This window comes from Marinibacterium sp. SX1, from assembly GCF_050389775.1.
Taxonomy (GTDB): domain Bacteria; phylum Pseudomonadota; class Alphaproteobacteria; order Rhodobacterales; family Rhodobacteraceae; genus Marinibacterium.
In genome coordinates this window covers 57,672-113,632 of the sequence record NZ_CP177145.1, presented here as the reverse complement: position 1 = coordinate 113,632, position 55,961 = coordinate 57,672, and the positions used below count along the sequence as shown (strand labels likewise).

Annotated in this window: 50 protein-coding genes and 1 riboswitch (2 of these 51 cut by a window edge); of the genes, 15 read left to right on the top strand and 35 right to left on the bottom strand. The window is 70.3% G+C overall.

Translation table 11 applies throughout. The annotated features are described in order from the left end of the window. From ACK3BB_RS21980 to ACK3BB_RS21940, 9 genes are all read right to left on the bottom strand, one after another. Positions 1-86 carry the 5' portion of an ABC transporter substrate-binding protein gene (locus ACK3BB_RS21980; protein ID WP_428929014.1) on the bottom strand. 868 nt of this gene lie to the left of the window's left edge, so only the first 86 of its 954 coding nucleotides appear in the window; it begins with the start codon at positions 84-86; its stop codon lies off the left edge, out of view. Continuing rightward, positions 83-1,102, bottom strand: a complete 1,020-nt coding sequence (locus tag ACK3BB_RS21975) for a HesA/MoeB/ThiF family protein (protein ID WP_428929013.1) — start codon at positions 1,100-1,102, stop codon at positions 83-85. The genes ACK3BB_RS21980 and ACK3BB_RS21975 overlap by 4 nt, the downstream gene beginning before the upstream one ends. After that, positions 1,099-1,695: a thiamine phosphate synthase gene (locus tag ACK3BB_RS21970; protein WP_428929012.1), complete on the bottom strand. Its 597-nt coding sequence runs from the start codon at positions 1,693-1,695 to the stop codon at positions 1,099-1,101. Before ACK3BB_RS21970 ends, ACK3BB_RS21975 begins: the two co-directional genes overlap by 4 nt. Continuing rightward, positions 1,692-2,462 carry a thiazole synthase gene (locus ACK3BB_RS21965; protein WP_428929011.1) on the bottom strand — a complete coding sequence of 257 codons (771 nt, stop codon included), beginning with the start codon at positions 2,460-2,462 and terminating at the stop codon, positions 1,692-1,694. Before ACK3BB_RS21965 ends, ACK3BB_RS21970 begins: the two co-directional genes overlap by 4 nt. Before the next feature lies 1 nt (position 2,463). Continuing rightward, positions 2,464-2,661, bottom strand: a complete 198-nt coding sequence (gene thiS / locus ACK3BB_RS21960; protein WP_428929010.1) for a sulfur carrier protein ThiS — start codon at positions 2,659-2,661, stop codon at positions 2,464-2,466. Further along, positions 2,658-3,659, bottom strand: a complete 1,002-nt coding sequence (gene thiO / locus ACK3BB_RS21955; RefSeq protein WP_428929009.1) for a glycine oxidase ThiO — start codon at positions 3,657-3,659, stop codon at positions 2,658-2,660. Before thiO ends, thiS begins: the two co-directional genes overlap by 4 nt. Further along, positions 3,656-4,459 carry a bifunctional hydroxymethylpyrimidine kinase/phosphomethylpyrimidine kinase gene (thiD, locus tag ACK3BB_RS21950; protein WP_428929008.1) on the bottom strand — a complete coding sequence of 268 codons (804 nt, stop codon included), beginning with the start codon at positions 4,457-4,459 and terminating at the stop codon, positions 3,656-3,658. Before thiD ends, thiO begins: the two co-directional genes overlap by 4 nt. A gap of 61 nt (positions 4,460-4,520) precedes the next feature. After that, a riboswitch (TPP riboswitch) is annotated at positions 4,521-4,623 on the bottom strand. Between the two features lie 80 nt (positions 4,624-4,703). After that, on the bottom strand, positions 4,704-5,330 hold the full coding sequence (scpB, locus tag ACK3BB_RS21945; protein ID WP_428929007.1) for an SMC-Scp complex subunit ScpB: 627 nt from the start codon (positions 5,328-5,330) through the stop codon (positions 4,704-4,706). A gap of 2 nt (positions 5,331-5,332) precedes the next feature. Continuing rightward, positions 5,333-6,217: a DUF1403 family protein gene (locus tag ACK3BB_RS21940; protein WP_428929006.1), complete on the bottom strand. Its 885-nt coding sequence runs from the start codon at positions 6,215-6,217 to the stop codon at positions 5,333-5,335. Positions 6,218-6,470: 253 nt separating this feature from the next. On the opposite strand from ACK3BB_RS21940, the gene ACK3BB_RS21935 reads away from it, so the two are divergent. After that, positions 6,471-7,907: a hypothetical protein gene (locus tag ACK3BB_RS21935; RefSeq protein WP_428929005.1), complete on the top strand. Its 1,437-nt coding sequence runs from the start codon at positions 6,471-6,473 to the stop codon at positions 7,905-7,907. Positions 7,908-8,001: 94 nt separating this feature from the next. On the opposite strand, the gene yghX is transcribed toward ACK3BB_RS21935, so the two are convergent. The 5 genes from yghX to ACK3BB_RS21910 form a co-directional block, all read right to left on the bottom strand. Next, entirely contained in the window at positions 8,002-8,892 is an 891-nt protein-coding gene (gene yghX, locus ACK3BB_RS21930; protein ID WP_428929004.1) for a YghX family hydrolase, read from the bottom strand. 75 nt (positions 8,893-8,967) lie between these two features. Then, entirely contained in the window at positions 8,968-12,066 is a 3,099-nt protein-coding gene (locus ACK3BB_RS21925) for an efflux RND transporter permease subunit (RefSeq protein ID WP_428929003.1), read from the bottom strand. Further along, on the bottom strand, positions 12,063-13,148 hold the full coding sequence (locus ACK3BB_RS21920) for an efflux RND transporter periplasmic adaptor subunit (protein ID WP_428929002.1): 1,086 nt from the start codon (positions 13,146-13,148) through the stop codon (positions 12,063-12,065). The genes ACK3BB_RS21925 and ACK3BB_RS21920 overlap by 4 nt, the downstream gene beginning before the upstream one ends. A gap of 90 nt (positions 13,149-13,238) precedes the next feature. Beyond that, positions 13,239-14,675, bottom strand: a complete 1,437-nt coding sequence (locus ACK3BB_RS21915) for an ATP-binding protein (RefSeq protein WP_428929001.1) — start codon at positions 14,673-14,675, stop codon at positions 13,239-13,241. After that, positions 14,672-15,325, bottom strand: a complete 654-nt coding sequence (locus ACK3BB_RS21910) for a response regulator (RefSeq protein ID WP_428929000.1) — start codon at positions 15,323-15,325, stop codon at positions 14,672-14,674. Before ACK3BB_RS21910 ends, ACK3BB_RS21915 begins: the two co-directional genes overlap by 4 nt. A 206-nt stretch (positions 15,326-15,531) precedes the next feature. On the opposite strand from ACK3BB_RS21910, the gene ACK3BB_RS21905 reads away from it, so the two are divergent. Next, a complete protein-coding gene (locus tag ACK3BB_RS21905; protein WP_428928999.1) occupies positions 15,532-16,920 on the top strand; it encodes an SIP domain-containing protein in 1,389 nt (462 codons plus the stop codon). 319 nt (positions 16,921-17,239) lie between these two features. Here ACK3BB_RS21905 and ACK3BB_RS21900 read toward each other — a convergent pair whose 3' ends face one another. The 4 genes from ACK3BB_RS21900 to ACK3BB_RS21885 form a co-directional block, all read right to left on the bottom strand. Beyond that, positions 17,240-18,304: a 4-oxalomesaconate tautomerase gene (locus ACK3BB_RS21900; protein WP_428928998.1), complete on the bottom strand. Its 1,065-nt coding sequence runs from the start codon at positions 18,302-18,304 to the stop codon at positions 17,240-17,242. Positions 18,305-18,440: 136 nt separating this feature from the next. Continuing rightward, the gene (locus tag ACK3BB_RS21895) at positions 18,441-19,112 is read right to left on the bottom strand and encodes a 4-carboxy-4-hydroxy-2-oxoadipate aldolase/oxaloacetate decarboxylase (protein ID WP_428928997.1); all 672 of its coding nucleotides are present in this window, start codon (positions 19,110-19,112) and stop codon (positions 18,441-18,443) included. Positions 19,113-19,115: 3 nt separating this feature from the next. Beyond that, positions 19,116-20,081 (bottom strand): VOC family protein, encoded by a 966-nt coding sequence (locus tag ACK3BB_RS21890; protein ID WP_428928996.1) that lies wholly within the window; start codon positions 20,079-20,081, stop codon positions 19,116-19,118. A gap of 292 nt (positions 20,082-20,373) precedes the next feature. Then, positions 20,374-21,165, bottom strand: a complete 792-nt coding sequence (locus ACK3BB_RS21885) for a PIG-L deacetylase family protein (protein ID WP_428928995.1) — start codon at positions 21,163-21,165, stop codon at positions 20,374-20,376. A 232-nt stretch (positions 21,166-21,397) separates the two neighbouring features. Between ACK3BB_RS21885 and ACK3BB_RS21880 the strand changes: the two genes are divergently transcribed. From ACK3BB_RS21880 to ACK3BB_RS21865, 4 genes are all read left to right on the top strand, one after another. Beyond that, the gene (locus tag ACK3BB_RS21880) at positions 21,398-22,582 is read left to right on the top strand and encodes a LysR family transcriptional regulator (protein ID WP_428928994.1); all 1,185 of its coding nucleotides are present in this window, start codon (positions 21,398-21,400) and stop codon (positions 22,580-22,582) included. A gap of 139 nt (positions 22,583-22,721) precedes the next feature. Further along, on the top strand, positions 22,722-23,693 hold the full coding sequence (locus ACK3BB_RS21875) for a TRAP transporter substrate-binding protein (RefSeq protein ID WP_428928993.1): 972 nt from the start codon (positions 22,722-22,724) through the stop codon (positions 23,691-23,693). Positions 23,694-23,706: 13 nt separating this feature from the next. Continuing rightward, complete coding sequence (locus tag ACK3BB_RS21870; RefSeq protein WP_428928992.1) at positions 23,707-24,384, top strand: TRAP transporter small permease; 678 nt, start codon at positions 23,707-23,709, stop codon at positions 24,382-24,384. Then, a complete protein-coding gene (locus ACK3BB_RS21865) occupies positions 24,381-25,685 on the top strand; it encodes a TRAP transporter large permease (protein WP_428928991.1) in 1,305 nt (434 codons plus the stop codon). The genes ACK3BB_RS21870 and ACK3BB_RS21865 overlap by 4 nt, the downstream gene beginning before the upstream one ends. Before the next feature lie 324 nt (positions 25,686-26,009). On the opposite strand, the gene ACK3BB_RS21860 is transcribed toward ACK3BB_RS21865, so the two are convergent. The 15 genes from ACK3BB_RS21860 to ACK3BB_RS21790 form a co-directional block, all read right to left on the bottom strand. Beyond that, on the bottom strand, positions 26,010-26,306 hold the full coding sequence (locus tag ACK3BB_RS21860) for a CcdB family protein (RefSeq protein WP_428928990.1): 297 nt from the start codon (positions 26,304-26,306) through the stop codon (positions 26,010-26,012). Between the two features lie 7 nt (positions 26,307-26,313). After that, the gene (locus ACK3BB_RS21855; RefSeq protein WP_428928989.1) at positions 26,314-26,559 is read right to left on the bottom strand and encodes a hypothetical protein; all 246 of its coding nucleotides are present in this window, start codon (positions 26,557-26,559) and stop codon (positions 26,314-26,316) included. A 97-nt stretch (positions 26,560-26,656) separates the two neighbouring features. Further along, positions 26,657-28,819 carry a 3-hydroxyacyl-CoA dehydrogenase NAD-binding domain-containing protein gene (locus ACK3BB_RS21850; RefSeq protein WP_428928988.1) on the bottom strand — a complete coding sequence of 721 codons (2,163 nt, stop codon included), beginning with the start codon at positions 28,817-28,819 and terminating at the stop codon, positions 26,657-26,659. 17 nt (positions 28,820-28,836) lie between these two features. Continuing rightward, positions 28,837-30,045 carry an acetyl-CoA C-acetyltransferase gene (locus tag ACK3BB_RS21845; RefSeq protein ID WP_428928987.1) on the bottom strand — a complete coding sequence of 403 codons (1,209 nt, stop codon included), beginning with the start codon at positions 30,043-30,045 and terminating at the stop codon, positions 28,837-28,839. A 423-nt stretch (positions 30,046-30,468) separates the two neighbouring features. Continuing rightward, positions 30,469-31,218 (bottom strand): SDR family NAD(P)-dependent oxidoreductase, encoded by a 750-nt coding sequence (locus ACK3BB_RS21840; RefSeq protein WP_428928986.1) that lies wholly within the window; start codon positions 31,216-31,218, stop codon positions 30,469-30,471. 52 nt (positions 31,219-31,270) lie between these two features. Next, complete coding sequence (locus ACK3BB_RS21835) at positions 31,271-33,445, bottom strand: 3-hydroxyacyl-CoA dehydrogenase NAD-binding domain-containing protein (RefSeq protein ID WP_428928985.1); 2,175 nt, start codon at positions 33,443-33,445, stop codon at positions 31,271-31,273. 18 nt (positions 33,446-33,463) lie between these two features. Next, entirely contained in the window at positions 33,464-34,621 is a 1,158-nt protein-coding gene (locus ACK3BB_RS21830; protein WP_428929051.1) for an acyl-CoA dehydrogenase family protein, read from the bottom strand. A 19-nt stretch (positions 34,622-34,640) separates the two neighbouring features. Further along, positions 34,641-35,816: an acyl-CoA dehydrogenase family protein gene (locus tag ACK3BB_RS21825; protein ID WP_428928984.1), complete on the bottom strand. Its 1,176-nt coding sequence runs from the start codon at positions 35,814-35,816 to the stop codon at positions 34,641-34,643. A 5-nt stretch (positions 35,817-35,821) separates the two neighbouring features. Continuing rightward, positions 35,822-37,375 (bottom strand): class I adenylate-forming enzyme family protein, encoded by a 1,554-nt coding sequence (locus tag ACK3BB_RS21820; RefSeq protein WP_428928983.1) that lies wholly within the window; start codon positions 37,373-37,375, stop codon positions 35,822-35,824. 93 nt (positions 37,376-37,468) lie between these two features. Then, positions 37,469-40,138: a LuxR C-terminal-related transcriptional regulator gene (locus tag ACK3BB_RS21815; protein WP_428928982.1), complete on the bottom strand. Its 2,670-nt coding sequence runs from the start codon at positions 40,136-40,138 to the stop codon at positions 37,469-37,471. Positions 40,139-40,230: 92 nt separating this feature from the next. Next, positions 40,231-41,376 (bottom strand): C4-dicarboxylate TRAP transporter substrate-binding protein, encoded by a 1,146-nt coding sequence (locus ACK3BB_RS21810; RefSeq protein ID WP_428928981.1) that lies wholly within the window; start codon positions 41,374-41,376, stop codon positions 40,231-40,233. A 128-nt stretch (positions 41,377-41,504) separates the two neighbouring features. Further along, positions 41,505-42,812, bottom strand: coding sequence for a TRAP transporter large permease (locus ACK3BB_RS21805; protein WP_428928980.1), 1,308 nt, complete (start codon positions 42,810-42,812; stop codon positions 41,505-41,507). Continuing rightward, a complete protein-coding gene (locus tag ACK3BB_RS21800) occupies positions 42,809-43,327 on the bottom strand; it encodes a TRAP transporter small permease (RefSeq protein ID WP_428928979.1) in 519 nt (172 codons plus the stop codon). The genes ACK3BB_RS21805 and ACK3BB_RS21800 overlap by 4 nt, the downstream gene beginning before the upstream one ends. Positions 43,328-43,404: 77 nt before the next feature. Beyond that, the gene (locus ACK3BB_RS21795) at positions 43,405-44,340 is read right to left on the bottom strand and encodes an enoyl-CoA hydratase-related protein (RefSeq protein ID WP_428928978.1); all 936 of its coding nucleotides are present in this window, start codon (positions 44,338-44,340) and stop codon (positions 43,405-43,407) included. After that, positions 44,340-45,518, bottom strand: coding sequence for an acetyl-CoA C-acetyltransferase (locus ACK3BB_RS21790; protein WP_428928977.1), 1,179 nt, complete (start codon positions 45,516-45,518; stop codon positions 44,340-44,342). Before ACK3BB_RS21790 ends, ACK3BB_RS21795 begins: the two co-directional genes overlap by 1 nt. A 192-nt stretch (positions 45,519-45,710) precedes the next feature. On the opposite strand from ACK3BB_RS21790, the gene ACK3BB_RS21785 reads away from it, so the two are divergent. Continuing rightward, positions 45,711-46,658, top strand: a complete 948-nt coding sequence (locus tag ACK3BB_RS21785; RefSeq protein ID WP_428928976.1) for an NAD(P)H-dependent flavin oxidoreductase — start codon at positions 45,711-45,713, stop codon at positions 46,656-46,658. A 12-nt stretch (positions 46,659-46,670) separates the two neighbouring features. Here ACK3BB_RS21785 and ACK3BB_RS21780 read toward each other — a convergent pair whose 3' ends face one another. Beyond that, complete coding sequence (locus tag ACK3BB_RS21780; RefSeq protein ID WP_428928975.1) at positions 46,671-47,309, bottom strand: glutathione S-transferase family protein; 639 nt, start codon at positions 47,307-47,309, stop codon at positions 46,671-46,673. A 67-nt stretch (positions 47,310-47,376) separates the two neighbouring features. Continuing rightward, positions 47,377-48,342: a BadF/BadG/BcrA/BcrD ATPase family protein gene (locus tag ACK3BB_RS21775; RefSeq protein ID WP_428928974.1), complete on the bottom strand. Its 966-nt coding sequence runs from the start codon at positions 48,340-48,342 to the stop codon at positions 47,377-47,379. 349 nt (positions 48,343-48,691) lie between these two features. Here ACK3BB_RS21775 and ACK3BB_RS21770 point away from each other — a divergent pair, with 349 nt between their 5' ends. The 8 genes from ACK3BB_RS21770 to ACK3BB_RS21735 all read left to right on the top strand — a co-directional run. After that, positions 48,692-49,672 (top strand): LacI family DNA-binding transcriptional regulator, encoded by a 981-nt coding sequence (locus ACK3BB_RS21770; protein WP_428928973.1) that lies wholly within the window; start codon positions 48,692-48,694, stop codon positions 49,670-49,672. A 67-nt stretch (positions 49,673-49,739) separates the two neighbouring features. Continuing rightward, positions 49,740-50,150 (top strand): VOC family protein, encoded by a 411-nt coding sequence (locus ACK3BB_RS21765; RefSeq protein ID WP_428928972.1) that lies wholly within the window; start codon positions 49,740-49,742, stop codon positions 50,148-50,150. A gap of 182 nt (positions 50,151-50,332) precedes the next feature. Further along, positions 50,333-51,658, top strand: a complete 1,326-nt coding sequence (hisD, locus tag ACK3BB_RS21760) for a histidinol dehydrogenase (protein ID WP_428928971.1) — start codon at positions 50,333-50,335, stop codon at positions 51,656-51,658. Beyond that, positions 51,659-52,411 (top strand): SDR family NAD(P)-dependent oxidoreductase, encoded by a 753-nt coding sequence (locus ACK3BB_RS21755; protein WP_428928970.1) that lies wholly within the window; start codon positions 51,659-51,661, stop codon positions 52,409-52,411. A 284-nt stretch (positions 52,412-52,695) separates the two neighbouring features. Next, entirely contained in the window at positions 52,696-54,105 is a 1,410-nt protein-coding gene (locus ACK3BB_RS21750) for an MmgE/PrpD family protein (protein WP_428928969.1), read from the top strand. Positions 54,106-54,323: 218 nt separating this feature from the next. Next, the gene (locus tag ACK3BB_RS21745; RefSeq protein WP_428928968.1) at positions 54,324-55,322 is read left to right on the top strand and encodes a TRAP transporter substrate-binding protein; all 999 of its coding nucleotides are present in this window, start codon (positions 54,324-54,326) and stop codon (positions 55,320-55,322) included. A 3-nt stretch (positions 55,323-55,325) separates the two neighbouring features. Beyond that, positions 55,326-55,820 carry a TRAP transporter small permease gene (locus tag ACK3BB_RS21740; protein ID WP_428928967.1) on the top strand — a complete coding sequence of 165 codons (495 nt, stop codon included), beginning with the start codon at positions 55,326-55,328 and terminating at the stop codon, positions 55,818-55,820. Continuing rightward, on the top strand, positions 55,817-55,961 hold the start of the coding sequence (locus ACK3BB_RS21735; protein WP_428928966.1) for a TRAP transporter large permease. It continues 1,133 nt past the right edge of the window; the window shows 145 of its 1,278 coding nt (coding positions 1-145); the start codon lies at positions 55,817-55,819; the stop codon falls past the right edge of the window. The genes ACK3BB_RS21740 and ACK3BB_RS21735 overlap by 4 nt, the downstream gene beginning before the upstream one ends.

The following is a 55,961-nucleotide window of genomic DNA, read 5'->3' as shown; positions in this document are numbered from 1 at the left end:
AGCGTCATCTTGTCCTCGGCCAGGACGGGCAGGGCGGCAACGGAAAGCGGCAGCGCAAGGGCGCAGGCCAGTGTCAGGTGTTTCACGGGGTTTCTCCTCCGGTGGTGTCGCGGGGCGCGACGGATGGGGTGGGGGCCGGGCCCTCGCCCAGGGCGACAAGGGCGATCTCGCCCGGCCATTCGGCGGCCAGCCGGTCGGCCGCGCTCCAGGCGCGCTGGCCCGAGCGGCAGCAGAAGACGGCGCGCTGGCCCGGGGCCGGGCGCGGGCCGGACGGGCCGAAATCGGCCACCGCATGGCGCCGGGCGCCGGGCACGATCGGGCCTTCCTCGGGGCGGCGCAGGTCGACCAGGAAATCGCCCGGTGCGATGGCCGCCGGGGCGATGAACCGCGGGGCGCGGTCTGGTTCGGGCGCGCCGGTGAAATCGAACCCGCCGAAGCGGTGGCTCTGCCCGTCATAGCTGGCGATGCGGCCCAGCGGCGCGGGCGTCAGCCCGGCGGCCAGGGCCAGGGCCATCTGGGCCTGCAGGCTGCCCACCACGCCCACGACCGGACCCAGCACACCGTCTTCGGCACAGCTGCCCAGCCGGTCGGGCAGGTCGGGAAAGACCGCGCGCAGCGACGGCGCCCCGGCGCAGAACGCCCCGGCATAACCGCTGGTGCCGATGACCGAAGCGCTGATCAGCGGCAGACCCCGGGCCTGGCAGAGATCGGACAGGATGTAGCTGACGGCAAAGCTGTCGGCGCAATCGAGCACCAGGTCGACATCCAGCGCCAGCGCATCGGCATTGGCCGGGTCCAGCGCGGCCACCTCGGGCGTGACGCGGACCTCGGGGTTGAGACCGGCCAGCGCATCGGCCGCGGCCCGGGCCTTGGGCCGACCGATGTCCGACATGGCAAACAGCACCTGGCGGTGCAGGTTGCTGGCCTCGACCCGGTCGGGATCGACCAGCCGCACCGCCCCGACCCCGGCGGCAACGAGATATTGCAGGACCGGCGCGCCCAGCCCCCCGGCGCCCACGACCAGCAACCGCGCGGCGCGCAGGCGGTCCTGGGCATCGGGGCCAAAGCCCGGCACGGCCACCTGGCGGGCATAGCGGCTCATCGGGTCACCGCCACCCAGTCGCGCATCCGCGCCTCGGGGTCGGGGTTGAGCGTGATGTCGGTGACCACCGACACGATATCCGCCCCGGCGGCCAGCGCCAGCGGCGCCCGGTCCACCGACAGCCCGCCGATGGCAACCAGCGGCAGGTCACCGACCCGGTCCTTCCACTGGCGCACGCGGTCCAGCCCCTGTTCGTGCCATTTCATCTTTTTCAGGATCGTCGGCCAGACCGGGCCAAGGGCCACGTAATCGGGCGCGCAGGCCAGCGCGCGCTCCAGCTCGGCCTCGTCATGGGTCGACAGGCCCAGCTTCAGCCCCGCCGCCCGGATCGCGTCCAGGTCGGCCGTGTCCAGGTCTTCCTGGCCCAGGTGCACCCAGTCGCAGCCCAGCTCGATGGCCAGCTGCCAGTGATCGTTGACCACCATCACCGCCCCGGCCGCCCGGCACAGGTCGCGCCCGCGGGCCAGCAGCGCGCGCAGCTCGGGCTCGGGCCGGTCCTTGATGCGCAGCTGCACCAGCCGCGTTCCCAGCGGCAGCGCCCGGTCCAGCCAGTCGGGATGATCGAAGATCGGGTAGAACCGGTCGAGCGTCATTGCAGCACCGCCAGTCCCAGCAGCGGGGTCGAGGGCGCGGCCATGTCGCGCGGCTCCATCGGATCGGCCGCCCGGGCCTTGCGCCCGGCCTCCAGCGCCAGGGCAAAGGCCTCGGCCATGGCCGGCGGATCGCCCGCCCGGGCCACGGCCGTGTTCAGCAGCACCGCATCAAAGCCCAGCTGCATGGCCTCGGCCGCGTGGCTGGGCAGGCCCAGCCCGGCGTCGATGACCATCGGCACATCGGGGAACTGGGCGCGCAGGGTGCGCAGCCCGTAGGGATTGTTCAGCCCCAGCCCGGTGCCGATCGGCGCACCCCAGGGCATCAGCACCTCGCAGCCGGCCTCAAGCAGCCGGCCGCCCAGGATGCCGTCCTCGGTCGTGTAGGGAAACACCCGGAACCCGTCCTCGGTCAGGATGCGCGCGGCCTCGACCAGGCCGAAAGGGTCGGGCTGCAAGGTGTCGGCATGGCCGATGACCTCCAGCTTGATCCAGTCGGTGCCGAACAGCTCGCGGGCCATATGCGCCGTGGTCACCGCCTCGCGGACCGAATGACAGCCGGCGGTGTTGGGCAGCAGCGGAATGCCCAGGCCCCGGACAATGTCCCAGAAGCCCGACCCGTCGCCGCCCGCCGCCTCGCGGCGCAGCGACACCGTGGCCACCCCCGCGCCGGAACGCCGGAAGGCCTGTTCCAGGTCGGCCGGCGAGGGATATTGCGCCGTGCCCAGCATCAGCGGCGAGGCGATCTCGGTGCCATAGAAGATGGGCATCTCAGCCTCCCTGTTTCGGTGCGAGGATTTCCAGCCGGTCGCCCGGGGCCAGCGGCCGGTCGGCCCGGGCGGCGGCGGGCACAAAGCTTTCGTTCAGCGCCGTGGCCACCCGTGCGCCGCCATAGCCCAGCTCGTCGAGCGCGGCGGCCAGGGTGTCGGCGCGCAGCTCGGTCGGGGCGCCATTGACCATGATCTTCATTGCAGAACCTCCGGTGTGATGCCGTCCAGCAGCATCCCGGCCACCATCCGCGCCATCGCGGGGGCCAGGAGAAAACCGTGCCGGAACAGGCCATTGACAAGAATGCGATCCGCCTGCCGGGTGATCCGGGGCAGGTTGTCGGCAAAGGCCGGGCGGGCGTCGGCGCCGATTTCCAGCACCTCGGCCTCGCCCCAGGCCGGATGCAGCGCATAAGCCGCATTCAAGAGCTCGACCACAGAGCGCAGGCTGGCCGGCCCGCGCCCGTCGCTTTCGATCTGGGTCGCGCCCAGCATGTGCACGCCATCGCCGCGCGGCACGATGTAGAGCGGATGGCGCGGGTGCAGAAGGCGTACGGGCCGGTGCAGGGCCAGGCCCGGCGCGCGCAGCACGACCATCTCGCCGCGCACCCCGCGCAGCCCGTCCAGCCGGTCACGGGCGGCCAGGCCGCGACAATCGATGACCTGCCCTCGATCCGCCTTGCTCTGGCCCGCCGTGTCCACGTCATCCGGCGCAATGTCAGTTTCGATGGTGATGCCCCGTTCGGCCAGCCCCCGGCGCAGGGTGGCCAGCGCCGCGCGGGGCGACAGGTGGGCCTCGTCCGGGAAGTGCAGCCCCCGGCCAAAACGCCCGGCCAGGTCGGGTTCGAGCGCGGCCACCCCGGCCCCGTCAAGCAGCCGGTGATTGGCCGTGCGCCGGGCAAAGCGGTCCAGCTCCTGCCGGTCGCGCCCCAGGGCCAGCACCAGCGTGCCGGACGGTGTCACCTCGGCCCCGGCGGCCTGCCACCAGCCGGCCGCATCCCGGCCCAGGCGGATGACCGGCTCGGCCGCCGTCTCGCCTTCGCAATCGGGGGCCAGCATGCCCCCGGCCCACCAGGAACAGGCGCCCTCCCCCGGCCCGCCGGCCGGGTCGACGATGCGCAGGTCGACACCCCGGCCGGCCAGCTCATGCGCCACGCAAAGGCCGGCCACCCCGGCGCCCAGGATCGTCACCCGGGTCATGCCCAGGTCTCGTGGAAATGGTGGACCGGCCCGTGGCCCCGGCCGACATCCAGACCGTCGGCCCCGGCAATCGCCGCCTGCAGCCAGCCATGGGCCCGGCGCACGGCCGGTTCCAGCGCCATGCCCCGGGCCAGCCCGGCCGCAATGGCCGACGACAGCGAACAGCCCGTGCCATGGGTGTTGGCCGTGTCCCGGCGCGGGGCCTCGTAACAGGTCACACCGCCGCGCTCGACCAGCAGGTCGCGGCAGGTCTCGCCCCGGCCATGGCCGCCCTTCATCAAAACGGCCCCGGCACCCAGGGCGCGCAGGTCCTGGCCCTGTTCCAGCGCCGCATCGGTCGTTTCGGCCGGCGCGGTGTCGAGCAGGCGCGCTGCTTCGGGCAGGTTGGGGGTCAGCAGCGTCGCCCGGGGCAAAAGCAGCTCGCGCAGAGTGGCCACGGCCTCGTCGGCCAGCAGGGCATCGCCCGACTTGGCCACCATGACCGGGTCCAGCACCACCGGCCCGGTGAACCCGTCCAGCGCCCCGGCCACGGCCTGCATGATCGGCCCGGTGCCCAGCATGCCCAGCTTGACCGCATCGATGGCAATGTCATCGAGCACCGAGCGCACCTGGTCGGCCACCATCTGCGGTTCCAGCATGTGAACGGCCTGCACGCCGATCGTGTTCTGCGCGGTCACCGCCGTCAGGGCCGTGGCGCCATAGACGCCCAGGGCCGAGGCGGTCTTGAGATCGGCCTGGATGCCGGCGCCTCCGCCGCTGTCCGACCCCGCGATGATGAGCAGCTTTGCGACCTTGCCCATGGTCCCCTCCGGCTTTGGGCAGGACGGACAGGGGGCGGCGGCAGATGCAGGGACGGCGTGCGCCCGCATGGTCTCCGTTCCCTACGCCGGCATTGCCCGGATCAGGTTCGATGGGTCGGCGCGTTGCCTCTCAGCCCTGTTGCAGGGCACCCCAACGGATTCGCTGTCAGATTAGGGTGACATCATCCGCCCCGCAAGCCCGGGGCGACCGAAATGGTCAGGAAAGCCGAAAGGTCATTTGAAATCAGTCGCTTGAATCGCCCGGACGGACCAGCCCGGCGTCTTCCAGCTGTTCCCGGTCGGGCAGGTCGCGCAGGCTGTCCATGCCAAAGACGGCCAGGAACCGCTCGGTTGTCACAAAGGTGTAGGGCGCGCCGCGCCGGGGCGATCGCGGGCCGGTGGCGATCAGAGCCTGGGCGCTGAGCCGGCCGATCAGCTCGCGGGAAATCTCGCGGCCAAAGATCTCGGCCAGGCCGTCGCGGGTGATCGGCTGGTGGAAGGCGATGGCCGCCAGAACGGCCACGTCGAAATCCGACAGGTCCGGGCCCTGGTGGCCGGCATCGGCCGCCGCCCGGATGACCGGGCCATAAGCCGGGCGGGTGCGCAGCATCCAGCCATTGCCGATGCGCACGACGTCAAAGGGCCTTCCAGCCAGGTCGGCCGACAAGTCGTCGATCAGCAGGTCGACCGACACGCCGGGGCCGACGACCCGGGCCAGCTCTTCGCGCGGGACCGGCGCGGCGGTGGCAAAGAGCACGGCCTCGACCCGGTTCATCCATTCCCGCCAGCGCCGCTCGGGGGGCAGCGCGTCAAGCGCCCGGTCGATGCCCTCGGCCGGGTCCGGCCGGTGATCGGCATCCGCCCCGGCCATGGTCACACCCCGTACAGCCGGAACGTCGCCCGGCCGGTCAGCTCGCGCACCACGCCAAGCGCGACCAGCCGGTCGCAAAGCCGGCGGGCGGCGCGGTCGCTCATGAGATCGGACAGGGCCAGCGACGGCGACAGGGCATCGCGGGACAGGAAACGGGCCACGGCGGCATCCGAGGTCTTGCCCCGCAGGCGCGGCGCCACGGCGCGCAGGCGCCCGGCCCGGCGGGCCAGGTCGCCGGCCCGGGTGACGGCGGCGGTGGCCGAGGCGGTCACCGCGCGGTGGCAGGCGGCCTGCAATGCCGGGCCGGACAGGCGCAGGTCGCGGGCGGTCAGGCTGCCGGCCAGCAGGGGCAGGACATGATCCCAGCCCAGGGCACGCGACAGGGTGGCATCGGCCAGGACCAGGGCGGCGGGTTCTTCGCGCGGGCACAGCGCCAGGGCGGTTTCCAACATGGCCGCGGCGCGGGGCACGGGGCCGCCGGCCCGGGGCGGATCACCGGCCAGGGTGGACAGGGCATCGGGCAGCAGGCCGGTGAGCGGGGCGGTGGACAGGGGCCGTTCGGTCGCCCGCAGCCACAGCCGCAGCACCGCGCCGCCCGGCCCGGGCTGGTCGCCCGGGCGCAACAGGTGGACTTCGTCGCGCAGCTGGGCGGCGCTGTCGCGCCGGCCGGTCAGAGCCAGGCTGGCCGCTGCCGCGTCCAGCGACAGGCGGGCACGCAGAAGCGCCCGGGGCACGGCGGGCTGGCCTTCGGCCAGCTGCAACAGGGCCAGCGCCGCGCCCGAGACAAAGGCCCCGTCTTCGGCCGTGTCGGGCCGGGCGCGCAGGATCCAACCGGGCAGGGCCGGCAGGAGGTCGGGCATCGTGTCGGGCGGGCTGGCGTCATGCATGACCGGCAGGCTAAAGCCAAGCGGCGCTTTGCACCAGAATTTTGCGCGCCAACCGCCGCCCAAAGGCCCGTCCCCGCGCATTGCGCCCGGCCAAGGCCCGGTTTTGCCGCAGCCGGCCCGGCGCATGGCGGCCATGCGGCGCAAAAGACCCCGGCCCGGTCGCGGGCGATTGAATGCCCCGGGCCGGACGGCTACCGAAGGCGGGCACGACAGACGGACCCCCGACCATGACTTTCAGCCCCCGGCCCCCGCGATGACCGACGGCGCAGCCACCCCCGCCGCCGCGCCCCGGCCGCAAGACGACCGGCTGATGGGCCTGTTGCTGATCCTGGCCATGGCCACCGAATTGCTGGCCCGCATGACCGGCGCCTTCTCGGTCCAGGTCGTGGCCTGGCTGGCCATGGCCGCCGTCGTGATCGGCGCCCGGCGCCGGATCGGCCTGCGCGAGGGATACCTGCTGACGCTCTGTGCCGGGCTCAGCCTGGCCGTCTGGGCCACCGCTCCCGACCCCGGGGCCGAGCTGGGCGCGGCGCTCAGCCAGGCCAGCTTCCTGATGGCCTTTGTCCTGCTGCTGGGCCTGCTGCACGAGGCCGCCTCGACCTCGCCGTCGATCGACGCGCTGGGGCGCTACCTGTCGCGCCAGCCGGCCGGGCGGCGGTTCTATGCCCTGTTCGGGGGCACCGGGGTGATGGCCGTGCTGTTCAACGTGGGGGTGGTCAGCTTTCTGGTGCCCCTGATCCAGCGCGGCATCCGCTCGGCCGCGCCCGACGATCCGCTGAACCCGATCCGCGAGCGGCGCCAGGTCTCGGCCCTGCTGCGCGGCTTTGCCTGGTGCGTGATCTGGTCGCCCACGGCCGTCGCCCCGCTGGCCTTGATGGAGCTGATCCCCGGGGTCGACCGCCGGCTGTGGATCTTCATCGGCATGGGTGTCTTTGTCCTGTTCATGGTGCTGGGCGCGACCGAGGATGCCCTGCGGTTCCGGGCCTACAAGCCCCGGGCGAAACAGGTGAAACCGGTCTTTCCCGGCCATGCCGCGGCGATGTTCGGCCTGGCCTGCGCCTGGCTCTTCGCGCTCAGCATCACGGTCAGCCAGCTGTTGGACGACACGATCATCTTCGGCCTGATGGCCGTCTGCCCGGTCATGCTGATCGGCTGGATCATCGTCCAGAACCATGCTGCCGGGCGGGTCGACTGGCCCGTTGTCGGCGGCCGGCTGCGCCAGATCGGCTTTGGCAGCCTGCCCCATTCGGCCCGTGTCGCCGTGACCCTGGCCTGTTCGGGCTTCATCGGCCGGGCGGCCTCGTCGCTGGTGCCGGCCCAGGCCGTGGCCGACCGGCTGGGGCTTGAGATGATGCCCGATTTCGCCCTGCTTTCGGCCATCCCGCCCGCCATCATGGCCATGAGCCTGCTCGGCCTCAGCCCGATCATGACGGCCGTGTTCTTTGGCTCGTTCTTCGGCAGCCTGGCCGTCATGCCGGCCAATGCCACGCTGGTCGCCCTGTCGATCTCGATGGGCTGGTCGCTCAGCATGTTCCTGTCGCCGTTCTCGACCGTCGTGCTGCTGATCGACCGGGTCGGGGGCTATGCGCCCCGGGTGCTGACGTGGAAGTGGAACCTGGCCTACGGGCTGGTCTCGATCCTGGCCATGGTGCCGCTCTTCGCCCTGCTGGTCGCCCTGGTCGGGCCCTGAGCGGCACGGGGCGACACGGGGCGGCACCCGCGCCCCGGGGCCGATGGCCGGGGGGCGCGGGACCAGGTGACAACGGGCCGCTCAGGCCCTCCGGTCACAGGTACTTGCGGAACCAGTCGATGGTGCGTTCCCAGGCCAGCTCGGCCATGGCCTCGTCATAGCGCGGGGTGGAATCGTTGTGGAACCCGTGGTTGGCGTCTTCGTAGACATAGGCCTCGTAGACCTTTTCATTGGCATCCAGCGCGGCCTGGTAGGCCGGCCAGCCGGCGTTGACCCGTTCGTCCAGCGCACCGTAATGCAGCAGCAGCGGGGCCTGGATGCGCGGGACATCCTCTGCCGCGGCCTGGCGGCCATAGAAGGGCACCGCCGCGCCCAGTTCGGGATAAGCCACGGCCGCCGCGTTGGACACGCCGCCGCCATAACAGAAGCCGGTGATGCCGACCTTGCCGGACACGTCCTCATGGGCCATCAGGAATTCGATCGCCGCGAAGAAATCGTTCATCAGCTTCTCGCCGTCGACCTGCTGCTGCAGGGCGCGGCCTTCTTCGTCATTGCCCGGATAGCCGCCCATCGGCGTCAGCCCGTCGGGCGCCAGGGCGATGAACCCGGCCTTGGCCACCCGCCGGGCGACATCCTGGATATAGGGGTTGAGGCCGCGGTTCTCGTGGACGACCACAACGCCCGGCGCGGTTTCGACGCCGGTGGGCCGCACCATGTAGGCGCGGATCTCGCCATGGCCGTTGGGCGAGGGATAGGTGATCCATTCGGCCCGGATCTCGGGATCGTTGAAGCTGACCTGTTCGGCCATGGCATAGTTGGGCGACATCATGCCCAGGATCGCCGCAGCGGTCAGCCCGCCGACGGCGAACTTGCCGGCCTTGTCCAGGAACTCGCGCTTGGTGATCATGCCATGGGCATAGAAATCGTAGAGCTCGAGCAGCTCGGGGCTGAAATCGGCCGCGGTCATGCGGGAATGTTCGGTCATCGGGTCGTCCTCCTCGGTTGGATGGGGGGCCGCCGCGGGTGGATCACCCGGCCGGGAACAAGGGGCGGGCCCGGCTCATTCAGCCGGGGTCGTGGCCGGGTCGGGATCGGGCGCATCACCGGCCTGTTGCGGCTCGGCCGGGCCGCCGCGCACGGATTCGACCAGGAAATAGATCACCGGGGTGACAAAGAGGGTCAGCACGAAGGCAAAGCTGAGCCCGCCGGTGATGACCAGCCCGATGGCAATGCGGCTTTCCGCCCCCGCCCCCGAGGCCATGGCCAGGGGCACGGCGCCCAGCACGGTGGCAATGGTGGTCATGGTCACCGGGCGCAGCCGGGTCACGGCGCCTTCGATGGCCGCATCGCGCAGGGCCGCGCCGCCCTCGCGCAGCTGGTTGGAAAACTCGACCATCAGGATGCCGTTCTTGGCCATCAGCCCGACCAGCAGGACCAGCCCGACCTGGCTGAAGATGTTGACGGTCTGCCCGGCCAGCCAGAGCGTGAGCACCGCCCCGCTCAGGCCCAGCGGCACGGTCAGCAGGATGACCAGCGGCGTGCGAAAGCTTTCGAACTGGGCGGCCAGCACCAGGAAGACAATGGCCAGGGCCATGCCAAAGACCATCGACATGCCGCCCGAGGCGCGCAGGTAATCGGCCGCCTGGCCCTGCCAGGCCAGCACCGCCCCGGGGGGCAGCTCGGCCACGGCGGCTTCGACCCGGGCCATGACCTGGGCCAGGTCGGCCCCTGCCACCAGGTCGGATTCCATCTCGACGGAATGAACCCGGTTGAACCGGTTGATCGCCGGCACGGTGGCCTCGGTCTCGACGCTGGCAAAGGCCGACAAGGGCACAAGGTCCCCCCGGTCGTTGCGCAGAAGGATCGACATCAGGTCCTCGGGGCTGTCGCGATCCTCGGGCGCGGCCTGCAGGATGACCGGGTATTGCCGGCCGTTCGAACTGTATTCGCCGATGGTCTGCGAGGCGATCAGCGTGCGCAGGGTCGAGGACACGGTCTGCGCGTCCAGGCCCAGGTCCTGGGCCCGCAGCCGATCGACCGACAGGGTCGCCCCGGGCTGGTTGGCCGCATGGCCGACCTCGACGCCGCTGAGATCCGGGTCGGCTTCGAGCACGACGGCCAGCTCTTCGGCCCAGGCCGCGGCGCGGTCGATGTCGGGGCCGCCCAGCATGAAGCTGAGCCCGCCGCGCCCGCCTCCGATGCGCAGGCCGCTGGACGGGCGCACCCAGGTCGCGGCCTCGGATATGCCCGACAGCGGGCCGCGCAGATCGGCGATGACATCGCGCACCGACAGGTCGCGGTCCTGCCAGGGCACCAGGTTGACGAAGATCATCGCCCGGCGCAGCTCGCCCCACATGCCGACGATGGTTGTCACGTTGGTCACCACGCCTTCGTCGCGCAGCGGCTCCAGCAGCGCTTCGACCTTGCGCGTCGCGGCATCGGTATATTCCAGGTTCGATCCCTGCGGCGCGGTGATGTAGATGCGGAACTGGCCGCGGTCTTCCTCGGGGGTGACCTCCTTGGGCAGCGAGAAATAGAGCGCGGCCGAGGCGGCAACGGCAAAGCCGGTGAAGGCCAGCAGGATCTCGGGCGCGCGCATGACCCCGTTCAGCCCGGCGCGATAGCCCCGTTCGACCCAGCCGATCACGGCATTGACGCCCCGGGTCAGCAGGTTGGGCCGGTCCTCGCGGGGCAGCAGCCGGGCGGCCAGGGCCGGCGACAGGGTCAGGGCGACAAAGCCCGACACCGACACGGCCACGGCCAGCACGATGCCGAACTCGGCAAAGATCTGGCCGATCTCGCCTTCCATGAAACTGACCGGCAGGAAGACGGCGATCAGCACGGCGGTGGTGGCGATGACGGCAAAGTTGACCTGGTTGGCCCCCAGCCGGGCGGCTTCGGACCGGCTGGCGCCCATGGCCCGGTGACGCTGGATGTTCTCCAGCACGACGATGGCGTCATCGACGACCAGCCCGATGGCCAGGATCATGGCAAAGAGCGTCATGATGTTGATCGTGAAGCCCAGCAGCAGCATGGCCAGCGCCGCGCCCAGGATCGAGATCGGGATCGTGACCACGGGCACCAGCGACAGCCGGGCCGAGCCCAGGAACAGGAAGATCACGGCCGTCACCAGGCCCACGGCCTCGGCAAAGACATGGGCCACCTCGTTCAGCGTGGTCTGGATGAACAGCGCCTCGTCGGTGGTGATTTCCAGGGTCATGTCGGCCGGCAGCGTCGGGCGCATCAGGGCCAGCTCGGCCTTGACGGCCTGGCTGATGGCCACGGTGTTGGCCTGGGCCTGGGGCTGGATGCCCAGGCCCAGCCCGGTGCGGCCATCCGAGCGAAAGCTGCTTTCCGAGGCCGAGGGCCCGGATTCGATCCGCGCCACGTCGCCCAGGCGCAGCGGGCGCACGCCGTCGTCGCGGATGACCAACCCGGCAAATTCCTCGGCCGAGGTGAACCGCGTGCGGGCCAGCAGCTGCAGCTGGCGGGCGCCGGTCTCGATCTCGCCGGCGGGCAGTTCGATGTTGTTGGATTGCAGGGCCTGGGTGATGTCGCCGGTGGTCACGCCATGGGCGGCCATCAGGTCGGCATCCAGCCAGATGCGCATCGCCGGGGCCCGTTCGCCGAAGATCGCCGCATTGGCCACCCCGGGCAGCCGGGCCAGCCGGTCGGTGATGTAGCGCTCGGCGTAATCCGACAGTTCGAGCGGCGACATCGAGGCCGAGGACAGGCTGAGCCGGACCACCGGGTCGCTCTGGCTGTCGTTCTTCCAGACGATCGGCGCGTCGGCCCCGTCGGGCAGGTTGCGCGCGGCCCGGTCGATCGCCGTGCGCACGTCATTGGCCGCGCTGTCGATGTCGCGCGAGGGTTCAAAGATCAGCACCGTGCGCGACCGGCCCCGCTCGCTTTCGGTGTCCATGCTCTGCAGGCCCGAAATGCCGGCCAGCGCGCCTTCGATGACCGAGGCCACCTGGCTGTCGATGACATCCGGCGCGGCGCCGGTGTAATTGACCACGATGGACAGCCGGGCGCTGTCGACCTGGGGCAGCTCGCGGACCGGCAGGCGGGTCAGGGCCACGGCCCCGACCAGCACGATCAGCAGGTTGAACACCGCCGACATGACGGGCCGGCGGATGGACATGTCGGGAAGGCTCATTGCCCGGCCTCCGAAAGCTGGACCCCGGTGACCTCGATCTCGGAGCCGTCGCCGATGCGGTGCAGGTTGGTCACGATGACCGGCGCGCCGGCGGCCAGGTCGGTGCCTGTGACCTCGACCAGGTCGCCCTGCTGGCTGCCGGTGCCGACCTCGACCCGCTGGGCCACGCCGTCGACGGCCAGGTGGATGAAGGCGCTGGCCCCGGCGACCGACAGGGCTCGTTCGGGCACCGCCGGTGCCTGGCGCTGGCCCAGCACCAGCGACACGCGCATGAACATGCCGGCGGTCAGCCGGCCGTCGTCGTTGGGCACCGCCGCGCGCAGGGCGATCGACCGGGTGGTCTGGTCGACCCGCGTGTCGATGGCCCGGATCGTGGCGGTGAAGGTCTCGGCCGGATAGGCCGGCGACGACAGCGCCACCTGCTGGCCCAGGGCCAGCCGGGCGATGAACCGCTCCGGCACGCTGAAGGCCACCTCGACGACCGAAAGGTCGTCGAGCGTGGTGATCTCGGTCGAACTGTCGATCAGCTGGCCCAGGGCCAGGTCGGTCAGGCCGACCACCCCGGCGAAGGGCGCGCGCAGAACCCGGTCGTCCAGCGTGTTGATGGCCATGTCGCGCTCGGCCTCGGCCCGCAGCATGGCCGCCCGGGCGGCCTGAAGGGTGGCCTCGGCGGCGCTGCCCCGCTGTTCCAGTTGCTGCTGGCGGTCAAAGGCCGCTTCGGCCTCGGCCACGGTGGCTTCGGCCGAGGCCAGCCCGGCGCGGGCGGCGGCATCGTCGAGCCGGACCAGCGCCTGGCCGGCGGCCACGCGGTCCCCGGCGGCAAAGGCCACCTCGGTCACCCGGCCCGACGCCGTGGGCTGCAACACGACCGATTGGCGGGCCAGGGTCGTACCCACGGCCTCGACGGTCTCGGAAAAGGTCAGGATCTCGACCGGCAGGGTTTCCACCGCGATCGGCCCGCCGCCGCGTCCCCCGCCCTGGGCAGGCGGTGTCGCGGCCAACATGTCCTCGGTGAAGACAAAGCCACCGACGGCGGCGGCGCATAACAGGATCAGTCCGAAGAGGATTCGGATGGCTTTCATGGGGCGTGCTCCGGTCCGGCGGGTCGCGGGACGGAACCCATCCCGACCCGGGGCAAGGATGCCGGGCGTGCCGCGTTGCGGCAATCAAACTTAACGTGTGGCGGCAAGGGAGGCATGCTTCAGCTTCTCCTCAGCTTCATCTCTTAGCATGGTGAATCGTGCGGCCGGGCGGATCGGCGGAAACCGCAGGTCGACCCGCAGGCCGCCCAGCCCGCCCGGCCCGTCGGACCGGCCCAGGGTGATCGCCGCGCCCAGCCTCTGGGCGACCGAGGCGACAATGGCAAGGCCCAGCCCGGCCCCGTCGGCGCTGCTGCGCGGTCCCCGGCGGAACCGGTCGAACAGCCCGGCCCGATCGGGTTCGGCAATGCCCGGCCCGCTGTCCTCGACACACAGCCAGGCCCCGCCATCGTCCTCCGGGCCATCGGCCGCGCCGCCCTGGTCGCCGCCCCCCGCCGGGCCACAGCTGACCCGGATGCGCGCGCCCGTCCCGGCATGGTGCACGGCGTTCTCGATCAGGTTGCCCAACACCATCTCGATATCGGCGGGCATCGCCCGCACCCGGGCCGGGGCACAATCGAGCTGCAGGTCGGTGTCGTGCAGCACGGCCAGCGGGAACAGGTCCGACACGATGGCCACGGCCTGTTCGTCCAGCCGGATCTCGGCCGCCGCGCCACCGTCATCGGCATCGGCCCGGGCCAGGCGCAGCAGCTGTTGCACCAGCCGCGTCGACCGGCCCACGCCCCGCAGGATCTGGTCCAGCGCCGCGCCGGTCTCCGCGTCCAGCCGGCTGCGGTCGATCGTGTCGACCTGGGCCCGGATCGCGGCCAGCGGCGTGCGCAGTTCATGGCTGGCATCGGCCACGAAGCGCCGCTCGCGGTCGACGGCCAGGCGCATCCGGCCCAGCAGGTGGTTCAGCGCCTCGACCACCGGGCGCAGCTCGGTCGGCAGGTCGCGCCCGCGCAGCGGGTCGAGCTGGTCGGGGTGGCGGTCTTCGAGCTCGGCGCGCAGGTCGTCCAGCGGGCGCAGCGCCCGGGTGATGGCCACCAGCACGACGCCCAGCATGGCCAGCAGCCCCAGCGCCATGGGCAGGGCCGCCCCGGCCGCGACCTGGGTGATCAGCTGGCGCACCTCGTCGCGTTCCAGCCCGGCCACGACGGTGATCTGCCCGCCCCGGGCGGTTTCCCGGGCCAGGTAATAGCGCGGATCGCCGTCGCCGGTCAGCTCGCTGATCCCGTCCGGCGCCCGGGCCGAGCGCAGCACCGGCTGGCCCTGGCGGAAGACCACGACAAAGATGTTGCGATCGCGCCGGGCCCGCACGCTGTCGACCACGGCCTCGGGGGTCAGCGCGCTGTCGTCCAGCACCTGGGCCAGGGCAAAGGCCATGTGGTCGAGCTGGTCGACATAGCTGTCCTCGATCTCGTCCCAGCTGCGCATCAGGATGAAGGCGCTGCCGATCAGCCAGACCAGCACCAGCGCCGGCACCAGCCCGCGCAGCAACCGCCCGCGCAGCGAGGCCGCCCCGCTCATGGGATCATGTAGCCGACGCCCCGCAGGGTGCGGATGCGGTCGGCTCCGATCTTGCGGCGCAGGGCCGAGACATAGACTTCGACGGTGTTGCTTTCGGCCCCGTCGTCCCAGCCGTACAGCATCTGTTCCAGCTGGGCCTTGGGCACCACCCGCCCGCGCCGTTCGGCCAGGTAGACCAGCAGGCGGAATTCCTTCTGGGGCAGGTGCAGCGGCCGGCCGTCGACGGCCACGCTGTTGGCGCCCAGGTCGACGGTCAGCGCGTCCAGCGTGATGCGGTCGTCGCCCCGGCCCTGGGCCCGGCGCAGCAGGGCCCGGCAGCGGGCCAGCAGCTCGCCGGTGTCGAAGGGCTTGAGCAGGTAATCGTCGGCCCCGTTGTCCAGGCCCAGGATGCGGTCTTCGACCCCGTCGCGGGCGGTCAGCACCAGGACCGGCGTGGCATCGCCCCGGTCCCGCAGGTCGCGCAGCACCGACAGGCCGTCGCGCCCGGGCAGGCCGAGATCGAGCACGACAAGGTCGAACCCGCCCGAGGCCAGCGCCGTGGCCGCGGCCTCGCCATCGCGGATCCAGTCGACGCGCGCGCGGTCGCGGCCAAGGCTCTTGACCAGCGCATCCCCGACAAGCGGGTCGTCTTCGACAAGCAGGATACGCATGGACCGGTCCGCGCGGTTGAGTGACGCGCGACCATAATCGGCCAAGCTGAAGGCAAACTGAAGCCCCGGTCGCACCGGGCCACACCCGCGGGTGTCCGGCCGACCTGCCCGGCCGATCACGCCGGCGAGAGCCAAGGCATTCCGGGGGCTTGCGCAATTCCCGATATATCTTATATCTCGATATATCGAATCATGAGGAGCCTGCATTGACACAGGACAACGAAGAGCTTCGCCCCGCCCGCCGCGAAAAATCGCGCGAGAAGGGCCGCGAGAAGCTGCGCGGCGACGGTGGCCGGAAGGGCCGCAAGGGAGACCGGGGCGAAAAAGGCGAGAAATCCGGCAAGGGCGGCCGTCACCGCGGCCGCCGGCTGTTCGAATACGGCGAATTGCGCCTGCTGATCCTGGCGATGATCGCCGAACAGCCCCGCCACGGCTACGAGATCATCAAGGAGATCGAAGACCGGTTCGACGGCATCTACAGCCCCAGCCCGGGGGTGATCTATCCGGCCTTCACCTGGCTGGAGGAATCGGGCTTTGCCACCGTCGAAACCGACACATCCGGGCGCAAGAGCGCGCGGATCACCGAACAAGGCCAGGCCTTCCTGACGGCCAACGCCGAGGCCGCCGACGAGCTGCGCCAGCGCCAGATGCCGCGCGGCCGGCGGGGCAACGCGCCCAAGCCGATCGTGCGGGCCATGGACGAGATCAAGGCCGCCCTGCGCGACCGGCTGGCCGATGACACCGCCGATGCCGCGCTGGTCGAGGCCCTGGCCGAGCGCCTGCGTGCCGCCGCCCGCGACCTGCTGGCCGTGGCGCCCGCACCCGGGGCGCCCGCCGACCCTGCCGAACCGGCCGAGCAGGTGATCATCCGCCACCGCCACGAGCTGAAGCGCCGCAGCCTGACCGTGCGCGAAACGGGATACCTGACGCCGCACATGATCCGCATGGTGCTGGAAAGCGACGACCTGGCCGATTTCGTCAGCCTGGGCGCCGACGACCACATCAAGCTGTTCTTCGGTGAGGGTGACGACCGCCAGATGCGCGACTACACCCCCCGGTCCTATGACACCGCCGACCGCTCGCTGGTGGTGGATTTCGCCGTGCATGACGCCGGGCCGGCCACGGCCTGGGCGGTCGGCGCCCGGGCCGGCGACACGCTGGACATCGGCGGGCCGCGCGGGTCGGCCGAGATCGCGCCGATCTTCGACTGGTACCTGCTGGTCGGCGACGAAACCGCCCTGCCCGCCATCGGCCGCAAGACCGAAGAGCTGGGCGCGGGCACGCAGGTCGTGACGCTGGTGGCCGTGCCGGGGGCCGAGGACGAACAGGCGCTGGTCACACAGGCCGATCACCAGGCTCATTGGGTGCACCGCCCGGTGGCCGAGGCCGGGGCCATCGCGCCGCTGCTCGACGCCGCGCGCGGGCTGGAACTGCCCGAGGGCAAGGGCTTTGTCTGGATCGCCGCCGAAGCCCAGGTGGCCCGGGCGCTCAAGACCCATTTCCTGACCGACCGGAACCACCCGGCGCCCTATCTCAAGGCCGCGGGCTATTGGATCGCGGGCAATGCCGGCGACAGCGACAAGGCGCTCGACTGAGCCGCGCCATCGCGGTTTCGGAGTGGACACAAGGCACGGGGGCCCGCAGCGACGGGCCCCCTTGGCGTTTGGGAGGCCAAGATTTGACGTGGGACAGGCGGACACGAGGCATGCCGGACGGATACCGGGCAACGGATCATTCACGTTTCGGCGGGCTCGGGCCAAGCGGACGGCATATGTCCGACCCGGGCCAGGCCAGCGGGGCCGGGCGGGCATTGGCCTCGCGGACCGGGAGAGGCAGACACGGATCTCGCGGACGGAGCCGTGCGGATACCGGGACCACGGACGGCGCCAGATGGGCGCGGGGCGCCCGGTGGGCTCAGGCAGGGGCCGGAAAGACCAGCCCGTCAAAGAGCTTGCGCGCGGTGCGGACAGACCCGGCCGCACGGACCTGGCCCGCCGCATCGCGGGTGATCACCACGTCGGCCGCGCCCGAGGGATGTTCGATGGCAAAGCGGTCACCCGCCGGCAGATCGGCCAGGGCGGCGGCGGGACTGTCCGGCAGGGTGCAGGCCGTGGCCACGCTGATCGCCGCAAAGACCCCGATCGAGGCATGGCAGCGATGGGGGATGAAACTGCGGGTGGCAATGACACCTCCGGCCCGGGGCGGGGCGACCAGGGTCATCTTGGGCACCGATTTCGCGGCCACGTCGCCCAGGCCCATCATCGGCCCGGCGGCCAGGCGGATGGCTTCCAGCCGGGCCTTCAGCGCGGTGTCGGCTTCGAGCGCGGCGGGCGGTTCCTGGCCGGTCAGGCCGAGGGCCGTGGCCGGCAGGATGACACAGGGCATGCCGTTGTCGATCAGGGTGCAGGGCAGGCCGTCGATCCGGTCGCAGGCCCGGCCGGTGGGCAGCAGCGCGCCGCACATCGACCCGGCCAGCCGGTCGAACATCAGTGCCACGGGCGCATGGGCGCCGGGCACGCCGTCGATCCGTGCGGTGCCGTCATAGCAGACCCGGCCCTGCGGTGTTTGCACCCGGGCCGTGGCAATTTCGCCGGTGTTGCACATGTGGATGCGCACGGCGGTTTCGCCGGGTGTGGCAGCGACCAACCCGCGTTCGATGGCCGCCGGGCCGACTCCGGCCAGGATGTTGCCGCAGCCCTGGGCATCGGAGACCACGGGCCGGTCGGGGAAGACCTGGAGAAAGAGGTAATCGACATCGGCATCGGGCCGCGAGGGCGGGGCGAGGATGGCAACCTTGGAGGTCAGCGGATCGCCTCCGCCGATGCCGTCGACCTGGCGCGGGTCGGGCGAGCCCATCAGGCGCAGCAGCAGGGCATCGCGGGTCGCCCGGTCGGACGGCAGATCGGCGGCCAGCAGGTAGGCGCCCTTGGACGTGCCGCCGCGCATCCACAGGCAGGGGATGCCCGCCGCCGAGGCCACCGCCGCGCCGCCGGGTGATCCGACCGCTGATGGCGCCGGCCCATCGGCGGGCCTGCCCGCGGCCCCGGCCGGACCCGCCGACGCACCGGCCCCGGGCCGGGCCATGCCACCCGCACCGGCTGAATCGGCCGGGCTGTCAGACATATTTCAGGCCCTTCTCGGCCAGCCGCCCGCGCATGTCGTAGATGTCCAGTCCCAGTTCGCCGGCCGCCAGCCGCGCGCGCTTGGCCTCTTCGGCCGCGACCCGCTTGTCGGCCCCTTGCAGGACCGCCGCGCAATCCCCGCGCGGCACCACGACAACCCCGTCGTCATCGGCCACGATCACGTCGCCCGGCGCCACGGCCTGGCCGGCACAGACCACCGGCACGTTGACCGACCCAAGGGTTTCCTTGACCGTGCCCTGCGCGCTGATCGCCCGGGACCAGACCGGAAAGCCCATGTCGGTCAGGTCGCGGACATCGCGGCACCCGGCGTCGATGATCAGCCCGGCACAGCCCCTCGCCCGGGCCGATGTGGCCAGCAGGTCGCCGAAATAGCCGTTGTCACAGGGCGAGGTCGGGGCCAGCACCAGCACGTCGCCGGGCTGGACCTGTTCGATGGCCACGTGCAGCATCCAGTTGTCGCCCGGCGGGGCCGAGATGGTCACCGCCGGCCCGGCGATCCGCGCGCCCGGATAGATCGGGCGCATGTAGCTGTGCAGGCAGCCCGTCCGCCCGGCGGCCTCGTGCACCGTGGCCACTCCCGCCGCGCCCAGCCGGGCGACAAGGGCGGGATCGGGCCGTTCGATATCCTGTACGACGATGGGCATGGCTCAGCCTTTCTGCACCGGCGGGGTGCCGTGGGTGTGGAAGCTTTCGATGGTCTTCAGGCCCCAGGCCTGGCCCTTGCGGCGGTCGGCCTCGGTCCAGGCCACGGGCTGCCAGTCGGGCGCCAGGATCAGCCGCGCCCCGGCATTGGCCAGCTCGACCCGGTTGCCCGCCGGTTCCCAGACATACAGGAAGAACGTGCCCTGGATCGCATGCTTGTGCGGCCCGGTCTCGATATGCACGCCGTTCTGCAGAAAGATGTCGGCCGCGCGCAGGATGTCCTCGCGCTGGTCGGTGGCATAGGTGACGTGGTGCAACCGGCCCATCCCGCCGCCATGCTCCTCGGTGCAGGCCAGGTCGTAGGTCTTGTTGTTGACCGTGAACCAGCAGCCGCCGATCCGCCCGTTGTCGAGCTGGATGTATTCCGTCACCCGGCTGCCCAGGCAGGTTTCCATGAACCGCCGGAACTCGGCCACGTCCTCGGACAGCAGGTTGAGATGGTCGATCCGCCGGGGCGCCGCGCCATGGAAGGCCGAGGCCGTGTTCTTGAGCGCCGCGCGTTCGGCCCGGGCCTGGGGTTCGTACCAGCGCGTGTCGTAATAGATCTCGAAGACATGGCCGAACGGGTCTTCGAAGCGATAGGCCCGGTCGTGGCCGAGATCGCCGTCGACCCAGCCATGGGTCTTGTAGCCCGAGGCCTCGATCGCCGCCACGCGCCGGTCCAGCGCCTGCGGGCTGGCCGCGCGATAGCCGATATGGCCGACGCCCGTGGTCTCGGCCCGGGTCAGTTTCAGCGTGTGGTATTCGTAATCGTCCCAGGCCCTGAGATAGGCGCTGGTGCGGTCCTCGCCCGACAGGGTCAGCCCGTAGACCCGGGTGAAGAAATCGAGGCTTTCGTCATATTTGTCGGTCAGCATCTCGACATGGCCCAGGTGGGCGATGTCCATGGCGGGGTTGGTCGGATCGGGCATGGTCTGTTCCTTGGATCGGGGGCCGGTCAGGTGCCGGGCGCGGGCCGGACCGGCCGCGCGGCGGGGTCGGGGCGGGCGGCCGGGATAATGCCGACAGAGCGGCAACGGGTGTCATTCTGCCGGGCCCGGCCTCGCCACGCCAGCGGTCGGCGCATCGGGCCGGGCGACAGGAACGCCGGGCGGCCCCGGCGGGTGAGGCCGGCGGGCCGGCGACACGCACGGTCATCCCGCCGACCCGGCCACGCCGCCCCTCGCGGCACAGGGCCGGACGACAGGAACGCCGGGCCACGGCTCACAGCGTATCGACCGTGCGGGGAAAGACCGATTGGAAGCCCTCGGCATAGCGGCAATCGCGGCCACCCGACTGGCCGCCGGAATTGCGCTTGAAATGGTTGGCCCGCTGCTGGGCCACGCGGGTGTAATAGTCCCACAGGTGGACCTGGCCGTTCATGCATTCCATCGCGGCGCGCTTGCGGTCCCAGACCGGGGTGATGTCGAGGAAGACATCCGGCTTCCAGCCCATCTGCTCGGTCTGGTGCGGTTCGAACAGGTAGAGCTGCGGCGCGCCCAGCACCTGCTGGCCGGGTTCATGGCCCCAGGCCTGGGCGATCATCCGGGCCTCCAGCGCGACCTTGGTCATGTACATGTGGTCGGTGTTGTAGGGATCGTATTGCGAATGGCACATCATGAAGGCCGGCTGGACCGCGCGGATCAGATCGACCAGCCGATAGGTGTCGTCGCGATCAAGATGCAGCGGGTAGTCGCCCAGGTCGAAACACTCCAGCCGGTGCACGCCAAGCGCATCTGCGGCGGCTTCGGCCTCGGCCCGGCGGATGTCCTTGACCTGTTGCAGCGTCTTGCCTTCCTTCCACAGCCGGGCGCTTTCTCCGCGCTCGCCAAAGGACAGGCAGGCCACCGTGACATCGTACCCCTGCGCCGCGTGCAGCGCGATCGCCCCGCCGCAGCGCCAGACGAAATCGGCGGCATGGGCCGAAATCACCAGCGCCGTCTTCGGGGCCGGATCGGGCGCCGTGTCGGGCCGCTGTTGGTCGGCTGCATCGGGCGTGGCGCTGGCTTGGGTCATGAACGGGGCTCCTCGGCATCGGTTCGCGCCTGTCCTGATGGCATCCCGGCCCGGCGGGGGGCAAATTTGAAGCCCAGTTGATCGGATAAGAATTTGCTATAAGCTTTGCCCGCGTCCCGGGCCGGGGCGGGCCGGGTGCTGCACGATGCACCCCGGTCGCACCACCCGCCCGGGCCGGACTGCAAGCCCTTGAAACCCCGGGCAAAGCCCCGCGCCGTGAGGAACGCCCTCGATGGTCTCGCGCAATCTCAGGCACTTCCGGCTGTTCCTGGCCGTGGCCGACAGCGGTTCCCCGACGCTGGCCGCCGCCCGGTGCAACCTGTCCCAGCCGGCCGTCACCCAGGCCGTGGCCAAGCTGGAACGCGAGGTCGGCGGGGCGCTGTTCGACCGCACCCGCCAGGGGCTGGCCCTGACCGATCGCGGCCGGGTGCTGGACAGCCGCCTGCGCCGGGCGATGGACCGGCTGGACGCCGCCCTGGCCGAAGTGGCCAACCGCCTGACCCTGACGGCCACCACGGCCCAGCTGCAGGCCGTCATCGCCCTGGCCGAAACCCAGAATTCGTCGCTGGCCGCACGCCAGCTGGGCCTGGCCCAGCCGACGGTGCACCGGGCCGTGACCCATGTCGAAGGCGATGCCGGCAAGCCGCTGTTCCAGCGCACGCCCCATGGCATGATCGCCACCCGGGCCTGCCGCCAGATCGCCCGGGCGGCCCAGCTGGCCTTTTCCGAGTTCGACCAGGCCGAGGCCGACCTGGCCGAGTTCGACGGCCGCGACGCCGGGCGCATCGTGATCGGCTGCCTGCCCCTGTCGCGCTCGGTCATCCTGCCCGAGGCCCTGGCCCGGTTCCGCCAGGCCCGGCCCAAGCTGCAGGTCACCCTGCATGACGGGCCTTACATGGACATGCTGCGCGGCCTGCGCCGGGGCGAGATCGACGTGATCATCGGCGCCCTGCGCCAGCCCGCCCCGGTCGACGACGTGATCCAGGAACAGCTTTTCGCCGACCGTCTGGCCTGCATCGCCCGGCCCGGCCATCCGCTGACCGCCGAGACCGACGTTCCGCTCGACGTGCTGGCCCAGCATGCCTGGGTCGTGCCCCGCCAGGGCACGCCCACCCGCGAACAGTTCGACGAGCTTTTTGCCAGCCACGGGCTGGACCTGCCCGACAGCATCGTCGAATGCGGGTCCATCCTGCTGATGCGCGAGGTTCTGGCCCGCAGCGAGCTGATCGGCTGCATCTCGGCGCGCCAGGCCGCGGCCGAGGTCGACAAGGGCCTCGTCGCGCGCCTGCACACGCGGATCGCCTCGCCGGCCCGGGCCATCGGCCTGACCTACCGGCGCGGCTGGGTGCCGACCAAGGCCCAGAGCCTGATGCTGGACCTGCTGCGCGACGCCGCGGCCGCCGCACCTCCCGTATAGCCTGCACTTATCCCCGCCCGACCAGTTTGAATTGGTGTTTCCCGGCCCCCGGCTGACACAAGGACCCTCGTTCAATCGGGGGGCCGGCCGGGCGATGCGCGCCCTTGGCCCCGCGCAGATCCTTTCGGGAGGAGACACGATGCGACTGACGACACTGATCGCCGCGGCCGGGCTGGGCCTGATGGCCGGGGCCGCGCTGGCCGAAGAGCTGAGCTTTGCCAATTTCATGCCCCCGGGCCATCCCTACGTGGCCGGGGCGTTCCAGCCCTTTGCCGACATGGTCGCCGACAAGACCGGCGGCGAGGTCACCGTGCGGCTCTACAACGGCGGCGAGCTGGGCCCGGGCCCCGTCGAGCAATACAACCGCGCCGTCGACGGCGTGGCCGATTTTGCCATCAGCCTGCCGGGCTATACCGCCGCGACCTTCCCGCGGACCCTGGTGGCCGAACTGCCCGGGGTGATCGACACCGAAACCGGCACGGCCGACATCTGGGCCAATATCGACCTGGTCAAGGACGAGTTCCGCCGGGTCCAGCTGGTCTCGCTCTGGTCCAGCGCGCCCAACGTGCTTTACAGCCGCGACACGGCCATCCGCACGCCCGACGACGTCCGGGGCATGAACATCCGCGTGCCCTCGCGCAATGCCGGGCTGCAGGTCGAGGCCTGGGGCGGCAACCCGGTGTCGATGCCGGTGACCGAGATCTACAATGCCATGCAGACCGGGGTGATCGACGCGGCGATGATCGACACCACGGCCACCCGGGCCTTTCGCCTGGGCGAGGTCGCCCGGTTCCTGACCCTGGGCTTCGATGCGACCAACTCGCCGTTCTTCATCGTGATGAACCGCGACGCCTTCCGCGACCTGCCCGATGCCGCCCAGGCCGCCGTGCTCGACGCCGGGCGCGCGGCTTCGGACCTGGCCAACCGCACCCAGCTTGACGTGGCCGAGGCCGGCATCGCGGCCTTTGCCGAGATGGGCGGCGAAGTGATCGAGCTGACCGCCGAAGAGGCCGCGGCCTTTGACGCGCTGTCCGCCCCGGTGGTCGATGCCGTGGTGGCCGAGGTCGGCGGCAATGCCGCGGACATCGTCGACGCGCTGCGCAAAGACTGAGCCGGTGGCCGCGATGACATCCCCGACCTGGGCGGCCTGGGCCGGCCGGGTCCCGGCGCTGCTGGCCGTGGGGGCCGGGCTCTGCCTGCTCGGCATGGTCTGCGTCGTGACCCTAGGCGTCGTGCTGCGCTATGTCTTCGGCGCGCCCCTGCTGGGCGTGAACGAGATCGTCCAGCTGATCGCCGTGGCGCTGGTCATGCTGGCCCTGCCCTATTGCACGGCCAGCGGCGCCCATGTGCGGGTCGACCTGTTCGACCGCGTGCTGGGCCGGGCCGGCCGGCTGGCCGGCGACCTGCTGGGCCGGGGCCTGTCGATCGTGGCCCTGGCCGTGATCTGCCGCCAGGCCTGGCGCAAGGCCGCCGAGGCCATGGAATTCGGCGATGCCACCAACATGCTGGGCCTGCCGCTCTGGCCGTTCTACGGCGCGATCCTGGCGGGCATGGGCCTGTGCGTCCTGGTCGACCTGGTCCAGGTTGCCGCCCTGCTGGCCGGCCATGACCTGGACGGGCCCGACACCTCCGAGGCCCCCACCGCCCCCGAGGCCGGCACAGACCACAAGACCGGCGTGCCGGCGGCCAAAGCGCATGCCTTTCGCGACGCCCCTGATGCAACGCCCGCTGCGCCCGGCGGTCCGGCCCCGTCCGACCCCAAAGCACCCAACACCCCGACCGGCAAGGAGCAGACCCGATGACCGACGTGACAATCGGCGTGCTGGGCATCGGCGGGCTGTTCCTGCTGATGATCCTGCGCACGCCCGTGGCCTTTGCCATGCTGCTGACCGGCTTTTTCGGCATCTGGTTCCTGGACGGGCTGCGCCGGGCCACGGCCATCATGTTCACCGAAACCTATTCCTCGGTGTCCAACTACAACCTCATCGTCGTGCCGATGTTCGTCCTTCTGGGCAATGTCGCCTCGGAAGCCGGGTTCAGCCGGTCGCTCTATGACGCCGCCCATGCCTGGGTCGGCCGGTTCCGCGGCGGGCTGGCCTCGGCCTCGGTGCTGGGCTGCGCGGCCTTTTCGGCCGTGTCGGGCTCGTCGGTGGCCACGGCCGTGACCATCGGCCGGGTCGCCCTGCCCGAGATGAAGCGCTTTGGCTATGCCCCGGGCCTGGCCACCGGGGCGGTGGCCGCCGGAGGCACGCTGGGCTTCCTGATCCCGCCGTCCACGGGCTTTGTGATCTATGCCATCCTGACCGAGGAATCGATCGGCCGGCTGTTCATGGCCGGCATCCTGCCCGGCCTGCTGATGTCGGCCCTGTTCATCGCCGCGATCTGGCTGGTCACCCTGCTCCGCCCCGAGGCCGGCCCCCGGGGCACGCCCCAGCCCCTGGCCGAACGGCTGCGGCTCTTTGCCCGGGCCGCGCCGCTGATCGCCGTGATCGTGGTGTCGATCGGCGGGATCTACCTGGGCGTCTTCACCCCGGTCGAGGCCTCGGGCATCGGCGCCGGGCTGGTCATCGTGATCGCCCTGGTCACCGGCGGGCTGTCGCGGACCGGTTTCGTCAAGGCCATGCGCGAGACCGTGCGCACCTCGGCCATGCTCTACATGATCGTCATCGGGGCCAACGTGCTGAACCCCTTCCTGGCCATCACCGACATCCCCCTGGCGCTCAGCAAGATGCTGACCCACCTGGGCCTCGGGCCCTATGGCACGCTGACCGCGATCCTGCTGAGCTATGTCGTGCTGGGCATGTTTCTCGACGGGCTGGCCATGCTGGTCGTCACGGTGCCGATCTACTACCCGGTGATTCTGGCCCTGGGGTTCGACCCGATCTGGTTCGGCGTGATTGCCGTGATCGTCATCGAGATGGGCATGATCACCCCGCCGGTCGGGCTGAATGTCTTTGTCGTGCGCGGGGTGGCCGGTGGCGTGCCGCTGACGACGATCTTCGGCGGGGTGCTGCCCTTCCTGCTGGCCATGATCATCACCCTGTTGCTGATCATCCTGATCCCGGGCATCGCCCTGCTGATCCCCAATTCGATGTTCGGATGATCACCCCCCGGGCCGCGCTGTCCAGCCCGGGCCGGGGATCCCGGCGCACGTCATGGGGCTTCGATCTGGCCCGGCGACATGGGGCATTGGCCTGGTTCTATGGTGAGGGCCATTGCACCGGCCCCACGTCACGAACAATCGGCCGGCCCCCATGCCACGGGCCATTGGTCCGGTTTTATGTCTCGGGCCATTGGCCCAGCCCCAAACCGTGGATGATGCGCCCCGCCATAAGCCCTGCGCCCGGATGGGCGGCACGGATCACGTGCTCGTCACGACGCAAGGGCATTTGCCCCATTGCCGGGAAGCCCCCCAAATGCTCCGGCCTCAGAACCCAGACACCAGCAGATCCACCGCCGCCACGATCCGATCACGCTCGGCCACTGCATTGGCGATTTCCGGGCCCAGCACCCCGGCCGGCAGGGCAACCATCTGCGACATGACAATGACATGGGCCTCGCCGCCGACCTGGCAGGGAATGTGCAACCGGGGCACCAGCGCGCCCCAGTCGTCCCGGCGCTGGACCGGCGCGCAGAGCAGGTAGGGCGTGTCGACGCCCAGGTCGGTCTGCACCCGGCAGACCAGTTCCGGCCCGTCGCGCAGCCGGTGGATCGCGCCCTGCATCCGCCGGTCAGAGCTGGCGGAACCGGGCCAGCGTCGGCCCCGCACGGTCCAGGTGGCGGGCCTCGTCGGCCAGCCCCTGGCGCGCCGCCGCGACCCAGTTCGCGCGGTCGCGATCGGCCTGCGACCGGGCCAGGCCCTGGTCGATGCACGTGCGCACGAGATCGGCGACCGACACGCCCTGCAGCCGGGCCTCGGCCTCAAGCGCGGCCTTGCGGGCGTCGCCCAGGTTGCGGATGTTCAACGAACTGGTCATGGCACGGCCTCCGGTGGTGCATCGTCAAGATAGGGCGACACCCCGCGCAACACAAGATGCAACACATCCCGCGACACAATACGCAACGCGCCCGGCCCTACTCCGCGGCCCGCCGTCGCCCGTCAATGCCGACCAGCGCCCGCACGGCCTCGGCATCGCCGGCAAAGCGTGGCCCGGCCTCGGCCGCGAACCGGGCGCAATCGGCCAGGAAGGCCTCACCCCCGACCGTGGCAATCACCGACAGGGCGCCGCCGGTCCAGGGCGGATAGCCGATCCCCAGGACCGAGCCGGTATCGGCCGTGGCCGCATCCCCGATCACCCCTTCGGACAGGCAGCGCAGGCTTTCCAGCGCCTGCACGTACAGCAGCCGCTTGCCCACATCCGCCGCCGAGGGCTGGGCCGCCCGGGACGGATACATCTCGCCCAGCCCGGGCCAGAGCCGCCGGCTGCCGTCGTCCCGCGTCTCGTAGAACCCGCCGCCGGCCTTGCGGCCCAGCCGGCCCCGGGCGCACATCGCCTCGACCACCGGGGCGGCATGGCCGCGCAGGAACCGCTCGTCCAGCCCGTCGGCCCGGGCCTGGTCGATGACCAGTTTCTGCAGGTCCAGCGAAACCTCGTCGGTCACCGCCAGGGGGGCCATGGGGAACCCGGCCTGGCGCGCGGCATTCTCGATCAGCGCCGGGGCAATGCCCTCGGCCAGCATGGCCATGGCCTCGTCGATGTAACTGCAGAACACCCGGCTGGTGTAGAACCCCGGGCTGTCGCGCACGGTGATCGGCACCTTGCCCAGCCGGGTGACAAAGGCCAGCGCCTCGGCCAGGGTCGCCGGCGACGTGGCGCTGCCGGTGATGACCTCGACCAGGGGCATGCGTTCGACCGGCGAGAAGAAATGCAGCCCGATGAACCGGGCCGGGTCGGCCAGAGTACGGGCCAGGCCGGTGATCGGCAGGGTCGAGGTGTTCGACGCCATGACCCCGCCCTTTGCCAGCATCGGCTCGGCCGCTGCCATTGCCTGGGCCTTGACCGCCCGGTTCTCGAAGACCGCCTCGATGATCAGCCCGCATCCCGCCAGGTCGGCCGGATCGGCGGTCGGCCGGACCCGGGCGGCCAAGGCATCGGCCTCTGCCCGGCTGGCCTGGCCCCGGCTCACCGCCCGGTCGCCCTGGGCCCGGACATGGGCCAGGCCCCGTTCGGCGGCGTCCATGCTGCGGTCCAGCAGAACCACGTCCAGCCCGGCGCCGGCGGCGACATTGGCAATGCCCGCGCCCATCATCCCGGCGCCCAGCACACCCAGCCGGTCCGGTGCCACCGCCCCGGCCGGCAGGGCCACAGGCCGCCGGGCCGCGGCCTGGGTCCGGGCCGAGCGCAGCAGATTGCCGGCCACCGGATCGCAGAGCACCTGCGCGGCCAGGTCGGCCTCGACCTGCAACGCCCGGTCGATCGGCAGCAGGGTGCCTTCGTAGACCGCCGTCAGCAGCGCATGCGGCGCGGGATAGCGCGACCGGCCGGCCTTGAGCCGCGAGGTATTGGCCTGGAACACCTCACCCGCGAAAGGCGCCAGCGGCCCGGCCCCGCCGGGCAGGCGATAGCCCCTGATATCCCAGGGCCGCACGGCCTTGTCCGGTGTATCACCGGTCAGCCAGGCCCGGGCCATGTCGACCAGCGCCGGGCCATCGCCGGCCAGACCGTCCAGCAGGCCCAGCTGCAGCGCCGCGTCATCGGCCAGCAGCCGGCCATCGAGCAGCAGCGGCACCGCCGCCTCGATCCCGGCCAGGCGCGGCAGGCGCTGGCTGCCGCCAAGGGCGGGCAGGCAGCCCAGGGCAATGTCCGGAAGCCCGAACCGCGCGCCCGGCCCGGCCAGGGCCAGCCGGTGATGGCAGGCCAGGGCCAGCTCCCATGCCGGGCCGGTCGCCCGGCCGTGCAACAGGGCCACGACGGGCTTGCCGCAGGTTTCCAGCCGGCGCAGCACCGCGGCCTCGGCGCGGATCGTTTCGGCCAGGGCCAGGACCGGCCCGCCCGTGTCGATCCGGTCGAGCAGCGCGGCCGTGTCGGGCGCGGCCAGCAGGTCGGGCCCTTCGCCCGCCCGTAGGATCGCGCCCTGCACGGCATCGTCCCCGGCCAGCCGGTCGACCGCCCGGCCCAGCTCGGCCCAGAGCGCCGGACCCGGGGCGGCCGGCCCGCCATCGGGCCCGGCCAGCGACAGGATGGCAATGCCGTCACCGGCGGTTTCATATGTGACCTGACATGTGGCCTGGGGCATGTGATCCCTCCCTTCGATCAGACGCGTTCGATGATCATGGCAATGGCCATGCCGGCCGCCGCACAGAGCGTGATCAGCGCGGTGTTGAGATCGCGCCGTTCCAGTTCGTCCAGCACCGTGCCCGCGATCATCGCTCCGGTCGCGCCCAGCGGATGACCCATGGCAATCGCCCCGCCGGCCACGTTGACCCGGTCGTGGGACACGTCCATCTCGGCCATGAAGCGCAGCACGACGCTGGCAAAGGCCTCGTTGACCTCGAAGAGGTCGATGTCGTCCACGGTCATGCCCGCCCGGCCCAGCACCTTGCGCGTGACGGCGGCCGGGCCGGTCAGCATGATCGCCGGCTCGCTGCCGATGCTGCCGGCCGCGACGATCCGCGCCCGGGGGGCCAGGCCGGATTGGGCGGCAAAGGCATCGTTGCCGATCAGCATGGCCACCGCCCCGTCGACGATGCCCGAGGAATTGCCCCCGGTATGCACATGGTCGATGCATTCGACCTGCGGGTAGCGTTGCAGCATCACCGCATCCAGCCCGTCGCGTTCGCCCATCCCGGCAAAGGCCGGTTTCAGCCGGGCCAGGTCGGCCGGGCCGGTGCCCGGGCGCATGTGTTCGTCGCGGGTCAGCAGCACCCGGCCCAGTCGGTCGGTCACCGGCAGGATCGACCGGTCGAACCAGCCGCCGTCCCAGGCCATGGCCGCCCGGCGCTGGCTTTCGGCGGCATAGGCGTCGACGTCATCGCGGCCATAACCGTCCATCGTGGCGATCAGGTCGGCGCCGATGCCCTGCGGGATGTACCAGGTGTCCCAATTGGTGCGCGGGTCGGAATAGCAGGCCCCGCCATCGGAAAAGATCGGCACGCGCGACATCGATTCCACCCCGGCGGCGACCATGGCATCCGCCTCGCCGGCCTTGACCCGGGCCGAGGCCACGTTGATGGCCTCCAGCCCCGAGGCGCAGAACCGGTTCAGTTGCACCCCGGCGACGGTCTCGGCATAGCCGGCCTGGATCGCCGCGACCCGGGCCATGTTGCAGCCCTGTTCGCCGACGGGCGAGACCACGCCCATGATGACGTCATCCACCAGCCCGGTATCCAACCCGTTGCGGTCGCGCAGGCCAGCCAGGGTCTGGGTGGCCAGGGAGATCGGCGTGACCGGGTGCAGGGCGCCATCCGGGCGGCCCTTGCCACGCGGGGTGCGCAGGTGGTCGAAGATCAGGGCACGGGTCATGGGCGCTCTCTCTGCAGGGGCGGGCCGGGGCCGCGCGGGTCTTGTCGGGTCTTGTCGGGGGCGGGCGGATGCCGCGCCGAGCGTCGTGGGCCGGGCGATCTGCGCCGCACCGGGGGGCTTTGGCCGGCGGCACGGGACGCGCCGGGGCCGTGGGCCGGGTGGGGCCTGTCGCGCCGAGGTCGTGGACCGGGTGGCACGGGTCACCCGGCGTTCCTTCGGTGCCGGGGCCGCCAAGCCGCCCCGACCCATCCGTTTCCGGGGCGGTCATACCGCCCGACATCCTTCCGTTGCGCGGCGGCAAGGCCGCCCAGCGGTCTTCCTGTGACGGGCGGCCTTGCCGCCCCATCCCTGTCCATTTGCGGGGCAGCAAGGCCGCCCCGATGCCATTCGTTACAGGGCAGCACGGCCACCCTGCCGCGCCCGTCAGACGGCGGTATAGCCGCCATCGACCAGGTGATAGGACCCGGTGACAAAGGCCGCGTTGTCCGACAGCAGGAAGGCCACCAGCCCGGCCACCTCTTCGGGCGTGCCCAGCCGGCCGGCCGGGTGCAGGGCGACAAGCGCAGCCTTGGCCGCGTCATCCAGCACGTTCAGCAGGGGCGTTTCGATATAGGCCGGGCCGACGGCATTCACGCGGATGCCCTGGCGGGCGTATTCCACGGCCGCCGTCTTGGTCAGCCCGACCACCGCATGTTTCGCCGCGACATAGGCCGAGGCATGGGCCGTGCCGACCGATCCCAGGATCGAAGCCACGTTGACCACCGCGCCGCCGCCCGATTGCAGCATCGCCGGGATGCCATGGCGCAGGCCGTAGAACACCGCGTTGAGATTGACGTCGATCACCTTGCGCCACTGGTCCACCGGGTAGCTGCCCACCGGCTCCTGCACACCGGCGATGCCGGCATTGTTGACCAGCAGCTGCAGCCCGCCGGCCGCCATCACCGTCCCGACCAGCGCCTCGACGGCCTGCGGGTCGGACACATCGCCGGCCAGGGCCACGGCCCGGCCCCCGGCCCCGGTGATCTCGGCCACGGCCGCATCGGCGCTGTCCTGCGTCAGGTCGGCCACAAAGACCTGCGCCCCCGACGCGGCCAGCCGCTGCGCGATGGCCTTGCCGATGCCCGAGCCCGCGCCGGTGACCAATGCGTTCTTTCCCTGGAAATCCGTCTGCATGTTCCCGGTTCCTTTCCTGTTCCGATGGGCGCCCCGAAGGCCGGGGCACCCTTCAGATGTAGAAACGCCCCTGCTCCGCTGCCATGCGCCGCAGCGATGGCGGGGCTGCACAGGACGCGCCGACCCGCGGCGCCAGCCGGTCGCAGGCCGCCACCAGAGCCCCGGCCCCCAGCCAGTCGGCATAGCGCAGGCACCCGCCGGCATAGGCCGGAAAGCCGATGCCCAGCAAAAGCGCCTGGTCCAGCTCTTCGGCCGTGGCCACGGCGCCTTCCTCGAGGGCGGTGATCGCCTCGACAAGGGTGGGCACCATGATGCGCTCGACGATCTCGGCTTCGGTCATGTCCTGCCGCCGCCCGCCGGTAACCCGCGCGACAACACCATCGGCCCCCGCCGACGGCGCCTTTTCAAGCCGCCCGTCGGCATTGCGCGCGTAACGATAGAACCCCTCGCCCGATTTCTGGCCCAGCCGCCCGGCCCGGGCCATTTCAGCGATGATGTTGGGCCCTTCGCCGGCCATCCGCCCGGGATAGCCCGCGCTGATGACCTCGATCACATGGGCGCCAGTATCCATGCCGACCACGTCCTCGAGGTAGGCCGGCCCCATCGGCCAGCCCCAGCCTTCCATCGCCGCGTCGATGGCGCGGAAATCGACGCCCTCGGCCACGAGGCGGCAGAAGGCGATGCAATAGGCCGTCAGGATGCGGTTGACGAGGAAGCCGGGGCAATCGTCGACCACGATGGGCGTCTTGCGCAGGTCCTGCACGCAGCGCACCGCCAGGGCCACCGCCTCCGGGGCGGTCTGCGGCGCGCGGACGATCTCCACCAGCGGCATCACCGGGACGGGGTTGAAGAAATGCATGCCCACGAGCCGCGAGGGATCTTTCAGCGCCTCGGCAATGTCCCGCACTCGTAGCGACGAGGTGTTGGTGGCGATCACCGCCTGCGCCTTGAGCTTCGGCTCCAGTTCGGCCAGCACGGCGCGCTTGACCTCGAGCTTTTCGATCACCGCCTCAATGACCAGATCGGCGGTCTCGACGCCCGTATCGTCCAGCTGCGGAAGGATCCGGCCCAGCACCTCTTCGGCCTTGGCCTGTGTAAACCGCCCGCGCGAGACCTCGCGCGCGGCGATGCGGCGGGCCTCTTCCAGCGCCTTGTCGAGCGCCGGCTGGGCGATGTCCTTGACGCGGACCTGCATGCCCGACCGCGCACAGGCCCAGGCGATGCCGCCACCCATGATCCCGGCGCCCAGCACCAGCACATGGGCGATCTTGGGCGCGCCCTCGGCGGCCTTGGCGGCCAGTTTCTTGACCTTGCGCTCGGCGAAGAAGGCGCCGGTCAGGGCGTTGGCCGCCTGGGTCTTGGCAATCTCGGCGAAGGTCCGGCCTTCCATCTCAAGCGCCGCGTCCCGGTCGACCGGAGCGGCCCGGCGCAGCAGGTCCACGGCCATGGCGACCTGCGGTTGGCCCTTGGGCACGCGTTTGGTGATCTGTTTGGCCAGCGCGTCGAAATCGACGGTCGCGTGTCCGGGAACCGGCCCCTTGCGGGCGGCGCGGGCGGTCTTCCATGCGTCGGGATCCGCCGCGAACGATTTCCCCAGAGCAATGGCCGCCGGCAGCACCTCGTCCCGCGGCACGGCCTGTTCGGCGACACCCACGCTCACGGCCTTACCCGCCGGGATCGGCGCGCCCGAGGCGATCATGGCAAGGCTCTCCTCGATCCCCGCCAGCCGGGGCAGCCGCACCGTGCCGCCCAGACCCGGGATCAGGCCCAGCTTGACCTCGGGAAGGCCAAGCGCGGCATCCTCGGACAGCACCCGCGCATCGGAACATAGCGCCAGTTCAAGCCCGCCCCCCAAAGCCATCCCGCAGACCGCCGCGACCACCGGGAAGGGCAGGTCCTCGAGCGCGGAATAGCCCGCGTTGAGCGGCGCGTTGGTGGCAAAGATCCCGCCCGCATCCCTGGCGAACAGCGCGCCGAACTCGGTGATATCCGCGCCGACGACAAAGTCAGTCTTGCCCGAGGTGACGACCAGCGCCGTCACATCCCCCCGCCCCGTCAGAAGCGCGACACATTCGGCCAGCTCGGCATGCAGGGTCCTGCCCACCGTGTTGAACGGCGCGCCGGGCTGGTCGATGGTCATCACCGCGATGCCGCCTTCCAGCCCCAGCGTCAGGTCGCGCCCCGCGAACAGCGTGTCGCGGTCGGTCAGCGTATCGGTTGCACTCATCTGAGATCCCTTCCCGGCTCAGGCCAGCTTGCGGGCGTCGAAGCCCAGCCCGCGGCCGATGATTTCCTTCATGATTTCCGAGCTGCCCGCAAAGATCCGCGACACGCGGGCATCGCGGTACATGCGGCTGATGCGGAATTCCTCCATGAACCCGGCGCCGCCATGCAGCTGCAGGCAGGCGTCGATCACCTCGCCCTCGGCCTCGGAGGCCAGCAGCTTGGCCTCGGCGGCCGTTTCCGCCGAAAGCCGCCCGGCGTTATGGGCCATCACGCAATCGTCGACAAAGCTTTGCACCACGTCGAGCCGGATGCGCAGACGGGCCATAACGAAACGGTTCTCCTGGAACGACCCCACCGGCTGGCCGAAGGCGGTCCGCTCCTTCACGTAATCCATAGTCAGGTCATAGGCCGTCTGGGCATGGGCGATGGAGCCGATCGCCACATGCAGCCGTTCGTTGGCCAGATGGGTCGCGAGGTTCGCAAAGCCGCGCGTCGGATCACCCAGCACGTTCTCTTTCGGCACCTTCACCTTGTCGAAGAACAGCTCGGCCGTGTCCTGCGCATCCAGCCCCAGTTTCTCGAGCTTGCGACCGCGTTCAAAGCCTTCCATCCCGCGTTCGACCATGAACAGCCCCATGGTGTGGCGCTTGTCCGGGTCGGTCTTGGCGGCAACGACAACGGCATCGGCCTGTATGCCGTTGGAAATATAGGTCTTCTGGCCCGACAACTCCCAGTGGTCGCCCCGGTCGATGGCCCGCGTTCGGATGCCCGCTAGGTCCGACCCGGTGCCCGGTTCGGTCATCGCCACGGCCAGAATGCACTCCCCGCTGATCGCCTTGGGCAGCAGCCGCGCCTTCAGCGCCTCGGTGCCGAGGTTGCCGAGATAGGGCGCCACGATCTGCGAATGCAGGTTCTGGTAGAAGCCCGGGTCGGAATGGCGGATGACCTCTTCCTGCAGGATCTGGTCAAAGCGGTGATCTTTCAGGCCCAGCCCGCCGAATTCCTCGCCCGCCCACATCAGCAGATAGCCCTGACGGCCCGCCGACAGATACGCCTCGCGCGAGACCATGCCGTTCTTGCGCCAGTCCTCCACATGCGGCGTCAGCTCGGCCTGGGCCCATTTGACGACACTGTCGCGGAACATCTGGTGGTCTTCGTCGAAGATCGTGCGTGGGATCAGTGTCATTTTCGCCCCCTCACCCGCGCTTGGGCCGCGGATCGCCAAGGCCAAGGCCCCGGCCGATGATTTCCAGCATGATTTCCGAGGTCCCGGCATAGATCCGGCTGATCCGCGCATCCGCGTACATCCGCGCGATGCGCACCTCGTCCATGTAGCCCGACCCGCCGTGGAACTGGACACAGCGGTCCAGCACCTGGCCCTCCAGCTCGGATGTCGCGTATTTCGCCGCCGCCGCCGCATCGGGTGTCAGCCTGCCCTCGTTGGCGAGCAAAGCGCAGCGGTCGATGAAGCTTTGCATCGCGTCCAGCTCGGTCCGCATCTCGGCCATGCGCAGCCGCGTGTTCTGGAAGGCGGCGATGGGTTTGCCGAAGGCGCGGCGTTCGAGGATATACTCGGACGTGATATCAAACGCCGTCTGCGCATGGGCCAGCGATGTGATGGCGCTCATCAGCCGTTCCACCGCCAGCATCTCGCCCATATGGGCAAAGCCCTGCCCCTCCTGCCCCAGCAGCGCGTCCTTGGGCAGGATCACGTTGTCGAAGAACAGCTCGGCCGTATCCTGATCGTGCAGCCCGATCTTCTTGAGGTGTTTTCCCCGCGAAAACCCCTCGGTCCCGTCTTCCAAGAGAAACAGCGAGATCTGCCCCCGCTTGTCCCCCGTCTTGGCCGCGACGATGAACAGCCCGCCGGTAATCCCGTTGGAAATGAAGGTCTTGGCGCCGTTCAGCTGCCAGTGATTGCCCTTGTCCTCGGCCCTTGTGCGGATCGCGGCAAGGTCCGATCCGGTGTCGGGCTCGGTCATGGCGATGGCGAGGATCGTCTCGCCGGAAATCGCCTTGGGCAGGTATTTGGCCTTTTGCTCGGGCGTGGCGAAATGGTCCAGGTACGGCCCGCAGAGCATCGAATGCGCGTTGTGGAAGAAGCCCACGCCACAGGCGCGGATGGTTTCCTCTTGCAGGACCTGCACGAAACGCAGGTCGCGCAGGCCCAGCCCGCCATATTCCTCGTCGGCGAACATCAGCAGCATGCCGTTCTCGCCCAGCACCTTATAGGCCTCGGGATCGACAAAGCCCTGCTCGCGCCAGCGCATCACCTGAGGGGCGAATTCCTGTTCCATGATCTTGCGGGCGCTGTCGCGGAATTGTTCCTGCTCCGGCGTGAAATCCCGCTCAAGTGTCTGATATCCGGCCATTTCCCTCATCCCACCCGGCGCGACCGGCCTTGCCAGTAACTGTCGCGCAATTCGCGTTTCAGGATCTTGCCGGCGGGCGACAGCGGCATCTCGGCGCGGAACTCGATCGAGCGCGGCACCTTGTAATGGGCGATCTCGGCCCGGCACATCTGGCGCATCTCGTCCTCGGTCGCGTCGTGACCCGCATGCAGAACCAGCACCGCGTGCACCCTCTCGCCCCATTCCTCGTCCGGCACGCCGATCACGGCGCAGAACTGGACAGCCGGGTGCCGGGTCAGGATGTTCTCCACCTCGGTCGAGAACACGTTCTCGCCCCCGGTGATGATGATGTCCTTGATCCGGTCGACCACGTAGACGAACCCCTTGTCGTCCATGAACCCGGCGTCGCCCGTATGCAGCCAGCCCCCGCGCAGCGCCTGCGCCGTCTCTTCGGGGCGGTTCCAGTAGCCGATCATGACCGTGGGCCCCCGCACGCAGATCTCGCCCACCTCGCCGCGCGGGCATTCACTGTCATCGGCCCCGAGGATCGCGATTTCCGCCGTCGGGATCGACCGCCCGGCCGAGGCCATGTGCGGCACGTCCGGGTCCGTCGTGTGGAACTCGGGGGCGAGCGCCGTGACCACCGGGGCGGCCTCGGTCTGGCCATAGACCTGCAGGAATCCGGCCGAGGGGAAGGCCTTCATCGCCGCGCGCAGCAGCGTCTGGTCGATGGGCGCCGCGCCATAGCGGATCGACCGCAGGCTGGAGACGTCGCGGGTGGCAAGGTCGGGATGGTCGATCAGGCGGCGCAGCATGGTGGGCACGGTGAACATGTCGCCGATCTTCCAATGCTCGATCAGCCGCAGGGTCTCACCCGCATCGAAGGTCGGCAGCAGGACATGCGGCGCGCGGCGGACCATGAATTGCATGACCACGGCCAGCCCGCCGATGTGGAACAGGGGCGCCACGTGCAGGCCGGGCGCCGATCCGCCGTGTTCGGCACCTGCGGTCAGGCCGAGCGCGTCCATCAGCATGTTCTGATGGCTCAGCATCACACCCTTGGGCGCGCCGGTCGTGCCTCCGGTATAGAGGATCGCGGCCAGGTCATTGCCGCCGCGCATCGCATCGGCGCAGGGCTCATACGCGGCGATCAGCGCCTCGTAATCCAGCGCGCCTTCGGGCGCAGGGCCGGTGCCCACGTGGATCACGGTTGTCAGCGTGTCGCTCAGGGCGCGCAGCTCGGGCACCATCGGCGCGAAGGTGTCGTCGACGATCAGGATCGCCGTGCCGCTGTCGTCGAGCGAAAAGGCGATCTCCTTCACCGACCAGCGCACGTTGACGGGGTTCAGCACGCCGCCCGCCCAGAGGGTCCCGAAGATGTATTCGATGTAAAAATCCGAGTTCATCGACAGCATGCCGACCCGGTCCCCGGGGGCCAGGCCAAGGTCGCGCAGACCGGCGGCCAGCCGCGAGACGCGCTGTTCGAGCGCAGCACAGGTCTGGATCCGGTCTCCGCAGATCGTCGCGATCCGGTCGGGTTCCTCGCGCGCATCGCGATGCACGGCTGCCGTGAGATGCATGATGTCCTCCCTTCGCGGCTCCTCCTCCGAACCGCTGTTGTCATCGTGGATAGCCGATCGGCCCCGGCCGGTCCCTCGTCGCTTCCGACGAAATCAGGGGATCAGCTTCATCCGCCGGGCCGCCACCACGGCCCGCGCCCGGCTGGACACGCCCAGCTTGGAATTGATGTTGCGCAGATGGGTGCGCACCGTGCTGTCCGAGACAAACAGCTTTTCCGACATCGCCGCGTTGGAATAGCCCTCGGCGAGGTAATGCAGCACCTGCAATTCCTTGGGTGTCAGCGGATCCAAGGGCGCTTCCAGCCCGGCGGCCTCGTCCGGCGCATCGCCTGTTTCGGGCGCGGGCAGCAGGGCCAGCAGGGCTTCGAACCAGGTGCCGAACCGCGCGTCGCGGGCCAGGGCGCCGGTCTTCCAGCGGCCCGAGGCATAGGCCCGCAGGACATCGGCCACCGGGCGGCCTTCGTCCAGAAGCAGGCGCTGGTATTCCTCGCGGGCGCAGACCGGCAGGGCCTTTTGCAGCGCGGCCCAGGCCTGGGCCGTGTCGCCCGCCTGGTGCCAGGCCGCGGCCGAGAGCAGGCGGATGACAAGCGCCCGGCGGGGGCGGCGGTGCAACATCGCATCGGCCATCTCGGCGTTCAGGATGGCCAGGGCGGCGCGGTGATCGCCCTCGTGCAGGTGCAGCCGGGCCTGGCCCAGGGGCAGGGTTTCCAGATCGTTGGCGAGCAGCCGCAGGGGGCGGATGCCGGCCCAGAGACCGGGGTCGCCGGCCTGGCGCAGCTGGTCGCGGGCGGCGCGCAGGTTGTCCTGGCGCAGGAACAGCCGGGCCCGTTCCAATTGGGCCCCCGCCACGACACGCGGCAGGCAGCGCTGAAAGCCGAACCGTTCCAGCCGGACCAGCAGCTCAAAGGCCTCGTCGACATCGCCGGCGTCGAAGGCAATCCGCGACAGGTGAGTGCCCGCCAGGATCAGGTGGTCGCCCAGCCCGACCGAAGCCGCGAAAGGCACCTGCAGGCGCAGCAGGTGGGCCGCCCCGGCCAGGTCGCCGGTTTCGTAGAGCGTCAGCGCATAGGGGATGCCGGCCCAGACATTGCCGTTCAGCCGCCGGCCGTCATCGCCGCTGGCCGAGGCGGCGATGCGGAACCGGGCCTTGGCCAGCAGGAACCGGTTGTCCTGCAGGTCGATGATGCCCTGCACGGATTCCGAATACATCACCGAGAACGGCTGGTCGTCCTGGACCAGCGGTGCCTCGGGGTCGCGGCGGTCCAGCGTGGCGCGGATATTGGCCATGCAGATGCGCGTGGTGTTGCGCGCATAGGCCGACACCAGGTGCAGCCCGTCCTCGGCCAGCTGCCCGGCGGCCTCGGCCTCGGTGAACCGTTCGGCCATGGCCAGGATCATCGGCCGCAGGCAGCGAAGTTCGCCCCGGATCACCGGGTCGTCGCAGGCCGTCAGGGCCGGGCGGTCGGCGATCTCCTGGGCGGCGTCCGGCCCGGCGGTGAAACAGACGGCCCAGGCCTGCATCACGCGCAGCGCCGGGTGATCGTCGAGCAGCGCATCGGGCAGGCAGGCAAACCAGCGGGCCAGCAATTGCACCCGCCCGCGTTCCAGCAGCCCCGGCCCGGCCTCACCCAGCATGGCACAGGCCCGGTCGTGATCGCCGGCGGCCAGGCGGTGGTCGATGGCCTGCATCGGCCGGCCGGCGGCCTGGTACCACTCCGAGGCCCGGCGGTGCAGCACGACGATCTCGTCGGGCATGTGGCGGCGCAGCTGGCCCTTGAGATACCCGGCCAGCAGGGCGTGATAGCGGAACATCCGCCCGGCCCCGTCCAGCGGCGTGATCAGCACGCCCGAGGCCACGAGGTCTTCGAGATGGGCGCCGGCATCCAGCCCCGGGCAGAGCGCGGCGCAGAGGTCGGAGGACAGTTCCGACAGGATCGAGGTCCGCAGCAGGAACGACCAGGCCCCGGGCGAGAGATCGGACAGGAATTCCTCGGTCAGGTATTCGCCCACGGCCAGGTCGGACCCGGAAAACCGGTCGATGAACCGGGGGATCGAGGCCTGGTTGCGCAGGGCGACCGAGGCCATGCGCAGGGCGGCCGGCCAGCCTTCGGTCTTGGATTGCAGGCGCGTCAGGTCGCCCGGGTCGATGCGCAGATGCTGCTGGCCGACCAGGAAATCGCGGGTTTCGTCCAGGGTGAACCGCAGCTCGGTCGGGCGGAATTCGCGCAGCTGGCCATGCAGGCGATAGCGGGCCAGGCTGATCTGGGGCACACGCTGGGTGCCGACGACCAGCACGCCGTTCTCGGGCAGCTCCTGCAGGAGCTCGCGCAGCACGTCCAGCGCGCCATCCTCGCGCATGGTCTCGGCCTCGTCGATGAACAGGGCAAAGGGCGCCTGCAACGCGCCCAGCCGGTCGATCATCGACCCGCCGGCCTGGGCCGCCCCGTCCAGCCCCTCGGCGGTCTCCAGCTGGGCCACGGCGGCCGTCAGGTGATGCAGGAAGCGCCCGGCCTCGTTGTCGGCCTCGCCCAGGGTGAACCAGGCACAGTTGCGGCCCTGCTCGATCAGCCGGGCGCGCAACTGGGTCATGGCCACGGTCTTGCCATAGCCCGAAGGCGCGCGGAACAGCACCAGCTTGACGCCGGCCAGCTCTTCCGGGCCGATCTGCACCACGGTGCGGGGCAGCATGTCACGGGTCATCGACGGCACGCGCAGCCGCATCGCGACCGCGCTGTCGATCTCGTCCCGGCGCGTCATGGCCATCCGTCGCTCCCCCCTTCTGTCCCTTGTCGGATCTTGCCCGGCGGGACACAAGCCGCAACGGACGCCGGGCCCGCAAACCCGGCGTCACGCGGTCAGTTCATGCCGTAACCGGCCAGGTCGAGCTTGGCATAGACCTCGTCCCAGTAGAGCTGTTCCAGCTCTTCGACCGTCTCGACATCGGCGGTCAGGGCGACCCAGCGTTCCAGCACGGTGAGGAAGTCGGCGATCATCTCGGGGGCGCCGTCCAGCCCGTACTTGTCGGCATAGTTCGGCCCGATCGTGTCCACGGCGTCCGACCTGGCAAATTCCTCGGTGAAGGCCAGCAGCTCGGCATCGGCGGTGACGATCTCGATCCCGGCCTCGCGAGCCGTCTCGCGCGCCTCGCGGTCAGCCATTTCATAGCGCCAGGTCACGTCGGCCGAATAGCGCGCGGCGGCCTTGAGCATGGCCAGCCGTTCGGGCTCGGACAGGTCGCGCCAGACGTCGAGATTGACATTGGCCATGGCATTGGACGCAAAAGTGCCCCCGGGAATGTTCAGCTCGATGGCCTTGACCACGTCGACCAGCCCCATGTTGGTCAGTTCGGGCGTCGAGGTGATCACGCAATCGATCACCCCCTGGCTGAGCCCTTCGAAGATCTCGTTGAGCGGCAGCGACACCGACGTCGCGCCCACGGCGGCCGTCCAGCGCGCCCATTGCGCCCCCGCCACGCGCATGCGCTTGCCCTTGAGATCGGCCATCGTGGTCACCGGGCTGATGCATTGCATGCCATAGGTCGGCGAGGCCGCGAAACCGGTATAAAGCTGGTTGTGGGCGGTGTATTCGGCCTGGCAGCTGTCGCAATGCAGCATGACGAATTCGCCCATCGCCCCGGCATAGGCCAGGTTCAGCGAATGGCTCCGCCCGGCGAACAGCGTCTGCATGTTCAGCTCGGCCAGCATGTTGGTCGAGGGGAACAGCGCCGGGGCATAGGCCGGCACGGTCCAGCCGATATCGGCCATGCCGTCGCGCACGCCGTCGGCCGTTTCCAGGAAGCTGAGCAATGACATCGGGTAGATGTCCATGCCAAGCGCGCCGTCCGAGAATTCGGCCAGCGCGTCGGCATAGGTCTGGGCGGCCAGGTCGGCATCCGAACCGGGCGGAAAGCCGTAGGCATAGTTCAGCGTCCTGTCGGCCAGGGCGCCGGTTGCAAGCACGGAGCAAAGCGCGACTGTCATCGCGCCGGTCAGGCGGGTCATGGGTGTCCTCCCTCGGATCTGGGGCCGCCCTTCGCGGGCGGTTTCCTCCGCCTGCCACTCTGGGCGCCCGGGCCCGGCGCTGCCTCGTCGGTTCGGACGATACGGCGGCAATGTCGGGCCCGGGGCGGTCATCCCAGCAGCCGGGGCAGGGTGGTGACGATGCCTGGCACGAACCAGAACAGGGCCAGCAGGCCGAGATCGAGCAGGATGAACCAGGTCACCGCGCGAAAGATCTCGCCCGTGCGCACGCTGTCGCCGACCACTGACTTGACCACGAAGACATTCATGCCCACCGGCGGCGTCAGCATGCCGATTTCCAGCAGCTTGCACAGGATGATGCCGAACAGGATCAGGTCGGCGCCCTGGGCCTTGAGGATGGGCAGCAGGATCGGCAGGGTCAGCAGCATGCAGCCCATCGGTTCGAGGAACATGCCCAGCACCAGGTAGATCACGACGATCCCCAGCATCAGCAGGGTCGGGTCCACCCCGCTGGACATCACCAGCCCCGACAGGAACCGGGCCGATCCCGACAGGGTCAGGAAGCGCGTCAGCAGCGAGGCCCCGATGCCGATGATCAGCAGCATGGATGTCGAGATCAGCGTTTCGAACACCGCCCGTTCCAGCCGCTTGACCGTGAATTCACCCTTGAGCACGCCGATCATCAGGGCAAAGAACGCCCCCGTGGCCCCGGCCTCGGTGGGGGTGAAGACCCCGGCGAAGATGCCCAGGAACACCGCCACGACCGTCACGATCAGCGGCCAGGTCTCGCGCAGGGCGGCCAGTTTCTCGGACCGGCTGACGGTTTCGGCCAGGCGCGGGGCCAGCGCGGGGTTGAACCGGGCGCGCAGGGTGATCAGCAGGAAATAGGCCACGACCGAACAGGCTCCGGCGGCCAGCCCGCCCAGGAACAGGCGGGTCACCGATTGCTGGGCGATGATGCCGTAGATGATCAGGATGATCGACGGCGGGATCAGCGCGCCGATGGTGCCGGCCGTGGCCACGATGGCCGCCGCAAAGCCCGGATCGTACCGCGCCTTGAGCATCTCGGGCACGGCGATGCGCCCCATCGTCGCCGAACAGGCGATCGACGACCCCGACACGGCGGCAAAGCCCGCCGACCCGGCGATGGCCGAAATGCCCAGGCCTCCCGGCAGCCAGGACAGCCACAACCGGGCGGCGCGGAACAGGCCCTGGGTCAGGTTCATGTGGTAGCAGATATAGCCCAGCAACAGGAACATCGGGATCGACGACAGCACCCAGCTGGCCGAGAACTGGTAGGGCACCAGGGCCAGCGCGCCCCAGGCCACCTTCCAGCCCTTCAGGATCCACAGCCCGGAAAAGCTGACCCCGATCAGGGTGATGCCGATGGGCATGCGCAGCATCAGCAGGACAAGCACCAGGCCCAGCAGGCTGAGGCCGATCGAGACATCGGTCATGCCGGCTCCTCCGCGGGCAGGCCCAGGTCGCGGCCGCTGACGATTTCGGCCAGGCGACAGGCCGCCACGAGGGTCATCAGGCCACAGCCGGCCACCAGGATGAAATGCCCCGGCCAGATCAGGATCGAGGCCGTGCCCTGTTCGATCGTCGCGCCGACACGCATCTTGCCCACCGCCTGCTGCCAGGCCGCGACGGTCAGCAGGCCCATGACAAAGACCGTCATCAGCCGGGCCAGCGCGGCCAGCACGCGTTGCAGCCCGGGCGGAAAGCCCCGGGCGACGACATCCACGGCAATGTGGCGGCCACGCAGTTCCAGCAGGGCCAGCGGCACAAAGACCACGACGATCATGTAGTAATTGCCGACAAAGACCAGCGTCCCCGGCAGGGTGATGCCGAAGAGATACCGCAAGGTGACCTCGGCGGTGATGTGCAGCATCATCAGGATGACACACAGGCTGCCCAGCCAGGACAGCCCGTAGGTCGCCCGGTCCAGCCCCTGGCCCAGGGCGGTCATGCCCCCGGCCCGCGATGGCAGGTTGTGATCACGTTGTTCTCCTCCCCGATCTGTCCCGTTGCGGCCCTCCCGCCGCGTTACCCGGCCTTCTCCGGCCGCTCTGCGCGGTCGCCCGGCGGCCCGCCGTCGCCGGTCGCAAAGACCGGAGCGCGTTTTTCCAGGAAGGCGCGGCGACCCTCGGCAAAGGCCGGGCTGTCCAGGTGGCCGGCCTGCTGGCGCGCCTCGCGGTCGAGCAGCGGATCAAAGCCGGACTGCCGGGCCTCGGCAAAGAGCCCGCGCAGCGCCCCGGCCATGCCCGGCGGTGCGGCGGCCAGCGCGGCGCACATCGTGTTGGTCGCCTCGGCCAGCGCGTCATCGGGCACGGCCTGCCAGATCAGCCCCCATTCGGCGGCCCGAGTCGCGGTCAGCCGCCCGCCCATCAGGGCCAGGCCCATGGCCCGCGCCTCGCCCAGCCGGTTGACCAGCGTCCAGTTGGCGCCCAGGTCGGGCACCAGCCCCAGCTTCGGCACGAAGGGAAACAGGAAGAACCCGCTTTCGCCGGCCAGGGTCACATCGGCGGCCAGCGCCAGGCTGGCCCCGGCCCCGGCCGCAGCACCGGCCACGACCGACACGACCGGATGCGGAAAGGCCCGGATCTCGCGGATCATCGGGTTGGACAGCGCATCCATCTGGGCGGCCACGGCCTGGCCCAGGCTTTCGCCGCCACCGTCACGGCCATTGGCATCGTCACTGCCATTGTCATTGGCATTGGCATTGGCATTGGCATTGGCATTGGCATTGGCATTGCCGCTGGCATCACCACCGCCCAGCCCGTCAAGCGCCGCGCCCGAACAAAAGGCCCCGCCGGCCCCGTCGATCACCAGCACCCGCACCCGCGGATCATCGGCCAGCGCGGCCAGCGCCGCGCGGATCTCGGTCTGCATGCGGATCGACAGGGCGTTGCGCCCCGGCGCGTCCAGCGTGATCCGGGCGACCGGCCCGGTCACGTCCAGCCGGATGTGTTCCGTGTCCATCACAGCCGCTCCACGATCGTCACGTTGGCCAGCCCGCCGCCTTCGCACATGGTCTGCAGCCCATAGCGCGCCTTGCGGCGGTGCAGGGCATGGACCAGCGTGGCCATCAGCTTGGCCCCGGTGCCGCCCAGCGGATGGCCCAGGGCAATCGCCCCGCCCCGCACGTTGACCTTGGACGGATCGGCGCCCGTCGCGGCCTGGAAGGCCAGCGGGATCGGCGCAAAGGCCTCGTTCACCTCGAAAAGGTCGATCTCGTCGATGCCCATGCCCGCCCGGGCCAGCGCCCGTTGCGTCGCCGGGATCGGCGCTTCCAGCATGACCACCGGGTCGGCCCCCGTCACCGACATGTGCACGATCCGGGCCAGTGGTGCGACGCCCAGCCGTTTCAGCCCGGCCTCGTTGACGACCATCACGGCCGAGGCCCCGTCGCACATCTGGCTGGCATTGCCGGCGGTCAGCACGCCGCCGTCGATCAGCGGGTCCAGCCCGGCCAGGGCCTCCATCGACCCGCCCCGGCGCACGCCTTCGTCGCGATCGTGGATCTCGTCGGTCGGTGCGCCGTCGGCATCGCGCCGGGCCACGGGCAGGATCTCGTCGTCGAAATGGCCCTTGTCCTGGGCCTCGGCCGCCCGCGCATGGCTGCGCAGGGCAAAGGCATCCAGCACCTCGCGGGTGAACCCGTACTTGCGGGCGATCATCTCGGCGCCTTCGAACTGGTTAAAGACCACCCCCGGATAACGCCGCTGGATATTGGGGCTGATGTAGCTGCCGAACCCGTGCTTGCGGGGCAGCCAGTCGGTCAGGCCCATGGGCACGCGGGTCATGCTTTCGACCCCGGCGGCAATGACGCAATCCATCGTGCCCGACAGCACGGCCTGGGCCGCGAAGTGGATGGCCTGCTGGGACGAGCCGCATTGGCGGTCGACCGACGTGCCCGGCACGGTTTCCGGCAGCGACGAGGCCAGCACGGCATTGCGCGCGATGTTGAAGGCCTGTTCGCCGGCCTGGCCGACACAGCCCAGGATGACGTCATCCACCGCATCGGGCGCCGCGCCGCTGCGCGCGACCAGGGCGTCGATCACCTCGGCCGCCAGGTCGGCCGGGTGCCAGCCGGCCAGCCGCCCGCCCTTGCGCCCGCCTGCCGTCCTGAGCGCGGTGACGATATATGCTTCGGCCATGGTCTCCTCCGTCTGGTTCGGGCGTCTGGTTTGGGCAACCGCCCCGGGCACGGCCCGTGCCGCCCTGCCGGCCCACCCTAGGCCGGGGCAAAAGCCCGGCGCCTCGTCGGATGCGACGAGGCGCGCGGGACGCGCGATGAGCGATCACCCGGCGACACCCCCGGGGCGCAGCCCCTGACAGGAGAGACCCCCATGGCCATCCCCCCCGCCCTCGCTGGCCGGCTCCGCCTGCCGGTCATCCAGTCGCCGATGTTCCTGGCCTCCTCGCCCGAGCTGGTCGCGGCCTGTTGCCGGGCCGGCGTGCTGGGCAGCTTTCCGGCGCTCAACGCCCGCACGACCGACGCCCTGCGCGACCGCATCCGGTCCCTGCGGTACACGCTCGGCCCCGATGACGCGCCCTTCGGCGTCAACCTCGTCGTGCACGGATCGAATACGCGGCTGCAGGCCGACCTCGACGTCATCTGCGCGGAACGGGTGCCCCTGGTCATCACCTCGCTGGGCGCCGTGCGCGACGTGGTCGAACGCGTGCAGGCCCATGGCGGGCTGGTCTTTCACGACGTGATCAACCGGCGCTTTGCCGAAAAGGCCGCCGATGCCGGGGTCGACGGGATCATCGCCGTGGCCGCCGGGGCCGGAGGCCATGCCGGCGGGATCAGCCCCTTTGCCCTGATGGCCGAGATCGCCCGGGTCTTTGACGGCTGCCGGGTGCTGGGCGGGGCCCTGAGCACCGGGGCCGACGTGGCCGCCGCGCGCGTGGCCGGGGCCGACCTGGCCTACATGGGCACGCGGTTCCTGGCCACGCGCGAGGCCGGGATTGCCGCGGACTTCAAGCAGATGATCCTCGATTGCGGCGCGTCCGACATCCTGCACACCCCGGCAATCTCGGGGGTGGCCGCCAATTTCCTGCGCCCCAGCCTGGTCCGGGCCGGGCTGGACCCCGACACCCTGCCCGCCCCCGGCCAGCTGGACATGGAGACCGAGGCCCGGGCCTGGCGCGATGTCTGGTCGGCCGGCCATGGTGTCGCCGCCATCGCCGATCTGCCCGATGCCGCCACGCTCTGCGCCCGGCTGGGCCGGGAGTACCGCGCGACCCTGGCCGGCCTGGCCGCGCGCGACAGCCACGAGGGCTTTGCCGCCTGAGCGGCCCGGCCGTCAGGGCATCGGCACGTCTTCGCCCCGGATCGGCACGTGGTACCCGGCCTGCACCGCCGGGCGCTCGGCCAGCCGCCGGTACCAGGCCAGCACGGCCGGAAAGTCATGCAGATCGACATCCTGTCGCTCGTAGCGCGCAGCCCAGGGCCAGATCGCCATGTCGGCGATGCTATAGGCGCCCTGGCCCGTTCCGGCGATGAAATCGCGGCCCGTCAGCCTGTCGTTCAGCACCTTGTAGAGCCGCCCGGCCTCGCCCATGAACCGGGCCTCGGCATAATCGGACGTGCCGGCATTGTAGAAATGGAAATGGTGCACCTGGCCCAAGATCGGGCCAAAGCCGGCCATCTGCCACATCAGCCATTCGACCACGCGCCATTCCTCGCCGCCCTCTTCGAGGAACCGGCCATGCTTGCGCGCCAGGTAGAGCATGATCGCCCCGCTTTCCATCAGGGTCTGGCCGGTCTCGTCATCGCGGATCGCCGGGATCTTGTTGTTCGGCGCGATGGCCAGGAAATCGGGGGCGAATTGTTCGTCCTTGCCGATGTTCACGGCATGGGCGCGATAGGGCACGCCCAGCTCTTCGAGCAGGATGGACACCTTGCGCCCGTTGGGCGTGGTCCAGGTGTAGAAATCGATCATCGGGTCCTCGGCATGCAACGTAACGGGACAGGCCGGGCGCGTGTCCCGGCCGCTGTCCGGCCCGACCCTAGCCGCCCCCGGCCGGCCTGCCCAGCCCCTCATCCGGCGCCCTGACCAGCCCCCCGGCTTGTGCCCGGGCCGGCGGCGGATAGCCCTTGGTCAGCGGTGTTTCCGGCGGGGCGGCACCGGTGGCGATCAGCCGGCAGCCGTCGACCGCATCGCCCCGGGGCCGGTCGATGGCCCGGCCGATCCGCGCGGCCAGATCCGCCTGCAGCGCCGGGGCCAGCCCGCCCATCAGGTAGAGCGGCGCGCTCGCCGGCAGGTCCAGCAGGGCGACCAGCCCGGCCAGCTCGGCCACCGCCCCGGCCAGGATCGCCCGGGCCTCGGGACAGCCCGCATCGGCGGCTTCGATGGCCAGCGGGGCCAGGGCGGCGACATCGGCCGGGCGCAGCCCCGAGATCAGGTCCATCAGCCCGTCATAGCCGCCGATCCGCGCGAACAGCAGGCGCGACAGGATCGTTTCGGCCACCAGGCCTTCCAGCGCGCGCACGCCGTGTCGCATCACCCGCCGGCCGATCCAGAAGCCCGACCCCCGGTCGCCCCCGGCCCAGCCGAAACCGTCGCGCTGCACCGACCGGCCGTCCTCCATCAGCCGGTGGCCCACCGCCCCGGTGCCCGCGATGACCAGCCCGGCAGGTTGGCCGCCCCCGGCGCCGATCAGCGCGGCGTAGCCGTCGGTCACGATCTCGCAGCGGGCAAAGCCCGGCAGGGCGGCGGCAAAGCGGGCGCGGGCGTCGGGCGACTGGGTGCCCGCCGCGCCGATGACGGCGACCACCTCCGGGTCCGCCGGGCCATCCGCTCCGCGACAGGCAGCCCAGGCGCGGGCCACGTTGTCGGCCGCGCCGGCCGGATCGGTCGAGACATTGCACGGCCCGGCCCGGCCTTCGCCCAAAAGCCGGCCATCGGCCGCCCACAGCCGCGCGCGGGTTGTACTGCCCCCGCCATCCACGCCAAGGATCCCCTGTGCCGCCATGCCCGGCCCCCGTTGCTGCGGCCGGCCCGCGCCCCCGGGGCGAGATCCGGCATCGACATTCCGTTCCGCATTTGCACGAATGGCCGGGCATCGGGCAAGGGTGCAGCCGCCGGCGCAGGCCATGCGGCGACATTCGGCAAGGGACGATGGAAGCAAGGCCAACCAAGGAGCCAAGCATACCGGGGCACAAGTCCATTCGGCACGACAGGACGTGTCGCGGGGCAAGACAACATGGGGGCAGTCCGGCCGCGGACCATGCGACCGGGCACATCCCGGCGCGGGAGAAACCGGCGCAACGGGACGCAAGACAGGACAACACGGGCGGAACGGCAATGAGGCAAACAGCACAATGGCACGGGTGACCGCCCGCGACGTGGCCCGGGCGGCCGGCGTTTCGCTGTCGGCCGTCTCGCGGGCCTTCCGGCCCGACCGGCCGCTGGCCGAGGCCAAGCGCGCGCGCATCCTGGCCGCTGCCCGGGCGCTGGGATACGATTCACCCTATGCCCAGGCCATTTCCACCCTGGCCACGGGCACCATCGCCCTGGTCGCCGGCGATTTCGAAAACCCCTTCTACCCCAAGGCTGCCCATGTGCTGAGCCAGGCCATCCACCGGACCGGGCGGCGGATGATCCTGCATGTCGTGCCCCCCGACGGCGATGTCGACACCGTGCTGGAACAGGTGCTGGCCTATCGCGCCGATGCGGCCATCGTTACCTCGTCGCTGATGTCGTCGCGCATCGCCCGGGAATGCCGCGACCAGAACCTGCCCGTCATCCTGTTCAACCGGGTCCAACCCGATGCCGGCATGACGGCCGTGACCTGCGACAATTACGGCGGCGGGCGGCTGGTGGCCGACCGGCTGATCGCCCAGGGCCGCCGGCGCATCGCCCTGATCGGCGGGCGGTCGGATACCTCGACCCATCTCGAACGCAGCCGGGGCTTTCGCGACCGGCTGGACGAGGCCGGCCTGGCCCCGGTGGACATCCGCGCCGGCGATTACGCCTATGACCGGGCCTTTGCCGCGGCGCGCGACCTGGTGGGCGACGTGCGGCCCGACGCAGTGTTCTGCCTGAACGATGTCATGGCCCTGGCCGCCATCGACGCCGCCCGGCGCGCCGGGATGGCCGTGCCCGACGACCTGGCCGTGATCGGGTTCGACGACATTCCCATGGCCGACTGGCCGTCCTACCGCCTGACCACCGTGCGCCAGCCGCTCAACCGCATGTGCGCCGACGCGCTCGACCTGATCGAGACCCAGCGCCAGGATCCCGGCGCGGCCAGCGCCATCCGCGTGGCCCCGGTGCGCCTGATCCTGCGCGACAGCGGCTGAGCCCTTTTGCCCGGGGCCGGGCCGGGGCATGCTGACCGCATCTACCCGTGCCAGACCTGGAGCCGCCATGCCCCGCCGGATCGCCCTCTTTTCCCTGCTCGTGCCCGATTACGACGAGGCCCTGGCCTTTTTCCTGGGCATCGGTTTCGACTGCCGCGAGGATACCGACCTGGGCCAGGGCAAGCGCTGGGTCCGCATCGCGCCGCCGGGCGCCGAGACCGAGATCCTGCTGGCCCGGGCCGTGGGCGCGCCCCAGCAGGCGGCCATCGGCGCACAGGGCGGCGGGCGGGTCTGGCTGTTCCTGGAAACCGAGGATTTCGCGGCCGACCACCGCCGGCTGCTGGACCGGGGCGTGGTCTTTGACGGCCCGCCCCGCGACGAGCCCTATGGCCGGGTGGCCGTCTGGACCGATCCCTGGGGCAACCGCTGGGACCTGATCCAGTTCGCCGAGGCCGATCGTGGTGGCACCGGGGGGTGATGCAGGAGCTGCATGCAGGGTCTCATTGCCGGGGCTGATCCGCCAACCGGCCTGCGCCGACCCGCCAGGCCCCGACCAGACCGCACCGGGAAGTGAAATATTTTCACTCGCTACCCCCAATCTTGCGAGGCGCGGCGAAAGCCCGATAGTCGGCCCGACCCAGACAGACCGGAGGACCGAAGATGCCTGTCGAATATCTCAAGACCGGGAAACCCGAAGCCGAGCGCGCCGAAGACGATGCCAAGGTCCGCGCGATCGTCGAGACCACCCTGGCCGACATCGAGACCCGGGGCGACGCGGCCATCCGCGAGCTGTCGGCCAGGTTCGACCGCTACGAACCGGCGTCCTTCCTGCTTGGCCCGTCCGAGATCGAGGCGGCGATGCAGAAGGTCTCGACCCGCGACATGGAAGACATCCGCTTTGCCCAGGCCCAGATCCGGCGCTTTGCCGAGGCCCAGCGGGCGTCGATGACCGATATCGAGGTCGAAACCCTGCCCGGCGTGATCCTGGGCCACCGCAACATCCCCGTGCAATCGGTCGGCTGCTACGTGCCGGGCGGCAAGTTCCCGATGGTGGCCAGCGCCCACATGTCGGTGCTGACGGCCAGCGTGGCCGGCGTGCCGCGCATCGTGGCCTCGGCCCCGCCGGTCAACGGCGCGCCCCATCCGGCCATCGTCGCGGCCATGCACCTGGGCGGCGCGCACGAGATCTATGTCCTGGGCGGCATGCAGGCCGTCGGGGCCATGGCCATCGGCACCGAAACCATCCGGCCGGTCGACATGCTGGTCGGCCCGGGCAATGCCTTTGTCGCCGAGGCCAAGCGCCAGCTATTCGGGCGGGTGGGCATCGACCTCTTTGCCGGGCCGACGGAAACCATGGTCATCGCCGACGACACCGTCGATGCCGAGCTCTGCGCGACCGACCTGCTGGGCCAGGCCGAACACGGCTACAATTCGCCCGCCGTGCTGGTCACCAATTCCCGGGCCCTGGCCCAGGCCACCCTGGCCGAGATCGACCGCCTGCTGGCCATCCTGCCCACGGCCGAGACCGCTTCGGCCAGCTGGCGCGACTATGGCGAGGTCATCCTGTGCGACAGCCATGACGAGATGCTGGCGGTTGCCAATGACATCGCCTCGGAACATGTTCAGGTCATGACCGACCGCGACGATTGGTACCTGGACAACATGACAAGCTACGGCGCCCTGTTCCTGGGCCCGCGGACCAACGTGGCCAACGGCGACAAGGTCATCGGCACCAACCACACCCTGCCGACCAAGAAGGCCGGGCGCTATACCGGCGGGCTCTGGGTGGGCAAGTTCCTCAAGACCCACAGCTACCAGAAGGTGCTGACGGACGAGGCAGCGACGCTGGTCGGGGAATACGGCTCGCGGCTGTGCATGCTGGAAGGGTTTGTCGGCCATGCCGAACAATGCAACGTGCGGGTGCGCCGCTATGGCGGGGTCAACCTGCCCTATGGCGCCGCGGCCCCCCATCAAGAGGACAGGTGAATGACGGCGATGTTCCGACTGGACGGCAAGCGGGCGCTGGTCACCGGCGCCGGGCGCGGCATCGGCCGGGCCATCGCCGAGGCCTATGCCGAGGCCGGGGCGGCGGTGACGCTCTGCGCCCGGACCGAGGCCGAGATCACCGCCGTGGCCGAGGCGCTGCGGGCCGCCGGCCACCAGGCCGAGGTGCTGGTCTGCGATGTCACCGACATCGCGGGCTTTGCCGCGGCCATCGCCGCGCGGCCGGCCTATGACGTCTTTGTCAACAACGCGGGCACCAACCGGCCCAAGCCCCTGACCGAAGTCAGCGAAGAGGATTACGACGCGGTCATCGACCTGAACGTCAAGGCCGCGATCTTTGCGGCCAAGGCCGTCACGGGGCGCATGCTGGACGCGGGCCGGCCGGGTTCGGTGATCAATATGTCGTCGCAGATGGGCCATGTCGGCGCGGCCAGCCGCACGCTCTATTGCGCGTCGAAATGGGCGCTGGAAGGCTTTACCAAGGCCCTGGCCGTCGAGCTGGGACCGCAGCGCATCCGGGTGAACACGATCTGCCCGACCTTCATCGAAACGCCCCTGACCAAGCCGTTCTTCGAGGACAAGGCCTTTACCGACATGGTGCTGGCCAAGATCAAGCTGGGCCGGATCGGCCAGGTCTCCGACATCACCGGCGCGGCGATCTACCTGGCCTCGGATGCCTCGGGGCTGATGACCGGCAGCGCGCTGATGCTGGATGGCGGCTGGACCGCCGACTGATCCGCAGGGGCGGCCGGCCCGCCCCACCACGCATACGGATGCACGACAATTGCGCACCCGCCCGGCAGTAACCGGGCGGGTGCCTTTTTGCGGGCAGTCGCTGATCCCTGCATGAGAAATGTGCCGAATGACACAGGTTGACTATTGACAGGTGCGGCCCCTTGCCGCGCTAATGTCTTGCATACGAATGCAAGCGGTGGGACCGGCCCAAGCCGGCCCGGACCCGCCGCACAGGAACGGCACCCGCCGGCCGGGGCCGGCGGGACGAAAGGACGGCACCAGCCTTGACCGAAAGCACCACGATCCAAGCAGACAACCCCCTTCCCTGGCTGGCCGAACGGGTCACCGGCACCGGGTTCGACGACCTGCCCGCCCTGTCCGTCGAGAAGGCCAAGACCTTTCTGCTCGACACGTTCGGCGTCGGCGTGGCCGGTTGCAACGGCTACAAGCTCGACAGCCTGATCGAGGTGGCCGCCTCCTGGGGCCAGGGCGACGAGGCCACGGTCTGGGTCAGCGGCCAGCGCCTGCCGGCGGCGGCCGCGGCCTTTGTCAACGGCTACCAGATCCACAGCCTTGAATACGATTGCGTCAGCGAGGAAGCGGTGCTGCACCCCTTCGCCACGATCCTGTCGGCGGTCATGGCCTATGCCGAGCGCCGCGCCGCCCGGGGCAACCCGGTCAGCGGCCGCGATTTCCTGGCTGCCGTGGTGCTGGGCGTCGACATCTCGCTGTTCATCGGCAAGTCGGCCGTCGGCCCGATCAGCTTCTTCCGCCCGGCCACGGCCGGGGGCATGGGCGCGGCCGCCGCGCTGGCCCGGCTGGAAGGCTTTGATGCCGACACGCTGATCCGCACCATGGGCAACCAGTACGGCCAGGCCTGCGGCACGCTGCAACCCCATGTCGAAGGCTCGCCCCTGCTGGGCATGCAGGTCGGGTTCAACGCGCGGGCCGCCGTGGCATCCTGCGATTTCGCGGCCCATGGCATCCTCGGCCCGGCCGACATCCTGACCGGGCAATACGGGTTCTTCACCCTGTTCGAACGCGGCGGGCTGGACATCGACCACGGGCTGGCCGAACTGCGCGAGGCCTTCCAGATCGAGCGCATGTCGCACAAGCCCTTCCCCTCGGGACGGCTGACCCATGGCGTGGTCGACGGGCTGATGCGGCTGCAGCGCCAGCATGGCTTTGGCGCCGAGGATGTCGCGGCGATCACCTGCACCGTGCCGCAGCTGGTCAAGCGGCTGGTCGGCCGGCCGATCATCCCCGATCCCGCACCCAATTATGCCAAGCTGTGCCTGGGCTTTGTCGCCGGCACCTACCTGGTCCACGGCGAGGTCGACGTCGAGCAATTCCTCGGCGCCGAGATGCTGCAGCACCCGCTGACCCACGAGATCGCGCGCAATGTGACGGTCATCCAGAACGACAACCCCAGCCACAGCGCCATGGCCCCCCAGACCATCCGGGTCGAGCTGAAATCCGGGGCGGTGCACGAGGTCGAGGTCGCCTCGGTCTATGGCCATTACACCAACCCGCTGACCCGCGACGAGAACCTGGCCAAGTTCCGGCGCTGCTGGGCCCGGGCCGGGGGCATGGCCGTCGAGACCGGCGAGGCGCTGATCGAGACGGTCGACCGGATCGAAACGCTGGACGACGTGTCGGTCATTGCCCGGATGCTGGTCGCTCCGGGTCGCTGACGGCCACCCACACCCTGCGCAGGCGGTCGGCGTTCCCCCTGCGCGAGGCGCGCGCCCCAGGGACATCGCGCGCGCCTCACCCTTCCCCCGGTCAAACCCCGGTCAACCGCCGCTTTCCCGCCCTGCCCGCCATCGCCGGGCCGGGCCCCGCATCGGCCACGGGCCGCCGTGCCCGCCCGCCGATGCCACCACCAAAACCGCCGCAACAGGAGATTCCCATGCGCGTCTGGACCACCTTTGGAAAACTGGCGGCTGTTGTCGCCCTGCTGGGCGCTGCCGCCCCCGGGGCCCGTGCGGCCGAACTGCGCCTGGCCTCGGGCTTTGGCGATCCCCATTCCAGCTCGCGGGCGCTGGCCACCGTGTTCAAGGACGAGGTCGAGGCCAATACCGACCACACCGTCGAGATCTTTGCCAACAGCGAGCTGGGCCAGGCCACCGAGATGATCAACCAGGCCCAGAGCGGCATCAACTTCGGGGTCTATGTCTCGTCGGCCTTCTTCAACACGCAGGTGCCCGACCTGGGCGTTACCAACCTGCCCTTCGTCTTCGGCAGCCGCGAACAGGCCTTTGCCGTGCTCGACGGGCCCTTCGGCGACGACCTCAAGGCGCAGTTCCTCGACAAGGGGCTCGAAGTGCTGGGCTTCATGGAGCTGGGCTTTCGCAACCTGACCAATTCCGTGCGCCCGATCGAAACGCCCGAGGACCTGGCCGGCCTCAAGATCCGGCTGCAGAAGAACCCGGTGCATATCGCGACCTTCGAGGAACTGGGCGTCAGCCCGATCGCCATCGACTGGTCCGAGACCTTTGCCGCCCTGCGCCAGGGCGTGATCGACGGCCAGGAAAACCCCTATTCGGTGATCAACACCTTTCAGCTTTATGACGCCAACCAGCAATACCTGACCGACAGTGGCCATTTCTTCGACATCCTGGTCTTTGCGGTGAGCAAGCGCATGATGGACCGGCAGTCGCCCGAGGACCAGGCCGCCATCCGCGAGGCCGGGCGCCTGGCCACGCTGGAACAGCGCCGGCTGGCCGCGAGCGAAGACACCGAGAACCTCGAAGCCCTGCGCGCGGCGGGCATGTCGATCACCGAGCTGACCGACGACCAGCGCGCGGCCTTCCAGCAGGCCACCCAGCCGGTCTACGGCCTGATCGGCGAGACGCTGGGCCAGGATCGGGTCGATGCCTTTGTCGCCGCGGTGAAGGCCGCGCAGTAAGCGATGACCCTTGCCATCCAAGCGATCGACCGGGCCTTTCAGCTGGTGATCACCCTGTGCGTCGCGGCCATCGTGCTGTCGGTCGCCGCGGACGTGGTCGCGCGCTACGGGTTTCACCGGTCGATCATGGTCGTGAACGAGCTGTCGCGGCTGATGTTCATCTGGACGACCTTCCTTGTCATGCCCCTGGCCATCGGCCGGGGCATGCACGTGGCCATCACCGGGCTGGAACAGAAACTGGGCCCCACCGCCCGCCGGCTGGTCTATCGGGCCTGCCTGGTCGTCGTGGCCGTGTTCATGGCCGTGCTGCTGGTCAGCGCCGTGGTCTGCATCCGCCAGCGCGCGGACGAGATGATGCTGAGCATGCCCCTGTCGGTGTCGTGGTTCTTTGTGCCCGTGGCCCTGGGCGCGGCCCATGCCCTGCTGCACCTGGCCGCCGAGTTCCGGCGCGGCGTGCGCACCGAGCGCAAGGTGGATTTCGACGAGGTCGCCTCATGAGCCTGATCATTGCCATCCTCTTCTTCGCCGCCTGCCTGCTGGGCATCCCGCTGGCCTTTTCCTTCGGCATCGCCGGGCTCGCCGGGTTCCTGATGGCCGGCCTGCCGATCGAGATCCTGGCCTCCAAGATGATGTTCGCCA

Bases quoted from the DNA above. Each gene is read 5' to 3' on its own strand.
- ACK3BB_RS21925 (WP_428929003.1), bottom strand. From the start codon at position 12,066: ATGAGCCTTCCCGACATGTCCATCCGCCGGCCCGTCATGTCGGCGGTG.
- ACK3BB_RS21885 (WP_428928995.1), bottom strand. From the start codon at position 21,165: ATGACCCAAGCCAGCGCCACGCCCGATGCAGCCGACCAACAGCGGCCC.
- ACK3BB_RS21790 (WP_428928977.1), bottom strand. From the start codon at position 45,518: ATGGCCGAAGCATATATCGTCACCGCGCTCAGGACGGCAGGCGGGCGC.
- ACK3BB_RS21775 (WP_428928974.1), bottom strand. From the start codon at position 48,342: ATGGCGGCACAGGGGATCCTTGGCGTGGATGGCGGGGGCAGTACAACC.
- hisD (WP_428928971.1), top strand. From the start codon at position 50,333: ATGCCTGTCGAATATCTCAAGACCGGGAAACCCGAAGCCGAGCGCGCC.
- ACK3BB_RS21910 (WP_428929000.1), bottom strand. From the start codon at position 15,325: ATGCGTATCCTGCTTGTCGAAGACGACCCGCTTGTCGGGGATGCGCTG.
- ACK3BB_RS21875 (WP_428928993.1), top strand. From the start codon at position 22,722: ATGCGACTGACGACACTGATCGCCGCGGCCGGGCTGGGCCTGATGGCC.
- ACK3BB_RS21740 (WP_428928967.1), top strand. From the start codon at position 55,326: ATGACCCTTGCCATCCAAGCGATCGACCGGGCCTTTCAGCTGGTGATC.
- ACK3BB_RS21935 (WP_428929005.1), top strand. From the start codon at position 6,471: ATGACCGACGGCGCAGCCACCCCCGCCGCCGCGCCCCGGCCGCAAGAC.
- ACK3BB_RS21800 (WP_428928979.1), bottom strand. From the start codon at position 43,327: ATGACCGCCCTGGGCCAGGGGCTGGACCGGGCGACCTACGGGCTGTCC.
- ACK3BB_RS21940 (WP_428929006.1), bottom strand. From the start codon at position 6,217: ATGCATGACGCCAGCCCGCCCGACACGATGCCCGACCTCCTGCCGGCC.
- ACK3BB_RS21860 (WP_428928990.1), bottom strand. From the start codon at position 26,306: ATGCAGGGCGCGATCCACCGGCTGCGCGACGGGCCGGAACTGGTCTGC.
- ACK3BB_RS21970 (WP_428929012.1), bottom strand. From the start codon at position 1,695: ATGACGCTCGACCGGTTCTACCCGATCTTCGATCATCCCGACTGGCTG.
- ACK3BB_RS21855 (WP_428928989.1), bottom strand. From the start codon at position 26,559: ATGACCAGTTCGTTGAACATCCGCAACCTGGGCGACGCCCGCAAGGCC.
- ACK3BB_RS21865 (WP_428928991.1), top strand. From the start codon at position 24,381: ATGACCGACGTGACAATCGGCGTGCTGGGCATCGGCGGGCTGTTCCTG.
- ACK3BB_RS21870 (WP_428928992.1), top strand. From the start codon at position 23,707: ATGACATCCCCGACCTGGGCGGCCTGGGCCGGCCGGGTCCCGGCGCTG.
- ACK3BB_RS21805 (WP_428928980.1), bottom strand. From the start codon at position 42,812: ATGACCGATGTCTCGATCGGCCTCAGCCTGCTGGGCCTGGTGCTTGTC.
- thiO (WP_428929009.1), bottom strand. From the start codon at position 3,659: ATGACCCGGGTGACGATCCTGGGCGCCGGGGTGGCCGGCCTTTGCGTG.
- ACK3BB_RS21880 (WP_428928994.1), top strand. From the start codon at position 21,398: ATGGTCTCGCGCAATCTCAGGCACTTCCGGCTGTTCCTGGCCGTGGCC.
- ACK3BB_RS21890 (WP_428928996.1), bottom strand. From the start codon at position 20,081: ATGCCCGATCCGACCAACCCCGCCATGGACATCGCCCACCTGGGCCAT.
- ACK3BB_RS21915 (WP_428929001.1), bottom strand. From the start codon at position 14,675: ATGAGCGGGGCGGCCTCGCTGCGCGGGCGGTTGCTGCGCGGGCTGGTG.
- yghX (WP_428929004.1), bottom strand. From the start codon at position 8,892: ATGACCGAACATTCCCGCATGACCGCGGCCGATTTCAGCCCCGAGCTG.
- ACK3BB_RS21810 (WP_428928981.1), bottom strand. From the start codon at position 41,376: ATGACCCGCCTGACCGGCGCGATGACAGTCGCGCTTTGCTCCGTGCTT.
- ACK3BB_RS21745 (WP_428928968.1), top strand. From the start codon at position 54,324: ATGCGCGTCTGGACCACCTTTGGAAAACTGGCGGCTGTTGTCGCCCTG.
- ACK3BB_RS21850 (WP_428928988.1), bottom strand. From the start codon at position 28,819: ATGCCCCAGGCCACATGTCAGGTCACATATGAAACCGCCGGTGACGGC.
- ACK3BB_RS21965 (WP_428929011.1), bottom strand. From the start codon at position 2,462: ATGCCCATCTTCTATGGCACCGAGATCGCCTCGCCGCTGATGCTGGGC.
- ACK3BB_RS21795 (WP_428928978.1), bottom strand. From the start codon at position 44,340: ATGGACACGGAACACATCCGGCTGGACGTGACCGGGCCGGTCGCCCGG.
- ACK3BB_RS21895 (WP_428928997.1), bottom strand. From the start codon at position 19,112: ATGCCCATCGTCGTACAGGATATCGAACGGCCCGATCCCGCCCTTGTC.
- ACK3BB_RS21845 (WP_428928987.1), bottom strand. From the start codon at position 30,045: ATGACCCGTGCCCTGATCTTCGACCACCTGCGCACCCCGCGTGGCAAG.
- ACK3BB_RS21780 (WP_428928975.1), bottom strand. From the start codon at position 47,309: ATGATCGATTTCTACACCTGGACCACGCCCAACGGGCGCAAGGTGTCC.
- ACK3BB_RS21820 (WP_428928983.1), bottom strand. From the start codon at position 37,375: ATGCATCTCACGGCAGCCGTGCATCGCGATGCGCGCGAGGAACCCGAC.
- ACK3BB_RS21975 (WP_428929013.1), bottom strand. From the start codon at position 1,102: ATGAGCCGCTATGCCCGCCAGGTGGCCGTGCCGGGCTTTGGCCCCGAT.
- ACK3BB_RS21815 (WP_428928982.1), bottom strand. From the start codon at position 40,138: ATGGCCATGACGCGCCGGGACGAGATCGACAGCGCGGTCGCGATGCGG.
- thiS (WP_428929010.1), bottom strand. From the start codon at position 2,661: ATGAAGATCATGGTCAATGGCGCCCCGACCGAGCTGCGCGCCGACACC.
- thiD (WP_428929008.1), bottom strand. From the start codon at position 4,459: ATGGGCAAGGTCGCAAAGCTGCTCATCATCGCGGGGTCGGACAGCGGC.
- ACK3BB_RS21765 (WP_428928972.1), top strand. From the start codon at position 49,740: ATGCCCCGCCGGATCGCCCTCTTTTCCCTGCTCGTGCCCGATTACGAC.
- ACK3BB_RS21835 (WP_428928985.1), bottom strand. From the start codon at position 33,445: ATGAGTGCAACCGATACGCTGACCGACCGCGACACGCTGTTCGCGGGG.
- ACK3BB_RS21755 (WP_428928970.1), top strand. From the start codon at position 51,659: ATGACGGCGATGTTCCGACTGGACGGCAAGCGGGCGCTGGTCACCGGC.
- ACK3BB_RS21785 (WP_428928976.1), top strand. From the start codon at position 45,711: ATGGCCATCCCCCCCGCCCTCGCTGGCCGGCTCCGCCTGCCGGTCATC.
- ACK3BB_RS21770 (WP_428928973.1), top strand. From the start codon at position 48,692: ATGGCACGGGTGACCGCCCGCGACGTGGCCCGGGCGGCCGGCGTTTCG.
- ACK3BB_RS21825 (WP_428928984.1), bottom strand. From the start codon at position 35,816: ATGGCCGGATATCAGACACTTGAGCGGGATTTCACGCCGGAGCAGGAA.
- scpB (WP_428929007.1), bottom strand. From the start codon at position 5,330: ATGGCCGGGGCGGATGCCGATCACCGGCCGGACCCGGCCGAGGGCATC.
- ACK3BB_RS21840 (WP_428928986.1), bottom strand. From the start codon at position 31,218: ATGCAGACGGATTTCCAGGGAAAGAACGCATTGGTCACCGGCGCGGGC.
- ACK3BB_RS21920 (WP_428929002.1), bottom strand. From the start codon at position 13,148: ATGAAAGCCATCCGAATCCTCTTCGGACTGATCCTGTTATGCGCCGCC.